This is a genomic window from Burkholderia stagnalis (assembly GCF_039848545.1).
In the GTDB taxonomy this organism is placed as follows: domain Bacteria; phylum Pseudomonadota; class Gammaproteobacteria; order Burkholderiales; family Burkholderiaceae; genus Burkholderia; species Burkholderia stagnalis.
In genome coordinates this window covers 115,343-173,013 of sequence record NZ_CP156686.1, presented here as the reverse complement: position 1 = coordinate 173,013, position 57,671 = coordinate 115,343, and the positions used below count along the sequence as shown (strand labels likewise).

The window sequence follows — 57,671 nt, the reverse complement described above, 5'->3', positions numbered from 1 at the left end:
TCGTGATCACACACCGGCGGCACATCGATACGCAATTTTTATGTCCGGCCGCCCTGTATCTGACACCGTCTTTACAGGGTTTTGTCTAGGATTCCTCTGTCACCAGCCCGGTCACGGAGAGATCCGCATGCAATCACACAGTCCCGCCGACGGCGGCCAACCCGGCGTGCCTCACCGATACGACGGGATGCCCGCCGTCACCCGGCTGGCCCGCGCGTGCCCGCCGGAGAACATCCTGCTCGATGCGCCGGTCGAGAGCCCGAACCAGTTGTTCGAGTACGCGGCGCTGCATCTGCAGCGCCGCTACGGGCTGGCCGCCGAGCGGATCCGCACCGAGCTGATGAAGCGCGAGCAGCTCGGCTCGACCGGCCTCGGCCAGGGCGTCGCGCTGCCGCATGCGCGCGTCGGCGGTGTCGGCGCGGCCGTCGGCCTGTTCGTGCGCGCGCTGTACCCGTTCGGCTTCGATGCGCCGGACGGCAAGCCCGTCGGCGAGTTCCTGCTGCTGGTGATGCCCGAGGAAGACGACCGGGAGCACCTCGAACTGCTGGCCGACGCCGCGCGGTTCCTCGGCAAGCGTCAGTTCAGGCTGGCCGCGCGCGCCGCGCAGACACCCGACGAGATCGCCGCGCTGATGCAGGGCACGCGCTGATGCGCGGCGCGGCAACCCGCGGCCACCCCGTCCATTCACCGACCTTTCCCATGTTCCCAGACCCTGAAAGCAAAGCCGTCCCGTCGCAGCAGGTGGCCAGGCTGGCCCGCTCGCTGCCGTTCATGCAGGCGCTGCACGGGCAGACCGTCGTCATCGTCCATGGCGGCTCCGCCGTGCATGCGCCCCGCGCCCGCATGTCGTTCGCGCAGGACGTCGCGCTGCTGGCGCTGACCGGCGTTCGCCCCGTCGTCGTGCACGGCGGGCTGCCGGCGTTCCGCAAGACCGCGCCGCCCGATCCGGGCGACGCACGCGCCGTGCAGGCCGCACGCGCGATGATGGCCGACGTCAACCACGAGCTGGTGCGCCTGATCGGCAGTCATGGCGTAAAGGCGCTCGGTATCAGCGGCCAGGACGGCGGCCTGATAACCGCCGGCGCCGAGTCGGACCACGCGAACCTGAGCCCGGTCACGCAGTTCGACGCGGCCGCGTTCGACGCATTTCGGGAGCATGGGCTCGTGCCGGTGGTGATGCCCGTCGCGCCGGACGACGGCGGCCGGGATCGCTTGCTGGACCCCGAGCGGCTCGGCAGCCTGATTGCGCAGCGAACCGGCGCCGTGACGCTGGTGATGATGGTCGAGCGCGCGGTGCTGGGCGAACTGGACGCGCTGGCCGGGCTATACGGGATGACGGAGCTCGAGCAGTGGCTGGCCGAGCACCCGTGCGCCGCCGCTTCGCGCTATGTGCGCGAAGCGCTCGATGCGCTCGCGCAGGGCGTGCAGAACGTCCATCTGGCCGATGTCGCGCAGCCCGAGTCGCTGATCGGCGAGCTGCTGACCGAGGAAGGATCGGGCGTGGTGTTCTGCCATCGCGGGAACGCGGATCTGCTGTCGGAAACCCAACGCTACTTCGCCGACTCGGCGTGCATCCTGCGCGACGGCTTCAACGTCGAACGCAAGACGGTCGTGCGGTTCTGATGGGGCGACGCGCGCGGCCCCCGGGCCGCCGCGCGTTACTTCGCCCGCTTTCCCGTCACGACGAATTCCTCGGCCGCCTTGCCCTGGATCGCGGCCATCATCGCGAGCGCATGCTCGCTGCCCGGCGCGCTGGAGACGACGCCGGTCGCGTCCTTCGCCTTCGCGCCCGGCGGGTAGAACACGAACGACGTGCCCGATGGCGCATCGGGCTCGGCACGCAGACGCTTGTTCAGGATCTTCAGGTACTTTTTCTTCGAGACGTGCTTCGTCGCCATGGCGACCTCCTGAGCGGATGTCATGAAGGCCAGCATACCAGCATTGACCGGCCGCCCGTCACGGTCGCACCGTCCGCCGCTGCGATCAGCGGGGCGCCGCCGCTCGCGGCTGAAGGGCGTCAGGCATGCCCTTCGCCGCCCGCGGGTTCGTCCGCGCTGTAGACGGTCATCCCGTCGATCGGATCCATCGGCATGTCCCACGGGCGCGCGGCGATCGCCTGCCGCGCCGCCTCGTAGCCCGCCTGCCGGCGCGCCGCGATGCCGGCCGGCGTGAAGTCGATGTCCTTGAACTGGTTGTCACCGTCGAGCCGGGGCGCGGCGAGCTTGATCACGCGCATGGTGGTCTGGCATCCCCAGGCCGCCAGCGCCCGCACCTCGGCCGTCGCGCGCTCGGCCTCGGGCACGTGCGCGACCAGTTCGCGGATCACGTGGCGCAGCCGGTGGATCTGCTGCTGACGCGCGATATGGCTGTCGGTCCGGCTCGCGTACTGGATGTCCTTCTGCCGCTCCGATACCTGCAGGATGGTTTGCGGCTCGGGGCCGACCGGATTCCACATCTGCACCGAGAAGATGATCGAACTCCTGCGCGGCCTGTCGTCCAGCACCACCTCGACCGGCGTATTGGAATACACGCCGCCGTCCCAGTACGGCTGGCCGCCGATTCTCACGGCCGGGAAAGCGGGCGGCAGCGCGGCCGAGCTCATGATGTGCTCGACGGCGAGCGGCTGGTCGCGCGTGTCGAAATAGCGCATCGCGCCGGTGCACGCGTTCACCGCGCCGACGGTCAGGCGCGGCTGGCCGGCGTTCAGCATCTCGACGTCGATCAGCGTGCTCAGCGTGTCGCGCAGCGGCGCGATCAGGTAGTACGACGCGCGCTCGGCGCCCAGCCGAGCCATCGGCCCGAGCCACGACGCCGGGTTCGGCTCGAAGAACCCGGCGATGCCGCCGCCGATGATCATCAGCTCGGCGAACAGCCGGCTCCAGCCCGGCAGCACGGCGGGCACGCGCAGCCGGGAGCGCTCGGTCACCCGGCTCCAGAACTCCGCGACCCGCTGCAAGCGATGCTCCGGCCGGTTCCCGGCGATCAGCGCCGCATTGATCGCGCCGATGGACGTGCCGACCACCCAGTCGGGCTGGATGCCGGCCTCGTCCATCGCCTGGTAGACGCCGAGCTGGAACGCGCCCAGCGCGCCGCCGCCCTGCAACACGAGAACGACTTGCCCCGGCAATTCCGTTCGGGCTGGCTGGCTCACGGTCATGACGTGCCTCGCTGGGTGCGGCGTTGGATCGGACCCGGACAGGTCGATCCAGTCCAGTTTAGGCGATCGGTGCAGCGTCGCGCCCCCGTGCACCGGCCCCACATGATCGCGTGAAGTTGCTGCGATTTGGAACCGGTTCCAATCAAATTCGCCGAAGATGTCCCGGCCGAGCGAGGGTTATTCCGGATGCGCCCTTTCTCCCAAAAATTTGTATGATGACCACATCACCTTACAAACATGAACACCATGTTCGAGAAAATTCCCGCTCGCGCGATGAGCGATCACGTCGCGCAGCAGCTGCTCAAGCAGATCGAAGTCGGCAGTTTCGCGGCCACCGGCAAGCTGCCGACCGAGGCCGTGCTCGCGCAGGAATTCGGCGTGAGCCGCACCGTGATCCGCGAGGCGATCTCGCGCCTGAAGAACGAGGGCGTGGTCGAGCCGCGCCAGGGCAGCGGCGTCTACGTGAACCAGCACGGCGCGATCCGGCCGCTGCGCATCGACTACGCGGAAGCGGTCGAGGCGAGCTCGCTGCCGCACCTGCTCGCGGTGCGCCGCGCGATCGAGGCGGAAGTCGCCGCCGAAGCCGCGCTGCATCGCACGGATGACGACATGGACGACATCGACGATGCGCTGCGCAAGATCGACGACGCGGTGGCCGAAGGGCGCGACGGCGTCGCGGAGGACGTCGCGTTCCACCGCACGATCGCGGCCGTCACCGGCAATCCGTATTTCCTGAAGACGCTGCAGTTCCTGAACCAGTACCTCGAAGCGGGCGTGAAGGTCACGCGCGGCAACGAGGCGACGCGCGAGGATTTCTCGCGGCAGGTTCGCGAAGAGCATGCGGCGATCGCCGACGCGATTCGCGCGCGCGACCCGATGGCGGCCCGCAACGCCGCGCGCACGCACATGTACAACGCCGCCCGCCGTCTCGCGGAAGCCGGCATCTGCTGAACGCGGCAGCGCTGCGTTCGGTAGATGCCGCCCCCTGTCACGAATCGATCAAGGTTGACCATGTCACGAAATGTTGGAGTCATCGGCCTCGGCGCAATGGGCCTCGGCGTTGCGCGCTCGCTGCTGCGCGCGGGCTTCCGCGTGCACGCGTGCGACGTGCGTGAAAGCGTGCTGAACGCATTCGCGGCGGAAGGCGGCATCGCGTGCGCGACGCCCGCCGAGCTCGGCGCGCAGTGCGATGTCGTCGTCACGCTCGTCGTCAATGCGGCGCAGACGGAAACGGTGCTGTTCGGCGAACAGGGCGCTCTCGCGCGGATGAAGCCGGGCGGCGTCGTGATCGCGAGCGCGACCGTCGCGCCCGAGTTCGCGATCGCGCTCGGCGCGCGCATCGAGGCCGCGGGCCTGCAGATGCTCGACGCGCCGGTGTCCGGCGGCGCCGCGCGCGCGGCATCGGGCGAGATGACGATGATGACGTCCGGCCCGGCCGCCGCATACGAAGCCTGCGACGACGTGCTGGCCGCGATCGCGGGCAAGGTCTACCGCCTCGGCGATGCGCACGGCGTCGGCTCGAAAGTGAAGATCATCAACCAGCTGCTGGCCGGCGTGCACATCGCGGCAGCGGCCGAAGCGATGGCGCTCGGCCTGCGCGAAGGCGTCGATCCCGATGCGCTGTACGACGTGATCACGCACAGCGCCGGCAACTCGTGGATGTTCGAGAACCGCGTGCCGCACATCCTGAACGGCGACTACACGCCGCTGTCCGCGGTCGACATCTTCGTGAAGGATCTCGGCCTCGTGCTCGACACCGCGCGCCGCAGCAAATTCCCGCTGCCGCTGTCGGCCGCCGCGCACCAGATGTTCATGAGCGCATCGAGCGCCGGCCACGGCGGCGAGGACGATTCCGCCGTGATCAAGACCTTCCCCGGCATCACGCTGCCGCCTTCCCGTTGATCTGAACGAGGCCATCGTCATGACCGCTTCCCGTCCCCTGCTCGGCTGCATCGCCGACGATTTCACCGGCGCGACCGATCTCGCGAACATGCTCGTCAAGAGCGGCATGCGCACCGTGCAGACGATCGGCGTGCCGGCCGACGGCGCCACGCTCGACGCCGACGCGATCGTCGTCGCGCTGAAGTCGCGCACGATTCCCGCGGCCGACGCGGTCGCGCAATCGCTCGCCGCGTACGAATGGCTGCGCGCGCAGGGCTGCCGCCAGTTCTTCTTCAAGTACTGCTCGACGTTCGACTCCACCGACGCGGGCAACATCGGCCCGGTCGCCGACGCGCTGCTCGACGCGGCCGGCGGCGGCTTCGCGATCGCGTGCCCGGCGTTCCCGGAGAACGGCCGCACGATCTTCCGCGGCCACCTGTTCGTCGGCGATACGCTGCTGAACGAATCGGGAATGGAGAACCATCCGCTCACGCCGATGAAGGACGCGAACCTCGTGCGCGTGCTGCAGCGCCAGACGCCGTCGCGCGTCGGCCTGATCCGCCACGATGCGATCGGCCTCGGCTCCGCCGCGGTGCGCGCGACGATCGCGCAGCTGCGCGCGGAAGGCGCGCGCTTCGCGATCGCCGACGCGCTGTCCGACCGCGATCTCTACGTGCTCGGCGAAGCCTGCGCGGACCTGCCGCTCGTCACCGGCGGCTCGGGCATCGCGCTCGGCCTGCCCGCGAATTTCCGCACCGCTGGCCTGCTGCCCGAGCGCGACAACGCGGCGTCGCTGCCGCGCATCGACGGCTATTCGACGGTGCTCGCCGGCAGCGCGTCGAAGGCGACCAACGCGCAGGTCGCCGAATGGCGCGCGCATCGCCCGAGCTTTCGCATCGATCCGCTCGCGGCGGCGCGCGGCGAGCCGGTCGTCGAGCAGGCACTCGCGTTCGCGCGTTCGCGCCTGCCCGAGCCGGTGCTGATCTATGCGACCGCAACCCCTGACGAAGTGAAGGCCGTGCAGCAGGCGCTCGGCGTCGACGCGGCCGGCCATCTCGTCGAAAGCACGCTCGCCGCGATCGCGCAGGGCCTGCGCGCGCTCGGCGTGCGCAAGTTCGTCGTCGCGGGCGGCGAAACGTCCGGCGCGGTGGTGCAGGCGCTCGACGTGAAGTCGCTGCAGATCGGCGCGCAGATCGATCCGGGCGTGCCCGCGACCGCGACGATCGACGCCGAGCCGCTCGGCCTCGCGCTGAAGTCCGGCAACTTCGGCGCGGTGGATTTCTTCGACAAGGCACTGCGCGCACTCGACGGAGCCGCACGATGAGCCACGAAGCAACACTGCGCGAAGAGATCTGCGTGGTCGGCGCGAGCCTGTATGCGCGCGGCCATGCGGTCGGCAGCGCGGGCAACATCAGCGCGCGTCTGGACGACGGCTGGCTGATCACGCCGACCGACGCATGCCTCGGCCGCCTCGACCCGAACGACATCGCGAAGGTCGGCCTCGACGGCCAGCCGGTGTCGGGTGGCCGGCCGTCGAAGACGCTGACGCTGCATCGCGGCATCTACGCGCGCAACGCCGAAGCGAACGGCATCGTGCATACGCATTCGACACATCTCGTCGCGCTGACGCTTGCGGGCGTGTGGCGCGACACCGACGTGCTGCCGCCGATCACGCCGTACTACGTGATGAAGGTCGGCCACATTCCGCTGATCCGCTACCGCCGCCCCGGCGACGCGGCCGTCGCCGCCGAAGTCGCCGCGCTCGCCGATCGCGTGCGCGGCGTGCTGCTCGACCGTCTCGGCCCGGTGATGTGGGGCCCGTCGGTGTCGCAGGCGTCGTACGCGCTCGAGGAGCTCGAGGAAACGGCGCGCCTGTGGCTGATGACCGAACCGAAGCCCGCGCCGCTGCCGGACGCGGCGCTCGACGAATTGCGCGAGACGTTCGGCGCGCGCTGGTAATCCGTTGCCCGCCGTGTGCGTGGGCCCTTCACTCAGCACACACCTACGACCGGCGGCGTACGCGCCGCCGGCACTCACCATCACTGGATTGGAGACAACGATGACTGCTCTCGACGCGGCCGCAGGCCGTTCGTCCGCCTCGGCCGCCGGTTCGGCCGAGCTGGACCTCACGTACAAGAAAGTGTTCTGGCGCATCGTGCCGTTCCTGATGCTCTGCTACGTGGTCGCCTATCTCGACCGCGTGAACGTGGGCTTCGCGAAGCTGCAGATGTCGCAGGATCTCGCGTTCAGCGAAACCGTGTTCGGGCTCGGCGCGGGGATCTTCTTCCTCGGCTACTTCCTGTTCGAGCTGCCGAGCAACCTGCTGATGCACCGCATCGGCGCGCGCATCTGGATCGCGCGGATCATGATCACGTGGGGCATCCTGTCGGGGCTGTTCGCGTTCGTGCAGACGCCCACGCAGTTCTACGTGCTGCGCTTCCTGCTCGGCCTCGCGGAAGCGGGCTTCTACCCGGGCGTGATCCTGTACCTGACCTACTGGTTCCCGTCGCACCGCCGCGCGAAGATCATCGCGGTGTTCATGTCGGCGATTCCGGTGTCCGGGATCTTCGGCAACCCGCTGTCGGGCTGGATCATGCAGCGCTTCCACGGCGGCTCGGGCTTCCACGGCTGGCAATGGATGTTCATGATCGAGGCCGTGCCCGCGCTGCTGATCGGCATCGCGACGATCCTCTATCTCGACAACAACATTCGCAGTGCAAAGTGGCTGAACGATCGCGAGAAGCAGCTGCTCGAGGACGAAATCGCCGCGCAGCCGCAGGAACAGCAGAAGCACGGCCATTCGCTGAAGGCCGTGTTCTCGGACCCGCGCATGTGGTGGATGTCGCTGATCTACTTCGCGTTCGTCACCGGCCAGTACGGCCTCACGTTCTGGATGCCGACGCTCGTCAAGTCGACCGGCATCACCGATACGTTCCAGATCGGCCTGCTTTCCGCGATTCCGTTCGTCGTCGCGATCGTCGTGATGAACGTGTTCGGCCACAGCGCGGACAAGCGCCGCGAACGCCGCTGGCACCTGATCGTGCCGGCGCTGATGGGCGCCATGGGCTTCGCGGTGGCGGCGTCGTACTCGCACAATACGGCGGTGTCGATCGTGTTCCTGTCGATCGCCGCGGGCGGCGTGCTGACCTGCGCACCGCTGTTCTGGTCGCTGCCGACCGCGTTCCTCGCGGGCACCGCGGCCGCGGCCGGCATCGCGATCATCAATTCGATCGGCAACCTCGCCGGCTTCGCGAGCCCCTACCTGATCGGCTACCTGAAGGACGCGACGCACAGCACGTCGTCCGGCATGTACGTGCTGGCGTCGATGCTCGTGATCGGCGCGATCGCCGTCTGGCTCACGCCGGCCAGACTGGTCAACCGCTAAATGAAACGGGGCGTCGCGTGCGATGCCCCGCCCTCTCACTGACAGGACCTGCTGCCATGCCACGCTTCGCCGCCAACCTCTCGATGATGTACAACGAACACGCGTTCCTCGAGCGCTTCGCCGCCGCCGCGTACGACGGCTTCAAGGCGGTCGAGTACCTGTTCCCGTACGACTTCGCCGCCGAGGACATCCGCGCGCGCCTCGACCAGCACGGCCTCGTGCAGGCGCTGTTCAACGCGCCGCCCGGCGACTGGGCCGCCGGCGAGCGCGGGATCGCATCGCTGCCGGGTCGCGAGGACGAGTTCCGCCGCGGCATCGACACCGCGCTCGATTACGCGCGCGTGATCGGCAACAAGAAGCTGCACGTGATGGCCGGCCTGATCGCGCCGGGCCAGGACCGTGCGCGCCACCGCGCGACCTATGTCGCGAACCTCGCGCACGCCGCGCAGGCGGCCTTCGCGCACGGCATCACGGTCCTCGTCGAGCCGATCAACCAGCGCGACATGCCCGGCTATTTCATCAGCCGGCAGGACGACGCGCATGCGATCTGCGCGGAAGTCGGCGCGCCGAACCTGAAAGTGCAGTTCGACTGCTACCACTGCCAGATCGTCGAGGGCGATCTCGCGATGAAGCTCAAGCGCGACTTTGCGGGCATCGGCCATATCCAGATCGCCGGCGTGCCCGAGCGCCACGAGCCGGACCTCGGCGAGCTGAACTATCCGTACCTGTTCGCGCTGATCGACGCGCTCGGCTACGACGGCTGGATCGGCTGCGAATACCGTCCGAAGGCCGGCACGTCCGACGGCCTCGGCTGGCTGAAGCCTTACCTGTAATCCAAGCATTTCCACGACGGGAACGAACATGAAAGTACTGATCACCGGCGGCGCCGGCTTCCTCGGCCAGCGCCTCGCGCGCAAGCTGCTTGAACGCGGCACGCTGACCGGCGCGGACGGCCGCGCGCAGCCGATCACCGAGCTCGTGCTGCTCGACGTCGTCAAGGGCAGCGATTTCGGCGACGCGCGCGTGACATCGATCGTCGGCGACATCGCCGATCGGGCCGTGCTGGACAACGCGATCGATACGCAGACCGGCGCGATCTTCCACCTCGCGGCGATCGTCAGCGGCCAGGCCGAAGCCGATTTCGATCTCGGGATGCGGATCAACCTCGATGCGTCGCGCACGCTGCTGGAAGTGTGCCGCGCGCGTGGCCATCGCCCGCGCGTCGTATTCACGAGCTCGGTGGCCGTCTACGGCGGCGCGCTGCCGGACGTCGTGCAGGACGACACCGCGCTGAACCCGCAGTCGTCGTACGGCGCGGAAAAGGCGATTGCCGAGCTGCTGCTGTGCGACTACGCGCGGCGCGGCTTCGTCGACGGCCGCGTGCTGCGGCTGCCGACGATCAGCGTGCGGCCGGGCCGGCCGAACGCGGCGGCGTCGTCGTTCGCGAGCGGCATCATCCGCGAGCCGCTGAACGGCGAGGAAAGCGTGTGCCCGGTACCGGGCTCGACGCGCCTGTGGCTACTGTCGCCGCGCGGCGCGATCGACGCGCTGGTCGCGGGCTGCGAGCTCGACGGCGCGCAGCTCGGCAAGAAGCGCGTGATCAACCTGCCGGGGATTTCGGTGAGCGTCGACGAGATGATCGCCGCGCTGCGCGAAGTCGCGGGCGACGATGCGGTGAAGCTGATCCGCCATGTGCCGGACGAGCGCGTCGAGAAGATCGTCGGCAGCTGGCCGGGGCGCTGGGATACGTCGCGCGCGGAAGCGCTCGGATTGAAGGGCGATACGTCGTTTGCCGACGTGATCCGCGCGTATCGCGAGGACGAGCGGCGCTAGGAAGGCGATCGCATCAAGCGAACGAACCCTCGCATGCCGAACGGATGCGAGGGTTTTTTGTGGGTTCGGCGCGGCATGCGCTCACTTGATGGCCTTGCGCCAGAAGACCAGGTAGGCCGCGGCCGACGATGCGACAAGCAACATTGCCCACATCGGAGCCAGGCTGATCAAAACGGAGGTGACGTTGAGCATTTGGATTCCTCACTAACGTGACAACGATTCTCGACACATATCTGCTTCACTCGGAACGCGCGACCTGATCGGGTGTTGCGTTCCGTTTAACCATGCTTTCATGCTACATCTTCAAGCGGCCGCATTCCTGTGGTGTCCTGTCGCACCGGTCATGCGTCAAACCGGCGCAATCCCACAGACGCATCACGCGATGAAGCGCTCGCTCGCGAACTGCGCGTCGGGCACACCCGCCGCGGCGGCGGCCTCCTGTGCGCCACGCACGAGCGCGGGCGGCCCGCACGCGTAGAGATCCGGCAGCACATCGGCTTGCGCCAGCGCCGCGCCCAGCGCATCGACCGGCGTGCCGCGAAACCCGGCCCAGTCATCGCCCGGATGCCGCACTGTCACCGGTGCCGATACGCCCTTGACTCTAGTGCACGCGCGCACGCCGGGCGCTGCGACATTCGTTCGCACCATCGTTGCACGCGCATCGAAGTATTTCCGGATGATGCCGGAATGTTTCGGGTTCCGTGACGATGCATTGCGCGATCGAGTGACGGCTTGTTGATTCCCGTCAGACAGTGCGACTACCCGACGGCGCTACGATGAATCGTCTGACAAGAAGAACCCTCCGCACCCGCAATGAGCTCATCGATCCGCCGCCTGTCGCAGTCGCTCGTCAAAGCCGTCATCTCGATCGCCACACTGCTGCCCGCCTTCACCGCCATCGCTGCCCAATCACCGCAAGCCAACGAAGCCGAGCTCGTGAAACAAGGCGCGTACGTCGCGCGTCTCGGCGACTGCATCGCCTGCCACACGTCGCCGAACGGCGCGCCGCTCGCGGGCGGCCTCGCGTTGGACACGCCGTTCGGCGCGATCTACTCGACCAACATCACGCCGGACGACGCCACCGGCATCGGCCGCTACACGTTCGAGCAGTTCGACCGCGCGATGCGCAAGGGCGTCGCGGCGGATGGCCACCATCTGTATCCGGCGATGCCGTACCCGTCGTTCGCGAAACTCGGCGATGACGACATGCGCGCGCTCTTTGCGTACCTGAAGCAAGGCGTCGCGCCGGTGAAACAGGAGAACAAGCCGCTCGGCGTCAAATGGCCGTTCAACATGCGCTGGGGGCTCGCGCTCTGGAACGCGCTGTTCCTCGACGACACGCGCTACCGGACCAACCCGGCCAAGGACGCGACCTGGAACCGCGGCGCCTACCTCACGCAAGGCGCGGGGCACTGCGGCGCGTGCCATACGCCGCGCGGCGCGGGATTCCAGGAGAAGGCGATGTCCGAAGCGGGCAGCGGCGGGCCGTTGTATCTGTCCGGCTCGACGGTCGAATCGTGGCGGGCCGTCAACCTGCGCTCGCTGTGGCCGGTCGAGGATCTGGTCACGCTGCTCAAGACGGGCCGCAACCGCTTTACGACCGCGTCCGGCGGCATGTCGGACGTGGTTCACCACAGCACGCAATACTTCAGCGACGCGGACCTCACCGCGATCGCCGTGTACCTGAACTCGCTGCCGAACGCGGCGGCGGACCGGCCGGCCGCCGTGTCGCCAACTTACGGCAAACCGGCGGACGGCGCGCCCGCGACGCTCTATACGTCAAAGGGCGGGCTCGGCTACCTGCAGTTCTGCAGCAGCTGCCATCAAGTCGACGGCCACGGCTTCTCGCCGGTGTTTCCGCCGCTGTCCCGCAACCCCGCGGTGCTGTCGCAGCAAACGGATTCGCTGATCCACGTCGCGCTGACCGGGTGGCAAACGCCGCAGACCGATGCCCATCCGCGCGTCTATACGATGCCCGCGTTCAGTCACCTGTCCGACCAGGAGCTGGCCGAGATCCTGACGTTCGTCCGCTCGACCTGGGGCGGCCGCAGCGATCCCGTGTTCGCGCTGGACGTCCGCAAGATGCGCCGCACGCTGGCCGTGAAGGATGGCGGCGCGCCGTCGTTCGACACGCCCCGCTTCGCGAACCTGCTCGACCAGCCGAATGCGCCGCAGCTGGTGCGCGGCATGCGCCTGCATCTCGACACGAAGGCGCTGCTGCCGAACCACGTCGGCGACGCGCTCAATTGCGCGAGCTGCCACCTGAACGCCGGCACGGTGGCGCTTGCGTCGCCGTTCGTCGGCCTGGCCGCGCAGTTCCCGGGCTACGCGCCGCGCGCCGGCAAGGTGATCTCGCTCGCGGAGCGCATCAACGGGTGTTTCCGGCGGTCGATGAACGGCAAGCCGCTGCCGGTCGACTCGAACGACATGAAGGCGATGGTCGCGTACTTCGACTGGATGCGCGGCGGCGCGCGCCCGAAGGACAAGATTGCGGGGCGCGGGGTCGGCAAGATCGACACGACGCTGGTGCCGGACCTCGCGCACGGCAAGGCCGTGTATGCGGCCCAGTGCGCGTCCTGCCATGGCGCGGACGGCGCCGGGATGCGGCGCGCCGACGGCACCGCGATCTATCCGCCGCTGTGGGGCGACCAGTCGTTCAACATCGGGGCCGGCATGGCGCGCCTCTACACGGCCGCGGCGTTCGTGAAGCAGAACATGCCGATCGGGGCGCACGACCGCTTCCCGCTCGGGCAAGGCGGATTGAGCGATCAGGACGCGATCGACGTCGCCGCCTGGTTCACGACGCAGCCCCGCCCGGATTTCCCGGACAAGATCCACGACTGGCCGAAGGGCGGCAAGCCGAAGGACGCGCGCTACTGATGCGCCGGGCCCGGCGTCACGCGGGCCCGCCGTCCGTCATCCGCGCGATCGCCGCGCGCGTGTGCGCGAGCTCGGCGTCGAGCCAGTCGAGGAAGCGCCTGACTTGCGGCTGACGCTCGCGCCCTGGTCGGCACAGCGCGACATAGCGCGCGCCGCCGAGCCGCACCGACGGCTCGATCGACACGAGCGCGCCCCGCTCGACGTGCTCGGCCACGAGCACCGAGCTGGCCAGCACGATGCCCTGCCCGTGCAGCACGGCCTGCAGCGCGTAATGCTCGTCGTCGTAATGCCGGAACACCGCGCGCGGCAGCCAAGCCGTCCGGCCTGCGGCCCGGCACCACGACTGCCAGTTCACCGCCATCGGCGCGGCCGTTTCCCATGCAATCTCGATCAGGTCCGGTGGCCCGTCCGCGCGATGCGCGTCGAAGCCGGCCGCCGCATACGCGCCGAAATATTCGTCGATCAGCGCGTGCTCGAACAGCGCGGGGAAGTCGCGCGACGTCGCGCGGATCGCCAGATCGACGCGTGCGTCGCGCTCGAGATCGACCAGCGCGTTGCCGGTCTCGACCTTGATGTGCAATTGCGGATCAACCTGCCTGAAGCGGCCGAGCCGCGGAATCAGCCACATCGCGGCAAACGCGGGCGTGGTCGTCAGCACGAGCGTGCGCTCGGCCGGCGCCGGTCGCACCGTGTCGAGCCCGCGGCTCAGGTCGAGCAGCGCGTCGTGGCACACGCGAAACAGGCGCGCGCCGTCGTCGGTGAGCCGCACGCCGCTCGCGCCGCGCTCGAACAGCAGCACGCCGAGCCGGCTTTCGAGCGACTTGATCTGGTGCGACACCGCGGCGGGCGTCACCGACAGCTCGTGCGCGGCCGCCTTGAACGTGCCGAGCCGGGCCGACGACTCGAATACGCGCAGCGCGGTCAGGGGAAGTTTTGAGAACACGGGGCCTCGCAGGCCGGATGCGGCCGGGTTGAATTCGCGGGGTTGAATTCGATTCAATCCGGGTGAGATTAGGTGAATTGAACCGTGTGCGCAACGCGCCTAGCCTTGCGGTGCGTCGCCGCTCTTGCGGCGCGCGGCTTTCATCGGAGATCGGAGAACATACGTGCAAGGCTTACCGCGCAAGATCACCCAGGCCATCCTCTACGAAGCGATCGCGATCGGCTGTTTATCGCCTGCGATCGCGGCGATCTTCAAACAGGGGCTCGTGTACTCGGGCTGCCTGTCGGTGACGCTGTCCGCGATCGCGCTGCTGTGGAACATGGTCTACAACACCGCGTTCGAATGGTGGGAATCGACACGCGCGCAGCCGGCTCGCACGCTGCGCCGTCGCATCGTTCATGCGTGCGGCTTCGAGGGTGGGCTGATCTTCATCCTGGTGCCGGTGGTTGCGTGGTGGCTGCGGATTTCGTGGTTCGATGCGCTCGTTGTCGATATCGGGCTGTTTGCGTTTTTCTTTTGCTATGCGTTCGTGTTTCAGTGGGCGTTTGATCGCGTGTTCGATGTGCCGGCGGCGACGAAGGGGGTGGGGTGAGGGGTTAAAAAAAATGGCGCCGCAAGCATCCAGCCTGCGGCGCCATTCCATGTCGCTACGGCAGTCACAACCCGCCGCAGCCCGACAGCGCGCTTACATCTGCACGGTGTCGGCCACTTCCTTGAAGTCTTCGATCTGGTCGAAGTTCATGTACTTGTAGATCTTGTCGCCGTTGGCGCTGAGCACGCCCATATCGGCCATGTACTCCTCCTTGGTCGGAATCTTGCCCAGACGCGAGCAGATCGCCGCCAGTTCCGCCGAGCCGAGATACACGTTCGTGTTCTTGCCCAGGCGGTTCGGGAAGTTGCGGGTCGACGTCGACATGACCGTCGCGCCTTCGCGCACCTGTGCCTGGTTGCCCATGCACAGCGAGCAGCCCGGCATTTCGGTACGCGCACCAGCCGTGCCGAACACGCCGTAGTGACCTTCTTCGGTCAGCTGCTTCTGGTCCATCTTGGTCGGCGGGGCCACCCACAGCTTGACCGGGATGTCGCGCTTGCCTTCCAGCAGCTTCGACGCCGCACGGAAGTGGCCGATGTTGGTCATGCACGAGCCGATGAACACTTCGTCGATCTTCGCGCCGGCGACGTCGGACAGCGTCTTCACGTCGTCCGGATCGTTCGGGCAGGCCACGATCGGCTCGTGGATGTCGGCCAGGTCGATCTCGATGACGGCCGCGTAGTCGGCGTCGGCATCCGGCGACAGCAGTTGCGGGTCGGCCAGCCACTGCTCCATCGCCGCGATGCGGCGCTGCAGGCTGCGCGGATCCTGGTAGCCCTGCGCGATCATCCACTTCAGCAGCGTGACGTTGCTGTTGAGGTATTCGATGATCGGTTCCTTGTTCAGGTGGACCGTGCAACCGGCGGCCGAGCGCTCGGCGGACGCATCCGACAGCTCGAACGCTTGCTCGACCTTCAGGTCGGGCAGGCCTTCGATTTCGAGAATGCGGCCCGAGAAAATGTTCTTCTTGCCCTGCTTGGCGACCGTCAGCATGCCCTGCTTGATCGCGTACAGCGGAATCGCGTTGACCAGGTCACGCAGGGTCACGCCCGGCTGCATCTTGCCCTTGAAGCGGACCAGCACCGATTCCGGCATGTCCAGCGGCATCGTGCCGGTGGCGGCCGCGAAGGCCACCAGGCCCGAGCCGGCCGGGAAGCTGATGCCGATCGGGAAGCGCGTGTGCGAATCGCCGCCGGTGCCGACGGTGTCGGGCAGCAGCATGCGGTTCAACCACGAGTGGATCACGCCGTCGCCCGGGCGCAGCGCGATGCCGCCACGGGTGCTGATGAAGTTCGGCAGGGTCTGGTGCGTCTTCACGTCCACCGGCTTCGGATAAGCGGCGGTGTGGCAGAACGACTGCATGACGAGGTCGGCCGAGAAGCCGAGGCATGCCAGATCCTTCAGTTCGTCGCGGGTCATCGGGCCCGTGGTGTCCTGCGAGCCGACCGAGGTCATCTTCGGTTCGCAGTACGTGCCCGGGCGCACGCCCTGGCCTTCCGGCAAGCCGCACGCGCGGCCGACCATCTTCTGCGCGAGCGAGAAGCCCTTGCCGCTGTTGGCCGGCTGGTGCGGCAGGCGGAACAGCGTCGACGGCGCCAGGCCCAGCGCCTCACGCGCCTTCGCGGTCAGGCCGCGGCCGATGATCAGCGGAATGCGGCCGCCGGCGCGCACTTCGTCGAACAGCACGTCGGACTTGACCTGGAACTCGGCGATCACGGCGCCGTTCTTCAGCGCCTTGCCTTCGTACGGGCGCAGTTCGACCACATCGCCCATTTCCATCTGCGACACGTCGAGCTCGATCGGCAGCGCGCCGGCGTCTTCCATCGTGTTGTAGAAGATCGGGGCGATCTTGCCGCCGAGGCACACGCCGCCGAAGCGCTTGTTCGGCACGAACGGGATGTCTTCGCCCGTGAACCACAGCACCGAGTTGGTTGCCGACTTACGCGAGGAGCCGGTGCCGACCACGTCGCCCACGTAGGCGACCAGATGGCCCTTTTCCTTCAGCGACTCGATGAACTTGACCGGGCCGCGCTTGCCGTCTTCTTCCGGGGTGATGCCCGGGCGCGCGTTCTTCAGCATCGCCAGCGCGTGCATCGGGATGTCCGGGCGGGTGGTGGCGTCCGGCGCCGGCGACAGGTCGTCGGTGTTGGTTTCGCCCGTCACCTTGAAGACGGTGATCGTCAGGCTTTGCGGCACTTCCGGACGGCTCGTGAACCACTCGGCATCGGCCCAGCTCTGCAGCACGGCCTTCGCGTGCACGTTGCCCTTGTCGGCCAGTTCCTTCACGTCGTGGAACTGGTCGAACATCAGCAGGGTTTTCTTCAGTGCGTCGGCGGCGACGGCAGCCACGGCGTCATCGGACAGCAGCTCGATCAGCGGCTGGATGTTGTAGCCGCCCAGCATCGTGCCGAGCAGTTCGGTCGCGCGCTCGCGCGAGATCAGCGGGCAGGCGGTCTCGCCCTTGGCGACGGCGGCCAGGAAGCCGGCCTTCACGCGGGCGGCTTCGTCCACGCCGGCGGGTACGCGGTGGGTGATCAGGTCGAGCAGGGTCTGCTCTTCGCCGGCAGGCGGATTCGCCAGCAGTTCGACCAGTTCGGCGGTCTGCTGAGCCGTCAGCGGCAGGGGGGGAATACCGAGCGCGGCGCGGGCGGCCACGTGAGCACGAAAGTTTTCAAGCATGGGGGGACCTGCTGATATTGCGTTTCAGGGGAAGGCCTTTCAGGCGCTCCGAGGCTGTTCCGGGCACTGCATCGATCGGGATTCTAATCCCAATATCGTGGAGCGTCAAATGTCTTATGTCTTATATAAGAGTTAAGAGAGGAAGCAGCGGGAATCCGGGTTGCCGCGAGTGGCTGCGCTTTTCGTGCGAAATCCGGCGGCTTGGGCGGGAGCCCTGTCGGGCGTGGTGTTCCGGGTAATTCGGGCGACCGTATACGGGCGCGAAGACGATCTGCGGCCATCTTCCCGGCCGCGATTCCGGGCGATCCACTGGCGTGAGGCCGACCGTACCGGGTCTGAATTTCGGTATGTGGAACCCGGGTGCGAGCCGTTCGAAGCGGCCGCCTGGCGAAGGAATCGCTAAAAACGACGCCTTTGCGACGACCATCAGGCGCTGCTTCAAGGTGCCACGCCGCGGGCTTCGTCAAGAATCCACTTCGCAAACGCCTGTAGCGGCGCCTCGCTCAATTCGATCGGCTCGGGGAGAACGAGGCAGAAGTTTTTGCTGATTGCCTTGCCGTCCGGCCAAGGCGCGACCAAGCGGCCCTGTTCGAGCTCTGCCCCGATGTAAAGACGCGGCACCAATGCGACACCCAGGCCGGCTAGCGCCGCTTCTATCAGCATGGAATGGAGATCGTAACGTGCGCCGATCGCCGAATTGGTCAGCTCGATGCCGGCCTCTTGTGCATAGATCTGCCATGCATCCGGGTTTTGTCGCCGGTGAAGACGCGGCAGCGCATCCAGCGACGTGTTCGCACCGGCGTCTGCGAGGAGCGCCGGACTACAGACGGGCACGAGCACCTCCTCCAGCAGATGATGCAGATGCATGCATGCCCGCCCACGCCGGATGCTCGAAATGAATCGCTGCGTCGAAACCGCTGCCGGCAAGCAGGAACGGCTCCATACGTTCGGCGATATGCACGGTAACGTTCGGATGCTGATTTTGAAAATGCTTCAACCGGGGAATCAGCCAACGGGTGGCGAACGTCGGAATCGCGGCGATATCGATGCTCGCGCCCTCGATCGGCTGCCCCATCAGATACAGGCTGTCCCGTTCCAGCCGATCCAGGATCTCGCGAACCTGCATCGCGTATCGCGTGCCGTTGGGTGCAAGTCGTACCCGATTTCCAACGCGCTCGAACAGCGCAACGCCCAGAAATGCCTCCAGCCGGCCAATCTGCCGACTGACGGCGCCCTCGGTCCGCGCCAATTCCTCCGCGGCGCGGGCAAAGCTTCCATGTCGAGCCGCAGCCTCGAATGCCAGGAGCGCGGAATTGCTTGGAACCTTACGTCGCATGGGAATCTCGTCGATCAGAACGTGTTCGCTGTCAGCTTGAGCAAATGTCACCGAAGGCTGACTTTATTTCGATATATAGGCCGGAAATGCGAGCCTACCATTACGTAACTGCAATGAACACGAACCGTTCGCAGACGAATGCCCATCCGCCACAAAGGACAATCTGGTGATCTATACCGTGGAATGCAGCTTCGCCGATCCCGATAGCGAAGCCGAATGGAACGACTTCTATAGCCTTGAAAAGCTGCCCGCCCTCATCTCGGTGACCGGCTTTCACACGTCGCAGCGCTTCAGATCGATCGGCGATGGTTGCCCCGTCTATCTGGCCATTCACACGATCGACGGTATCGACGTCCTGACGGGGGAGGAATATCGCCGGAAAGGCGGCGGCAACTTCGCAAGGTGGCAGCAGCACATTACCGACTGGCACCGAAATCTTTACAGCGATATCGGCCCGGCACCGGCGGTCAAGGCTGACGAACGACTCGTGCTATGTGCAAGCGGCCCCGATCCCCTGATCCAGATGGGCCTCGCACCGTTGGCCCTGCAAGCCGTTGCGCTGGAGCGTTTTCCGGAACGCCGTTGGCTCGCAATACTGCCCCAGGAAAACGCTCGGCTTGTCGAGAATGTCCCTGACGGCCTGCACCTTTACGCGCCGATGACGCAGCAACTGACAAGCGCCCGCCCTCTTTCGACAGCACAGAAAAAGTAGGCCCGCGATGCCGAACGTTACTTTTTATATTCATGCGGAGAAAATGCCGCCCGATGAGCGCCTTGCCGAACTTTCGCGCGACTGCATCGAACTCTGTACAAACGTCCTCGAAGCCGAACTCGAAAACGTTCACGTCATCTATGTGGACGCTCGGCATGGACACGGGCATCCCGTCTTCGCGGAAATCCACTATCGCCTCGAGACGTTCCGCACGCCTGCGGTCATGAACCGGTTCATGGAGGGCCTGGAGAGCGCCATCGTTCGCCGCACGGGTCTCACGGCGCGCATCCGTTGTTTCGGTCATGCCGCGTCGAACATTCACGCGCGAAATTAGCCGGTCCGGAGAAGCGTTGTGTCCACCCTTACCTTTCCAAGTCAGCAAGCCGGGGATTTCACGATCACCGCAATCAGCGATGGCTACCTCACCGCCAGCCTCGACTTTCTCTCGAACATCGACGCGTCCGAGGCTGTCGATATGCAGCGTGATGCAGGGCAGAACGCACCTTCCGCGGTGCATATCAATTGCTACGTGGTACGCGGAGCGGGGCGCACGATTCTCATCGACGCTGGGGCTGGAGGGGTCAAGCAATGGGGCGGCCGCCTGAAGGACAATTTATTGCTTGCCGGCGTCGAACCCGCGTCGATCGACACCGTCCTGCTTACGCACGCCCACCCTGACCATGTAGGTGGACTGATGAATACAGCCGGACAAGCTGCCTTTCCGCATGCGGAGCTCGTTGCTCATCAACGAGAAGTCGAATTTTGGCAGGATGACGGAAATCTGGCGCGTGCCAGCGAGCGGGCGCGCGGCAATTTCCTGATTGCGCGTCATGCGTTCGACGGCTACCGCGACAAGCTCCGTACGTTCGATCACGGAGAAGTGCTTCCCGGGATCAGGGCGACGCCGCTACCGGGGCATACCGACGGGCACACCGGATATCTCGTCGAATCGCGTGATCGGAGCGTTCTCGTCTGGGGGGATATCGTTCACTTCCCTCACATCCAGATCAAACGGCCAGACGTATCGATTGCATTCGATCAAGACCAGTCCGTTGCCGCCACCACGCGATCACGGCTTCTGGACATGGTCAGCTCGGAGGGGTTGTTGATCGCCGGCATGCATTTGGGGGAACTCGGCTTTGCGCGAGTCACGCGAACGAGGGGGGAGTATGGTCTGCTTTACGAGACGGAAACATGAGACCGCGAACAGCAGTAACCATATTCGATACCACTCTGGCACTCGGCACGGGAACGACTACGAACACTGCGATGCCGTTACGATCGCCTTGGCCAGATGAACTCCCGGACTATGCAGCCGGCTTAGTCCAAGCGGTCGTGAAGCCAAGCTCCCGCAGCATTGTGAAAGTGTTGCAAACTGAAACGCCATTGTCGTGACACACGTCCGGCACGCGGCGATTCGCTCGTTTTTTGGCCGGTGCAGACACTTCGATTGATACTACGACGCGGTTGTCGGGGTCCGCTACCGCGTATGCAATCAAGAAGGGATCTCTCCCGACTTCTTCAAGTTCGGTTTCGTCGAGGTCAGGTGCATAGCCTTTCGCTATGACAGAGGCAACGATTTCAGGAGCGGCATCTTCTTGCAAAACGAGCTTCTCATAAACGTCTGCGCGATTGAGCCATGTCACTAGCGCGTCTTTCTTAGCCTTGCCGCCACCGTCGCGGACTTCCTCTAACGTCTCGATCGGCATCTTCACATGCCCGCACTCGGCCATGTGCAGCAGCCATTCCCAGAATACCGGCACCATCTCCATCGAGTAGTAGTCGCGGTTGGCAGTAATCAGTACGTTAGCGTCAAGGAGATAAAGCTTCATGCTGCCCCTACCAACGCCTGAACATTGGTCGGTCTGACGCCCAAGATTCGGCCCGCTTTGGTCGGCGTCACAAAGCCCTCTGCTATCGCTCTACGTGTTACTTCAACAAGCGCGTTTCCTACCCGGTGTCGTTTCACCACGTAGTAGTTTGGACCTCCTGCGTCTGCTGCCTGCTCTTTCTTCTTGGCTCGTTCCGCCTCCCAGCTTCGGCGAAACTCGTCCGTAAACTCCGACCATTGTTTGCGATCGATCTGGCGGCGTTTCAGCAGTCGATAGACAACGAGGGCCCGGCTTACCTTACGCCGGCTCGCGAACTCGCTGATAGCCGAAATCACTTCGTGCCGGTCGCCGCCCAACTTCTGAAGCTCGTCCATCTCGGCTTCAGGCAGAAGGATTTCACTTGCGATGTCATTGCAGAACTGTTCGATCTTCTGCTCGAAATCAGCTCCGCTCAAACCCGTACGTCCAAGCCAGATATGCGCCAACTCGTGAAGCAGAGTGAACGACCACGCTACTTTCGCGTCCTGATCGTTGACAACGATGAAGGGCGCTACTTTTTCTGCCAACGCGAAGCCTCTGAAAACATCCGTGCTAAGTGCGGTGTGATGAGTGCCAAGGCTGCCGATAAGAAGCACAAAGACACCAAGCTTCTCAGTCAGTCCGCGTATGTAGTTGAACGACTCTTCGACGGTCTTTTTGCGCCGAAACTCATTCAGATCGAACGAGAGCCGTTTGCATATCACCTTGGCCGCATAGTCTACCGGTTGAGCCAACGTGATACTGCCGACGAAATTCAAGGGCTCCGCCTCGTCCGTGTCTTCGAGAATAGATCTCACCAGACGTTGGCGGACAAATACATCGCGAACGAGGGCATCCAACTTGGGGGCACTTTCGAACTCGCGACCTCCGGGAAGCGTTCGGAAGTCTTCGCCCCGTTCGCTTTTCACAGGAGGTTGCTGGAGATAGAACGTAAGAAGCGGCCGGCGATAGACTTTCGCCATTTTGAGGAGCAGAGCGCGGCTCGGGGCCTTCGTACCCTGCTCGTACACTCCGAGCACGTCAGGGCCGCTTTGTCGAGCACCGCCGAGTTGCAACGACTTGGCGGCCTCGTCGATGCCGAGGCCAGCAGTTTCTCTAGCCCATACGAGGATTTGAGGGTTGACCTGCGGCATCTTGGTGAAATTCGGTACTTAGTTGGACAAGCCCATTATAGGCATACATTCTCGAAGGTTATCACAGAGCAACAAGGCGCGAGACTCAGGCGCGCAGCGCCCCGCCGAGCACAAAAAAGTCATCGTGGATTACCAGCGAACGCTCGCCTCGGCGGTCGCAACTGGCGGCCGCGCCCCGCCAATCCGCGATAAACAAAAAAAGCGGCCCGTCAGACCGACAGGCCGCCAACATCAGCGCGCATCACCCGCGCGCCTCTCGCACAGCATCAATCAATGAATCCCGAGATAGCTCTTCACCGCCGGCAGCCCCGGCTTGCCGTCGAGCGTCGTCACGCCCGCGAGCCATTTGTCGAGCACCTGCGGATTCTCCTTCAGCCACTTGGCCGCGGCCTTGTTCGGATCCTCCTTGTTCATGATCGGCACCATCACGTGGTTCTCGATCGTCGTCGTGAACTGCAGGTTCGACACGAACTTCGCGACGTTCGGGCAGCGCTGCGCGTAGTCGGGCGGCGTCGCGGTCAGCACCTTCGCTTCACCGTAGTTCGGGCCGAACACGTCGTCGCCGCCGGTCAGGTAATCGATCTTCATCTGCACGTTCATCGGATGCGGCTCCCACCCAAGGAACACGATCCACTGCTTGTCGCGGATCGCGCGGTTCACCTCGACCAGCATGCCCGCCTCGCTCGACTCGACGAGCTTGAACTTGCCCAGGCCGAACTGGTTGCCGTCGATCATCTTCTTGATCAACTGGTTGCCGTCGTTGCCCGGCTCGATCCCGTAGATCCGGCCGTTCAGCTTGTCCGCGAACTTCTGGATGTCGGCGAACGACTTCAGCCCGCCCTGGTACACGTAGTCGGGCACCGCGAGCGTGTATTTCGCGCCAGTCAGGTTCGGCGTCGCGAGCACCTTGATCGTGCCGGCCTTCGTGAACGGCTGGATGATCGGGTCCATCGTCGGCGACCAGTAGCCGAGGAACACGTCGATCTGCTTGCTCTTGATCCCCGCGAACGTGATCGGCACCGATGCGATCGTCTTCGTCGGCGCATAGCCGAGGCCCTGCAGCATCGTCGATGCCAGCCCCGTCGTCGCCGCGATGTCGGACCAGCCGACGTCCGCGAACCGGACGTTCTTGCACACCGGCGGGTCGGCCGCATACACGGTCGAAACCGGCGCGGCGGCGAAACCGACGCCACATGCCGCCGCGATCAGTAGTCGCTTCATCTTTCTTCTCCTCAAGGTGATGTCGTTCGCATGAAATCCGGGATCTGGAATGAAAGCCGCGCGCCGCGATCCCGGCGGCGTCACGGGCCGTACAGACAAACACTCGCGCCGCTCAGCGCCCCGGCAGCCGGCGTTCGTAACTGGGCGCGTGGCCGAACTGCGCGCGGTACGCCTTGCTGAAATGGCATGGCGAATGGAACCCGCAGATCGTCGTCACGCGCGCGATCGACGCGTCGGTCGTGCGCAGCAGGTCGCGCGCGCGCTTGAGCCGCAGCGTCAGGTAATAGTGGGTGGGCGACACGTTCAGGTAGACCTTGAACATCCGCTGCAGATGCCGCTGCGACAGCCGCACGAGCCGCGCGAGCTCCTCGAGCGACAGCGGCTCCTCGATGTTCGCCTCCATCAGCCGCACGACCTCGATCAGCTCCGCGCGCGAGAAACCGACCCGCGCGTCGACCGGAATCGGCTGCGGATCGGTCGCGCTGCGGATGCGCTCGAGGATGAACTGCTCCGACACCTGCGCGGCCAGCTGCTGCCCGAAGCGCGCGCCGACGAGGTTCAGCATCAGGTCGAGCGGCGCGGTGCCGCCGGTGCAGGTCAGGCGGTCGCGGTCGACGACGAACAGCTCGTCGGCGAAATTCACCTGCGGGAACTCCGTATGCAGCGCGGACAGGTTTTCCCAATGGACGGTGCAGCGATAGCCGTCGAGCAGCCCGCTCGACATCAGCGCATACGCACCCGTGCAGATGCCGCCGAGCGGCATCCCGCGATCGGCGAGCGACGCAAGCGTGTCGCGCGCGCCGTCATCGACCACGTCGCGGATGCGGATCCCGCCGCAGACGATCATCACGTCCGGCAAGCGCTCGGGGTCGAGCGCCTGCGTCGGCCGCACGGCGATGCCGTTGCTCGCATGCACCGGCGCGCCGTCGAGCGAGTAGATCGACCACCGGTAGTGGTCGGCGCGCCCGACGTAGTTCGCCATGCGCAGCACTTCGACCGCGCTCGAAAACGCGATCATCGAGAAATTCGGCAGCGTCAGAAAGCCGAAGTGCGCGAGGGACGAAACCGGGGAAACGCGGGCGGCAGGCGCAAAAGCGGCAGCGGCGGCGGCGGACGTCACATCGCTCTCCTAACGAGCAGGTGGCACGAGGTCAGCCCCGCGGCCGCAGCCGCGGGAAGCCGATGCATGAACGGAGCAGGCGGCCGGTGCAAGCCTGGCCGCCGGTCAATCAGGCCTGCGCGGGCGCGGCCTTGACGCGAAACAGCTGCTTGAGGCCCGCGAACAGCGGTGCGCGTGCGGTGCCTGGCGCGCGGCCGAAGCTTTCGGTGATGCGGTCGAGGATGATCGCGAGCAGCACCACCGACAGGCCGCTTTCGAAGCCGAGGCCGATATCCAGGCGCTGGATGCTGGCGAGCACGTCGTTGCCGAGGCCGCCCGCGCCGACCATCGACGCGATGATCACCATCGACAGCGCCATCATGATCGTCTGGTTCACGCCCTGCATGATCGACGGCAGCGCGTTCGGGAACTGCACCTTGTACAGCAGCTGCCACGGCGTGCAGCCGAACGCCTGCCCCGCTTCGACGATCTCGCGGTTCACGTGGCGGATGCCGAGGCTCGTCAGGCGCACGGCCGGCGGCATCGCGAAGATCACCGTCGACAGGATGCCCGGCACGCGGCCGAGGCCGAACAGCATCGCGGCCGGAATCAGGTACACGAAGGCCGGCATCGTCTGCATCAGGTCGAGGATCGGGCGCACGATCGCCGCGACCCACTTGCTCTTCGCGGCCCAGATGCCGAGCGGGATGCCGAGCACGAGGCTGATGATCGTCGACGACAGCGTGAGGCCGAGCGTGATCACGGTCTGATCCCAGAAGCCGGTCGCGAAGATCAGCAGCAGCGACGCGGTGACGAACAGCGCGAAGCGCCAGCCCACCCGCCACAGCCCGACGCCGATGAAGATCGCCATCATCAGCCACATCGGGATCGCCTGCAGGCTGTGCTCGACGAATGCCGCGAGACCCTCGATCGCTTGACCGATCGCATCGAACGTCTTCGCGTCGTGGTCGAGCAGGTAGTGAACGGACTGGTCGACCCAGGAACCGAGCGGAATCATTTCAGACATGGGAGCCTCGCGAACGCGTGATGGCCTTCAGGATGAGCGCACGATCGACCGAGCCGCAATAGCAGCCGTCGTCGTCGACGACGGGCAGTGCATTCGGGCTCGCGACCACGCGCGCGACGACATGTTCGAGCGACGCATCGCGCCGGATGCTTTCGATCGGCCGCACGGACGGCGTGTCCTGCCCGATCGCCTCGCGCGTGACGAAGCCGCGGATCTTGCGTGCGGCGTCGAGCACGAACGCGTATTCGGCGCTGCCGTTCAGCGTCGCCGCGACGTTCGCGGCATCGCACTTCGACAGGGTCGGCACGGCACCCGTCTGCATCAGGTCGCCCGCGGTCAGATAGCGGCTCGTGTCGATGCCGTCGAAGAACGCGCGCACGTAATCGTCGGCCGGGTTCGCGATGATGTCCTGCGGCGTGCCGACCTGCACGAGCCGGCCGCCTTCCATGATCGCGATGCGGTTGCCGATGCGCAGCGCCTCTTCCAGATCGTGCGACACGAACATGATCGTGCGGCGCTGCTCCTTCTGCAGTTGCAGCAGCACGTCCTGCATTTCCCGGCGCTTCAGCGGATCGAGCGCGGAGAACGCCTCGTCCATGATCATCAGCGACGGGTTCACGGCCAGCGCGCGGGCGAGGCCGACGCGCTGCTGCATGCCGCCCGACAGCTCGGACGGCAGCTTGTGCGAAAACGGTGCGAGGCCGACCTGCTCGAGCACCTCCATCGCGCGCCGTTCACGCTCCTTCTTGCCGACGCCCGCGACCTCGAGGCCGAACGCGGCATTCGACACCACGGTGCGATGCGGCATCAGCGCGAACGACTGGAACACCATGCTCATGTCCTTGCGGCGCAGCGCGGTGAGCGCCGAGCGGCGCGCCGACGCGACGTCGAGGCCGTCGATCATCACCTTGCCGGCGCTCGGATCGACCAGCCGGTTCACGAGGCGGATCAGCGTGGATTTGCCGGAGCCGGACAGGCCCATCAGCACGAAAATTTCGCCTTCCTGCACGTCGAACGACACATTGTGCACGCCGACGACCTGGCCCGTGCGCTTGAGTACGTCATCCTTCGTCGCACCGGCAGCGAGCATGTCGAGCGCCTGCTGCGGGTTGCTTCCAAAAACCTTGCACAGACCTTCGACTACGACCTTGGGGGCATCCATCGAAACCTTCTCCTCGTGTAGCGGGGACTCACGCATGTCACAGCGTGCCTACATAGTTGCCAGAAAAAACCCCGACCTGCCGACGAATTACGACAAACGCTTGCGCAAATACGACACAGGGGAAAATACCCCTCCGGCCGCGCCGGGCGAGGCTGTGCGGCCGGCGCGGGAGGTTTGCGGCGTCGCAATACGCGCGCGGCCCGCGCCAGCAAGGCTCGCGGCCGGATCTTGTGCGGAGCAGCGTGCGGGGAGACGGGCGGTCGAATCGGCGGGAATCCAGCCGGCGCGCGTCGCTTTCTGACAAATCCGCGTCCGATCGGGCGGTTTGGCGCGCGCGAGAAAAAGAATGATCGTGCGGAAAATCGGCGGGAAGGTGATGCTCGGCGCTCGCCGGCAGGTGTCGTCATCGACGGAGCCGAAAGCGATGCAGTCATCGGCGGAACCGAAAGCCGGCGCTCCCGGCCATCCGCCGACGAGATGGCTATACGCTCATATGACGCATGCCGATTTTGTTGTGTGCGCAACCATATTGGGATGCTGGCGTTCGGCTTGCCTGACACGCATCCGCCCGCATCGCGCCACCGACGGCGCAACGCGGCGGATCCGCATGCCCGCGCGCGCGGCGGCGGCGATGCGCGACGGCGTCGCACGCCCGATGCGCCACACGGCCGCCACGCGTGCCGCCGCCCACGACGCGGGCGACAGGCGCCGAGCCCGCACGGCGACCGGCCGCTTGCACAGGATCGCGCTGTCGTAGCGCTTGCCGGCGAAGCGCACGACATCGACGACGTCGAAACCCTGCGCACGATAAAACGCGAGCAGATGCGCGGCAGGCCGGGGCGTGTCGAGCGCCAGCAGCGCGAAGCCCCGCGCCGCGGCCCATTGCCCGGCGAACGACAGCAGCGTCGCGCCGACGCCGCGCCCCTGCCAGGCCGGATCGACCGCGACCTGCCGCACGGTCGCGACACCGTCATGCCGATACAGCGAGCACGCGGACGCCGGATCAGACGCATGCAGCGTCATCGTGCCGATCACGCGCCCGCCGCTGACCGCGACGAAACACTCGCCCGCTTCCGCGCGTCGCCGCGTGACGTCTTCCGCCTGATCGACGCACGTGCAGTTCAGCCCCATCGCGCCAAGCCGTGCGAACGCACGATGCAGCATGTCGGTAAGCGGCGCGTAGCCGTCGAATGCAGGATCGAAGCGACGCACGACGATGCGCTCGGCGCGCGGCGCCGGCAGCGTGTCAGGCAAGGGGTCGATGATGTCGCTCGAGGGCTTGGGCATGGTGTCGCTCCGTCTCTTCGGTTGCCCGAAGTCTAGGGTCGCGCCAACGGCCGTCGCAAGAAAAAATGTCGTAAAAAGTCGCGTAGCGCGCGCGACATTCGCGGAATTGACGACATTTTTATTCGGCTCGCGCTATCCGTTGAACAGGCATCGATGCGTGCGCACGCATCCTGAACGACGCGCGGCACCCGCGTCGCGTCCTTCATTGACGTCCTCCGGCACGCACGTCAGACTCGTGCATCCCCACCCGAGCGCACACGCCCATGATCACCTGCTTCCTTCGCTACGTCGTCGACCCGTACAAGCTCGAGCAATTCGAAACCTACGGCAAGATGTGGATTCCGCTGGTCGAGAAGTTCGGCGGCACGCATCACGGCTACTTCCTGCCGTCCGAGGGCGACAACGACATCGCGCTCGCGATGTTCACGTTCCCGAGCCTCGCCGCGTACGAGACCTACCGGCAGCAGTCGATGGAAGATCCGGCGTGCATCGCCGCGTTCCGGTATGCGGAAGAAACCCGCTGCATCGTCCGCTACGAGCGCAGCTTCTTCCGGCCGGTGTTCGAGTAAGCCATTGAGCGGCCAAACGAAAAAAGGCCCCGCCTGCATCCGTGCCGGCGGGGCCAACCCATGTCAGTAGAGACATCATGGAGGAGACGGGCCCATCATATCGACGGCCCGCCGCCCGCCCAACCAAGGATTTCTGCTATCGATCTGCACGGCTGCGCCCCCGCCTCCCCTGCCCGCGCGGCATATCGATAGAACGAAAAGTCGTTTTCAGAGTGGCGGCGAGGTCGTTACCATGCGGTTTTAAGCCTGTGCTTAGCCGGGCCAGCCATTCCCAAGGAGCGCCCCCCTTGACTGCATTCGATCAACATCGCCGGCCGTTCGTCGTCGGCATCGGCGGCACCACCCGCGCAGCGTCGTCGACCGAGCGCGCGCTGTCGTTCGCCCTGCGCGGCGCGCAGGCGGCCGGCGCCCGCACCCAGCTGTTCGACGGGCCGTTCCTGCATACGCTGCCGCACTACGCGCCCGAACAGAAGACGCTGACCGACTCGCAGCGCGAGCTGATCGATGCCGTGCGCCGCGCCGACGCGATCATCATCGCGACGCCCGGCTACCACGGCGGCGTGTCCGGCCTCGTCAAGAACGCGCTCGACACGCTCGAGGAACTGCGCGCCGACGAACGCCCTTACCTCGACGGCCGCGCGGTCGGCCTGATCGTCACCGCGTACGGCTGGCAGGCGGCCGGCACCGTGCTGACGTCGCTGCGCTCGATCGTGCACGCGTTGCGCGGCTGGCCGACGCCGTTCGGCGCGACCGTCAACACGCTCGAAACGCGCTTCGAGAGCGCTGACAGCTGCTCGGACCCGAAAGTCGTCGCGCAGCTCGAGACGGTCGGCACCCAGGCCGCCGAATTCGCGCTCGCGTTCGCGTCGCACCGCGCGGCCTCGCATGCGGCATCGGTTGACGCGCTCGCGCCGGTGCTGAAAATCGCCAACCAGTAAGCAACCCTTCTCCACCTGCCGCCCGCGCCCGGCGTCGCCCGCCGCGCGCGGGCGGTGTGCATTCGGCTCGGCGGCCGCTGCGGATTGGCGGGCGGCCCGGCGCGGCCGATAACGATCCGGCCGACGACGTGATTTGCATTGGCCGAAAGATTGGTTCACGCGGCCCGCGGGTTTTCGTACGCTGAAAGCCCGAACCTTCCTCGCGCATGCCATGACTCGCACGATCCGCTACAAGGGCTACGAAGTCGCGCCCGCCGCCGCGCGGCTGCCGAACGGCCTGTTCGCCGCCAACCTGACGATCGAAAAGGCCAGCGGCGGCCCGTCGCGCGCCATGTCGTTCGACGCGATCGACTTCTTTTTCGAAGAGGAACATGCGCTCGCCTACGCGTCCCGCTGGGGCCGCTTGTGGGTGGATGCGCACGCTTGACCGGCGTCATGCCACCGCGCGCATGGCCGCGCGAAAATACGCGAAAACAGGGGCTATGGGAGAATCTTTCACTCCGTAATCGCGATAAAAATGCCATGACTGACATGCTGCGCCACGAGCAGGCAGCAGATCACGCAATGCGCAACTGGACCTTCGAGAAGCCAGGCCCGGTGAAGATCGGTTCCGATGCGCACATGCAGATGTTCTGCCGCATGCTGCTCGACACGCACAACCCGTACAAGCCGGCCGTGATCGACTGGCCGCCTCTCGATCCCGAAGCGCTCGCGCGGCTCACGTCGTTGCCGATCTGGGACATCGCGGTGCAAACGGAAGGCCGCGCGTCGATTCGCGTCGCAACGTTCGCGTCGACCGTGCGCGAGCCGCTGCTGCGGCAGGCGCTCGACATGGACGGCGGCGAGGAAGCGCGCCACAAGGTCGTGCTGTCGAAACTGGTCGAGGCATACGGCATCGCGCTCGCGCCCGAGCCGGCCTACCCCGCGCCGAAGAACGCCGAATGGGCGTGGATGGTGACGGGCTTCAGCGAGTGCATCGACAGCTTCTTCGCATTCGGCCTGTTCCGCACCGCGCAGCGCTCCGGTTATTTCCCGCCCGAACTCGTCGACACCTTCGAACCGGTGATCCAGGAAGAAGGCCGGCACATCCTGTTTTTCGTCAACTGGTACGCGTGGTACTGGCGCAACCTGGCGTGGTGGCGCCGGCCCGCGTTCTTCGCGAAGGTCGCCGCGGTGTGGGCGTTCCTGATCTGGGAGCGCATCGGCATCGCGCGCGGGATCGACGCCGAAGGCGTCGCGCGCGACGCGAACTTCCCGGCAACCGGCACCGCGGCCGTCGGCGATGCGCTCGAGCCGCGCGAACTGATCGAGCTGTGCCTCGCCGAGAACGACCGGCGCATGGCCGGCTACGACAAGCGGCTGCTGCGGCCGATGTTCGTTCCGCGCATGGCGCGGTTTGCGCTGCGGTTTCTCAGGAAGTGAATCCTCCAGGCGGCGCGGCGCCACGCATCAGGTAAAAATTACGCGCCGCGCCTCGTAACGAGCGCGGCGCACGCGCTTTTCCCTTCGTCTCCCGGCGCACGAAACGCCGCGTCCCCCTGATCGTTCCGCTGCACCTGCCGAAGCGGTCGATGCGCCGCTCGGCATAGTCGACATTACCCGTCCATCGCATGGATCGAATGTGTCTCAAAACAAGACACACTGGAAATCAACATCATCAGAATACATTTAACTCATTAAATTAAAATCAACGACCGCCGATCCATCCCTATCAAAATATAAATTACACAATCGAAAGATTCGATCTGGCCGCAAACGTTTGCTCTTCTTATCGTCTTATCATTGCGACCAATCAGCGGACATATAGGCAAGACATGTCACGTAACCCCATGTAAAAAAACACCTTTCCCACCCGCACTCAACCCCGCAAATATTACAAATCAATTAACCTCATCCAATCAATAATCCGACAATTCATCCATCAGATTATTTCGAACTAACATAATTTAAACTTTAAACCCACCTCGATTTATCAATCCTTATAAATCAAAAAATTCCGTTCAAATACACTCCGTCCAAATTTGAGATATACGCGTGAACACGGGTTGAATTATCAGACGAAATGCCTGGTGTGTTGCGTGATCATTTGGAGGTAGCCAGGCATGAACCGCACATATCGCTCGATCTGGAACGAAGCGCTCGGCGCATGGGTCGCCGCATCGGAAATTTCTACCGCTCGCGGCAAGCCGAACAAGTCCGCCGTGGCGAAGGTCGTTGTGGGTGCGGTGCTCGTGGCGGGTGCGGGCGCCGCCAACTTCGCGCATGCGCAGTACTCTGCGGGCGGCGCCGGTGGCTCCGTCGTGGCGACAGGCACCCAGTCGATCGCGATCGGCGGCAACTCCGGCAGCACCACGACGGCCAGCGGAGCAACGGCGATCGCGATTGGCGCGAACGCAACGGCCTCGGCCGATTTCTCCCAGGCATTCGGTCAGGCGACCACGGCGAGCGGTGCGAGCGCGATCGGCATCGGTTCGGGCGCGAAGGCGCTGAACATCGGCTCGACCGCGCTCGGCAACGATGCCACCGCGTCCGGCAGCAGCGCGATCGCGATCGGCGGCGGCAACAGTTCGGGCACTGGCGGTTCGGCGGCGCTCGCCACCACGTCGATTGCGGTCGGGCGCAATTCCGTCGTGCAGAGCGCGGCGACGTCGGGCGTGGCGATCGGCACGGGTTCGACCGTGTCCGCGAGCAATTCGCTGGCGCTCGGCCCGAGTGCCACGGCCAACGTCGCCGGCTCGGTCGCGCTCGGTTCGGGCGCGGTGACGTCGGGAACCGCCACGACGGCAACCGGTGGCACGGGTGTCGTCAGCAGCACGACGATCGGCAGCACGACGTTCGGCACGTACGCCGGCTCGAACGCGTCGGCGGGGGTCGTCAGCGTTGGTGCGGCCGGGTCGGAGCGCCGTATCCAGAATGTCGCGGCCGGCCTCGTCGGTGCGGCCAGTACCGATGCCGTCAACGGCAGCCAGTTGTATGCGGTTGCCAGCACGACGACGTCGAGTATCACGAGCCTGTCGACCTCGGCATCGACCGGCATTTCGTCGGCCAATAGCTCGATCGTTTCGCTGTCCACGTCGGCTTCGACCGGGATTAGTACCGCGCAAAGCGGGGTCAATTCGTTGTCGACTGGGCTGAGCGCGACCAATAGCTCGGTTGCTTCGCTGTCGACGTCGACTTCGACCGGCATCAGTACCGCACAGAGCGGCATCACTTCGTTATCGACTGGACTGAGCGCGACCAATAGCTCGGTGACGTCGCTGTCGACGTCGGCTTCGACCGGGATTTCGTCGGCAAACAGCTCGATCGCGTCGCTCTCCACGTCGACTTCGACCGGCATCGGCTCACTTTCGACCGGGCTGAGCACGACGAACAGCTCGGTTACTTCGCTGTCCACGTCCGCTTCGACTGGCATCAGCACCGCGCAAAGCGGCGTCAATTCGCTGTCGACTGGACTGAGTGCAACCAATAGCTCGGTGACGTCGCTGTCGACGTCTGCTTCGACCGGGATTTCGTCGGCCAACAGCTCGATCGCCTCGCTTTCCACGTCGACTTCGACCGGCATCGGCTCACTTTCGACCGGGCTGAGCACGACGAACAGCTCGGTTACTTCGCTGTCCACGTCCGCTTCGACCGGCATCAGCACCGCGCAGAGCGGTGTCAATTCGCTGTCGACTGGACTGAGTGCAACCAATAGCTCGGTGACGTCGCTGTCGACGTCGGCTTCGACCGGGATTTCGTCGGCCAACAGCTCGATCGTCTCGCTCTCCACGTCGACTTCGACCGGCATCGGCTCACTTTCGACCGGGCTGAGCACGACGAACAGCTCGGTTACTTCGCTGTCCACGTCCGCTTCGACCGGCATCAGCACCGCGCAAAGCGGCGTCAACTCGCTGTCCACCGGACTGAGTGCAACCAACAGCTCGGTGACGTCGCTGTCGACGTCGGCTTCGACCGGGATTTCATCGGCAAACAGCTCGATCACCTCGCTTTCCACGTCGACTTCGACCGGCATCGGCTCACTTTCGACCGGGCTGAGCACGACGAACAGCTCGGTTACTTCGCTGTCCACGTCCGCTTCGACTGGCATCAGCACCGCGCAAAGCGGCGTCAATTCGCTGTCGACTGGACTGAGTGCAACCAATAGCTCGGTGACGTCGCTGTCGACGTCGGCTTCGACCGGGATTTCGTCGGCCAACAGCTCGATCGTCTCGCTCTCCACGTCGACTTCGACCGGCATCGGCTCACTTTCGACCGGGCTGAGCACGACGAACAGCTCGGTTACTTCGCTGTCCACGTCGACGTCGACGGGTATCAGCACCGCACAAAGCGGCGTCAACTCGCTGTCCACCGGCCTGAGCACGGCCGTCTCCACGACCAACAACCTCGGCAACAGCACTGCCGCAGCACTCGGCGGCGGCTCGACCTACAACCCTGCGACCGGCACCGTGTCGGCGCCGTCGTACACCACGTACAACGCGAACGGCACCACCACCACCGCCAACAACGTCGGCTCCGCGGTCGACAACATCAACAGCCAGGGCATCAAGTATTTCCACGCGAATTCCACCGCGCCGGACAGCCAGGCTCTCGGCACCAACTCCGTCGCGATCGGCCCGAACGCGGTCGCGAACAACGCCGGCGACGTCGCGCTCGGCAACGGCTCCGTCACGGCAGCTGCAAATCCGACCGCCAGCGCCACCATTGGCGGCACGAGCTACTCGTTTGCCGGCACGACCCCGAGCAGCGTCGTCAGTGTCGGCGCAGCCGGCGCCGAGCGTCAGGTCACCAACGTTGCCGCAGGTCGGATCTCCGCTTCCAGCACCGACGCGATCAACGGCTCGCAGCTCTATGCGACCAACACCGCGATCAATACCCTGTCGACGTCCACGTCGACGGCCGTCGGCTCGCTGTCGACCGGCATCAGTTCGACCAACAGTTCAGTCGCGTCACTGTCCACGTCCGCGTCGACCGGCATCAGCACCGCGCAAAGCGGCGTCAATTCGTTGTCCACTGGCCTGAGTTCGACAAACAGCTCCGTCGCTTCGTTGTCGACCTCCACTTCGACCGGTCTCAGCTCGGCCAGCAGCTCCGTTGCATCGCTGTCGACCTCCACTTCGACCGGTATCTCGTCGGCCAATAGCTCGATTGCCTCGCTGTCCACATCGACCTCGACCGGCATCAGCTCGCTGTCCACTTCCGCTTCGACCGGCATCAGTACCGCGCAAAGCGGTGTCAACTCGTTGTCCACTGGCCTCAGCTCGACCAACAGCTCCGTCTCTTCGCTGTCGACTTCCACGTCGACCGGTATTTCGACGGCGACCAGTTCGATCGCATCGCTGTCGACCTCGACGTCGACAGGCATCTCGTCGGCCACCAGCTCGATCGCCTCGCTGTCCACCTCGACTTCGACCGGCATCAGCTCGGCTCAAAGCGGTGTCAATTCGCTGTCCACTGGCCTGAGCTCGACAAACAGTTCCGTCGCGTCCCTCTCGACTTCCACGTCGACCGGCATCAGCACCGCGCAGAGCGGTATCAATTCTCTGTCGACCGGTCTGAGCTCGACTAACAGTTCCGTTGCATCGCTGTCCACATCGGCGTCGACGGGTATCTCGTCGGCCACCAGCTCGATCACCTCGCTGTCCACCTCGACTTCGACCGGCATCAGTACCGCGCAAAGCGGTGTTACCTCGTTGTCCACTGGCCTCAGCTCGACCAACAGCTCGGTTGCATCGCTGTCGACATCGACGTCGACGGGCATCTCGTCGGCCACCAGCTCGATTGCCTCGCTGTCCACCTCGACCTCGACCGGCATCAGTACCGCGCAAAGCGGTGTTACCTCGTTGTCCACTGGCCTCAGCTCGACCAACAGCTCGGTTGCTTCCCTGTCGACTTCGGCTTCGACCGGTATCTCGTCGGCAACCAGCTCGATTGCCTCGCTGTCCACATCCACCTCGACCGGCATCAGCTCGCTGTCCACCTCCGCTTCGACCGGCATCAGCACCGCGCAAAGCGGTGTTACCTCGTTGTCCACTGGCCTCAGCTCGACCAACAGCTCGGTTGCATCGCTGTCGACATCGACGTCGACGGGCATCTCGTCGGCCACCAGCTCGATTGCCTCGCTGTCCACCTCGACTTCGACCGGCATCAGCTCGCTGTCCACCTCCGCTTCGACCGGCATCAGCACCGCGCAAAGCGGTGTCACCTCGTTGTCCACTGGCCTCAGCTCGACCAACAGTTCCGTTGCATCGCTGTCGACATCGACGTCGACGGGCATCTCGTCGGCCACCAGCTCGATTGCCTCGCTGTCCACCTCGACCTCGACCGGCATCGGATCGCTGTCCACTGGCTTGAGCTCGACCGATAGCTCCGTCGCCTCGCTGTCGACTTCCACGTCGACCGGTATTTCGACGGCCACCAGTTCGATCGCATCGCTTTCCACCTCGACTTCGACCGGCATCAGCTCGCTGTCCACCTCCGCTTCGACTGGCATCAGCACCGCGCAAAGCGGTGTTACCTCGTTGTCCACTGGCCTCAGCTCGACCAACAGCGCCGTCGCGTCGCTCTCGACTTCCACGTCGACCGGTATTTCGACGGCGACCAGTTCGATCGCCTCGCTGTCCACCTCGACTTCGACCGGCATCAGCTCGCTGTCCACGTCCGCTTCGACCGGCATCAGCACCGCGCAAAGCGGTGTTACCTCGTTGTCCACTGGCCTCAGCTCGACCAACAGCGCCGTCGCGTCGCTCTCGACTTCCACGTCGACCGGTATTTCGACGGCCACCAGTTCGATCGCCTCGCTGTCCACCTCGACTTCGACCGGCATCAGCTCGCTGTCCACGTCCGCTTCGACCGGCATCAGCACCGCGCAAAGCGGTGTTGCCTCGTTGTCCACTGGCCTCAGCTCGACCAACAGCGCCGTCGCGTCGCTCTCGACTTCCACGTCGACCGGTATTTCGACGGCGACCAGTTCGATCGCCTCGCTGTCCACCTCGACTTCGACCGGCATCAGCTCGCTGTCCACGTCCGCTTCCACTGGCATCAGCACCGCGCAAAGCGGTGTTACCTCGTTGTCCACTGGCCTCAGCTCGACCAACAGCGCCGTCGCGTCGCTCTCGACTTCCACGTCGTCCGGTATTTCGACGGCCACCAGCTCGATCGCCTCGCTGTCCACGTCGACTTCGACCGGCATCAGCTCGCTGTCCACGTCCGCTTCGACCGGCATCAGCACGGCGCAAAGCGGCGTCACGTCGTTGTCCACCGGCCTCAGCTCGACCAACAGCGCCGTCGCGTCGCTCTCGACTTCCACGTCGACCGGTATTTCGACGGCCACCAGCTCGATCGCCTCGCTGTCCACGTCGACTTCGACCGGCATCAGCTCGCTGTCCACTTCCGCTTCGACCGGCATCAGCACCGCGCAAAGCGGCATCACGTCGTTGTCCACCGGCCTTAGCTCGACCAACAGTTCCGTCGCCTCGCTGTCCACATCGGCGTCGACGGGTATCTCGACGGCCACCAGCTCGATCGCCTCGCTGTCCACGTCGACCTCGACCGGCATCAGCTCGCTGTCCACCGGCCTGAGCTCGGTCACCACCGTCACCAACAACCTCGGCAACAGCACCGCCGCAGCACTCGGCGGCGGCTCGACCTACAACCCGGCGACCGGCACGGTCTCGGCACCGTCGTATACCACGTACAACGCGAACGGCACGACCACCACCGCCAACAACGTCGGCTCGGCGATCGACAACATCAACAGCCAGGGCATCAAGTACTTCCACGCGAACTCGACCGCGCCGGACAGCCAAGCCCTCGGCGCCAACTCGGTCGCGATCGGCCCGAACGCCATCGCGAACAACGCGGGCGACGTCGCGCTTGGCAGCGGCTCCGTCACCGCGGCCGCGAACCCGACCAGCAGCGCGACCATCGGCTCGACGACGTACGGCAACTTCGCTGGCGCCACGCCGTCGAGCGTCGTGAGCGTCGGCAACGCAGGGGCGGAGCGTCAGATCACCAACGTGGCGGCCGGCCGGATCACGTCGTCCAGCACGGACGCGATCAACGGCAGCCAGCTCTACGCAGTCGCGAGCACGACCGATTCGAGCATCACGTCGCTGTCCACGTCGACTTCGACCGGCATCGGCTCGCTGTCCACCGGCCTGTCGAGCACGAACAGTACCGTCGCATCGTTGTCCTCGACACTGTCGACGTCCGACAGCGCGATTGCGTCGCTGTCGACCGGGCTCTCGACGACGGATAGCAGCGTGACTTCGCTGTCGACCTCGACGTCGACCGGTATTTCGACGGCTAACAGCTCGATTGCATCGCTGTCCACGTCGACTTCGACGGGCATTAGCTCGCTCTCGACTGGTTTGAGTTCGACCGATAGCTCCGTCGCTTCGCTGTCGACTTCCACGTCGACGGGTATCTCGACGGCTACCAGCTCGATCGCTTCGCTGTCCACCTCGACCTCGACCGGTATCAGCTCGCTCTCGACTGGTTTGAGCTCGACCGACAGCTCCGTCGCGTCGCTCTCGACCTCCACGTCGACCGGCATTTCGACGGCCACCAGCTCGATCGCTTCGCTGTCCACGTCGACTTCGACGGGTATCAGTTCGCTGTCGACAGGTTTGAGTTCGACCGACAGCTCCGTCGCTTCCCTGTCGACCTCCACGTCGACCGGTATCTCGACGGCTACCAGCTCGATTGCTTCCCTCTCGACGTCGACTTCGACGGGTATCAGCTCGCTGTCCACTGGCTTGAGCTCGACCGACAGCTCCGTCGCCTCCCTGTCGACTTCCACGTCGACGGGCATTTCGACGGCGACCAGCTCGATTGCCTCGCTGTCCACATCGACCTCGACGGGCATCAGCTCGCTGTCCACCGGTTTGAGCTCGACGGATAGCTCCGTCGCTTCGCTTTCGACCTCCACGTCGACCGGCATTTCGACGGCCACCAGCTCGATCACCTCGTTGTCCACGTCGACCTCGACCGGTATCAGTTCGCTGTCCACCGGTTTGAGCTCGACCGATAGCTCCGTCGCCTCGCTCTCGACTTCCACGTCGACCGGTATCTCGACGGCCACCAGCTCGATCGCCTCGTTGTCCACGTCGACCTCGACCGGTATCAGCTCGCTGTCCACCGGCCTGAGCTCGACCGATAGCTCCGTCGCCTCGCTCTCGACCTCCACGTCGACCGGCATCTCGACGGCAACCAGCTCGATCGCCTCGTTGTCCACCTCGACCTCGACCGGTATCAGCTCGCTCTCGACTGGTTTGAGCTCGACCGATAGCTCCGTTGCTTCGCTGTCGACTTCCACGTCGACAGGCATTTCGACGGCAACTAGCTCGATCACCTCGTTGTCCACCTCGACTTCGACCGGTATCAGCTCGCTGTCCACCGGTTTGAGCTCGACCGACAGCTCCGTTGCTTCGCTGTCGACTTCCACGTCGACAGGCATTTCGACGGCAACTAGCTCGATCACCTCGTTGTCCACCTCGACTTCGACCGGTATCAGCTCGCTGTCGACCGGGCTGAGCTCGACCGACAGCTCCGTTGCTTCGCTGTCGACTTCCACGTCGACAGGCATTTCGACGGCAACTAGCTCGATCACCTCGTTGTCACCTCGACTTCGACCGGTATCAGCTCCCTGTCGACCGGGCTGAGCTCGACCGACAGCTCCGTTGCTTCGCTGTCGACTTCCACGTCGACAGGCATTTCGACGGCAACTAGCTCGATCACCTCGTTGTCCACCTCGACTTCGACCGGTATCAGCTCGCTGTCGACCGGGCTGAGCTCGACCGACAGCTCCGTTGCTTCCCTGTCGACTTCCACGTCGACCGGTATTTCGACGGCAACTAGCTCGATCACCTCGTTGTCCACCTCGACTTCGACCGGTATCAGCTCCCTGTCCACCGGCCTCAGCTCGACCGACAGCTCCGTCGCTTCGCTGTCGACCTCCACGTCGACGGGTATCTCGACGGCGACCAGCTCGATCGCTTCGCTGTCCACCTCGACTTCGACGGGTATCAGTTCGCTGTCGACTGGCCTCAGCTCGACCGATAGCTCCGTCGCCTCGCTCTCGACCTCCACGTCGACCGGCATTTCGACGGCAACTAGCTCGATCACCTCGTTGTCCACCTCGACTTCGACCGGTATCAGCTCCCTGTCCACCGGTTTGAGCTCGACCGACAGCTCCGTCGCCTCGCTCTCGACGTCCACGTCAACGGGCATCTCGACGGCGACCAGCTCGATCGCTTCGCTGTCCACGTCGACTTCGACCGGCATCAGCTCGCTGTCGACTGGCCTCAGCTCGACCGACAGCTCCGTTGCTTCGCTGTCGACCTCCACGTCGACCGGTATCTCGACGGCGACCAGCTCGATCGCCTCGCTGTCCACCTCGACCTCGACCGGTATCAGCTCGCTCTCGACTGGTTTGAGCTCGACCGACAGCTCCGTCGCTTCGCTCTCGACCTCCACGTCGACCGGCATTTCGACGGCCACCAGCTCGATCGCCTCGCTGTCCACCTCGACCTCGACCGGTATCTCGACGGCAACCAGCTCGATCACTTCGTTGTCCACCTCGACTTCGACCGGTATCAGCTCGCTCTCGACTGGGTTGAGCTCGACCGATAGCTCCGTCGCCTCCCTGTCGACGTCCACGTCGACGGGTATTTCGACGGCCACCAGCTCGATCGCCTCCCTCTCGACGTCGACTTCGACGGGTATCAGCTCGCTGTCCACCGGTCTGAGCTCGACCAACAGCTCGGTTGCCTCGCTGTCCACGTCGACTTCGACGGGCATCAGCTCGCTGTCCACCGGCCTCAGCTCGACGGATAGCTCCGTCGCTTCGCTGTCGACTTCCACGTCGACCGGTATTTCGACAGCCACCAGCTCGATCGCTTCGCTGTCCACCTCGACTTCGACCGGCATCAGCTCCCTGTCGACCGGTTTGAGCTCGACCGATAGCTCCGTCGCTTCGCTCTCGACTTCCACGTCGACCGGCATCTCGACGGCAACTAGCTCGATCACCTCGCTGTCCACCTCGACGTCGACCGGCATCAGCTCGCTGTCCACTGGCCTCAGCTCAACCGATAGCTCCGTCGCCTCCCTGTCGACCTCCACGTCGACCGGCATTTCGACGGCAACTAGCTCGATCACCTCGCTGTCCACCTCGACTTCGACCGGTATCAGCTCCCTGTCCACCGGCCTCAGCTCGACCGACAGTTCCGTCGCTTCGCTGTCGACCTCGACATCGACCGGCATCTCGACGGCGACCAGCTCGATTGCCTCGCTGTCCACGTCGACCTCGACCGGCATCGGCTCGCTGTCCACCGGCCTCAGCTCGACCAACAGCACCGTCGCATCGCTGTCCACCTCGACTTCGACCGGCATCGGCTCGCTGTCGACTGGCCTGAGCTCGACCAACAGCACCATCGCGTCGCTCTCCACCTCGACCTCGACCGGCATCGGCTCCCTGTCCACCGGCCTGAGCTCGACCAACAGCACCGTCGCATCACTCTCCACCTCGACCTCGACCGGCCTCAGCTCCCTGTCTACGGGCCTGAGCACGACCGACAGCACGGTCGCATCGCTGTCGACCTCCACGTCGAGCGGCATCGGCTCGCTGTCGACCGGCTTGAGCACGACCAACAGCAACCTCACATCGCTGTCGACGTCGACCTCGACCGCGATCCAGGCCGCGAAGACGCACTACTACAGCGTCAACGACAACGGCACCCAGCAGGCCAACTACAACAACGACGGTGCTTCCGGCGTCAACGCCATCGCGGCAGGCGTGAACGCCAGCGCCTCCGGCGCCAGCAGCGTCGCGGTCGGCGACGGTGCGAACGCGTCGTCGAACGGTGCAGTCGCCATCGGCCAGAACGCGTCGGCAACAGGCGGCAAGGCCGTGTCGATCGGCGTCGCGAACACGGCGATCGGCGACGGCGCGGTCGCGATCGGCGATCCGAACGTAGCCACCGGCACCGGCGCGGTCGCGCTCGGCGCCAACAACACCGCCACCGGCAACGGCGCCCTGGCCATCGGCAACGCCAACTCCGCCACCGGCAACGGCTCGCTCGCCCTCGGCAACACCTCCACGGCCGCCGCCGCCGGCTCGCTCGCCTTCGGCTCGAACGCCGTCGCCAACAACATCAACGACGTCGCGCTCGGCACCGGCTCCATCACGGCCGCCGCCAACCCGACGTCCAGCACGACGATCGGCGGCGTCACCTACTTCTTCGCCGGCAGCACGCCGACCAGCGTCGTGAGCGTCGGCGCACCGGGCGCCGAACGCCAGATCACCAACGTCGCCGCCGGCCGCATCTCGGCCACCAGCACCGACGCGATCAACGGCAGCCAGCTCAATGCGACCAACCAGGCCGTCAACAGCCTGTCGACGTCGACCGCCTCGAACATCTCGTCGCTGTCCACCGGCATCAGCTCGTTGTCCACCGGCCTGAGCTCGACCAACAGCTCCGTCGCGTCGCTGTCCACGTCGACCTCGACCAGCATCAGCTCGCTGTCCACCGGCCTGAGCTCGACCAACAGCAACCTCACGTCGCTGTCGACCTCGACCTCGACCGGCATCGGCTCGCTGTCCACGGGCCTGAGCTCGACCAACAGCACGGTGGCGTCGCTGTCCACCGGCGTGACCAACATCAACAACCAGTTGAGCCAGCTGTCGACGACGGTGAACAACAACACCACGCGCACGGCGAACAACAACGGCATCGCGGCCGACATGAACGGCACCGGCAACGACCGCCCGATCGTCACGGCCGGCTCGAACTCGGTGGCCATCGGCGCCGCGTCGAACGACAGCAACCGCTCGAACGTGGTGTCGGTGGGCAACGACACGCAGCAGCGCCAGGTCATCAACGTCGCGCCGGGTACGCAAGGCACCGATGCGGTCAACCTGAATCAGCTCAACACGCTCTCGACGTCCGTGTCGCAATCGATGCAGAACCAGCAGGCGCAGATCAACAGCCTCGGCTCGCAGCTGCAGCAGACCGACTCGATGGCGCGGCAGGGGATCGCCGCAGCGACGGCGCTGACCATGCTGCCGCAGGTCGAACCGGGCAAGACGATCAATCTTGCAGTCGGCGTCGCCCGGTTCGCCGGGCAATCCGGGATGGCGTTAGGCGCCAGCGCACACCTGTCGCCCAACGGCATCCTCAAGCTGGGCGTCGGCGTGTCGGGTAGTAACCGGACGTACGGCGCCGGGTACGGGTACAGCTGGTAAACCGGCACGGCCTCCCGGCCGGGGAGCCGAATCGTCGGCATCGCGCGATCCTCACCCGACGGTCACGCTGACCGGAACGCCGCAGGCGTTCCGGTCCTTTTTTGCCGACGCTCCCGGATCCGACTGCCCTCGCAATCGACAGCGGGAAAATGAAACGCCATTTCAAATTGGCTTACCCGATCTCCTGCACATTGATTCCAGAGCAGCGCATAAAGCCATCGAAAGAACGAGACAGAAACAATACTGCCGACCATTACTTTTTTGTGCATTGGTCGCTCGACCAGCCGCTCACCTGCCCGCTGCAACGGCCTCTCCGGTCGGTGCGATGCGAAGACCGGCATAGGGAATTCTTATATTTCATGAACTTGCAAATCAGTCCACATCAGACAAGCCAGCACAACACTCAAGAAACATAAAAATATAAATATATTAATTTAATGATCACGCAGACCCAAAATAAGAACCAAATATCTCACAATTGATCACATTACAATTTCGAACAACCCCACGAATCCGCAAACGTTTGCTCTTTCATTTGTATTACGGATAGAGGCAAAACATCTCCTAAATCACCTCCGCCACAACATACATTCCTTTATAAACAATGACTTATCATAACAATCGCCCATGCCGAGCGCATTACATGATGCCTTCACAGTTATTAACAAACGACAACGAGCAATCCTTCGCCTGCACCACGTATTAACCATGTTTTAACTTTCAAGCCCCTTTATTTATCATTTCTTGTCAATCTCAAAAACTTATCCCAAATAAACTTCGCGCATCAAATTATATTTTTTGCGCGCTCGAACGGCATATTCATCTAACGAAAAGGCCACGGGTGTTGCGTCATTAGCTAGAGGTGGCTAGAGATGAATCGTGCATACCGTTCGATCTGGAACGAGGCCCTGGGAACCTGGGTTGCCGCGTCGGAATTGGCCTCGGCACGAGGCAAGAGCAAACGCTCTGCTTCGGTCAAGCTGCTGGTCAGCCTGTTGCTGCTGGCCGGCGCCCCGCTGGTCAACGCCTCGACGTATTCCAGCAATCTGACATGCAACTCGGGCGCTGGAGTCGGGCCGGACGGGGTCACGAATTACGCCGCCTCAACGAACCCCGTTGACGGAAGCGGCGTCTGGTCGAACGTGGCGGGATGTAACGCCAACGGCGGCAACTTCCTCGCCGTCACGTTGTTCGGAAGCTTTACGACGGCCGCCGGTCAGGCCGCCACCGCAGTCGGCATGGGGGCCTATGCGACCCAATTCGCCACGGCGGTCGGTCACCAGGCGACTGCGTCGGGCGCGTTCTCGGCTGCGTTCGGCTTCAACGCGCTGTCGTCCGGCGCGTCGAGCTATGCGCTCGGGAACGGCGCGTCGGCAACGGCCGCGAACGCCGTCGCGATCGGGCACTTTACGAACGCACGCTCGGCTTCGACCGTCGCAATCGGCGACAGCAACACGGTATTGGCCACCGCCGGCCTCGGCTCGACGGCAATCGGCTATCAGTCGACGGCGAGCAGCGGCATCGGCGCGGTCGCGATCGGTAACCAGCAGTCGGCCAGCGGCAACGGCGCGGTCGCGATCGGCGACCCGAACGTTGCGACCGGCACCGGCGCCGTGGCGGTAGGCGCGAACAATACCGCGAACGGACAAGGCGCCATTGCGCTCGGCAACTCCAATACGTCGACCGGGACGGGTTCCGTTTCGCTGGGCAACACCAGCGTGGCGTCGGGCGCGAGCGGTACGGCGATCGGCAATGGCGCATCGGCGCAAAACACCAACGCGATTGCGCTCGGCACGTCCGCCACCAGCGCCGGCAGCAACGCCGTGGCACTTGGCGCCACGTCCAAGGCCCTGACGGCCGGGGACATTGCCATCGGGCAGAATGCGTACGCGCTGGGTAGCGGCACGACACCGTTGTCCGCAACCGCGGTCGGTTTCAGCGCGACCGCATCCGGCAACGATGCGTCGGCATTCGGCAATACCGCCAACGCGAATGCCAATTACGCGACGGCGCTCGGCAATTTCGCGTCCGCGAGCGGTGCAAATTCGGTTGCGACCGGCAACGCGGCGACGGCAAGCGCGACCGGCGCATCGGCTTACGGCAATTTCGCGACCGCGTCCGGCACCAATGCTGTCGCAGTGGGGGGCGGCAGCGTCGCAGGAACGTTCAGCGGCGCGAAAGCGACGAACACCGGATCGGTTGCGATCGGCGGCAACACTACGGCCGCTGCGAACTCGGCGGCGACGGACGGCATCGCGGTCGGCGGACAGTCGTCGGTCGTTGCGACGGCAACCTCCGGCATCGCGGTTGGTCGTGCGGCAACCGTGAACAACGCATACGGCATCGCGCTGGGGGACAACGCAAATTCGAGTGCGACGAATGCGCTGGCGTTCGGCTCGGGTTCCAGCGCCAATGTCGCCGGCTCGGTCGCGCTCGGTTCGGGCGCGGTGACGTCGGGAACCGCCACGACAGCGACGGGCGGCACGGGTACCGTAAGCAGCACGACGATCGGCAGCACGACGTTCGGCACATACGCCGGCTCGAACGCGTCGGCGGGGGTCGTCAGCGTTGGTGCGGCCGGGTCGGAGCGCCGTATCCAGAATGTCGCGGCCGGCCTCGTCGGTGCGGCCAGTACCGATGCCATCAACGGCAGCCAGTTGTACGCGGTTGCCAGCACGACGACGTCGAGTATCGCGAGCCTGTCGACCTCGGCATCGACCGGCATTTCGTCGGCCAACAGCTCGATCACTTCGCTGTCGACGTCGGCTTCGACGGGGATCAGCACCGCACAAAGCGGCGTCAACTCGTTGTCGACGGGACTGAGCTCGACCAATAGCTCGGTCACTTCCCTCTCGACTTCGGCTTCGACCGGCATCAGCACCGCGCAGAGCGGCGTCAACTCGCTGTCGACCGGCCTGAGCGCGACCAATAGCTCGGTCACTTCGCTCTCGACGTCGACCTCGACCGGCATCAGCACCGCGCAGAGCGGTGTCAATTCGCTGTCGACCGGACTGAGCGCGACCAATAGCTCGGTTACTTCGCTCTCGACTTCGGCTTCGACCGGCATCAGCACCGCACAAAGCGGTGTCAATTCGCTGTCGACCGGACTGAGCGCGACCAATAGCTCGGTTACTTCGCTCTCGACTTCGGCTTCGACCGGCATCAGCACCGCGCAGAGCGGCGTCAATTCGCTGTCGACCGGCCTGAGCGCGACCAATAGCTCGGTCACTTCGCTCTCGACTTCGGCTTCGACCGGCATCAGCACGGCGCAGAGCGGCGTCAACTCGCTGTCGACCGGCCTGAGCGCGACCAATAGCTCGGTCACTTCGCTCTCGACGTCGGCTTCGACCGGCATCAGCACCGCGCAGAGCGGCGTCAACTCGCTGTCGACCGGCCTGAGCGCGACCAATAGCTCGGTCACTTCGCTCTCGACGTCGGCTTCGACCGGCATCAGCACCGCACAGAGCGGCGTCAATTCGCTGTCGACCGGCCTGAGCGCAACCAACAGCTCGGTTGCTTCGCTTTCCACGTCGACGTCGACGGGTATCAGCACCGCACAAAGCGGCGTCAACTCGTTGTCCACCGGCCTGAGCACAACCGTCTCCACGACCAATAACCTCGGCAACAGCACTGCCGCAGCACTCGGCGGCGGCTCGACCTACAACCCTGCGACCGGCACCGTCTCCGCGCCGTCGTACACCACGTACAACGCGAACGGCACCACCACCACCGCGAACAACGTCGGCTCGGCAATCAACAACATCAACAGCCAGGGCATCAAGTATTTCCACGCGAACTCGACCGCAGCGGACAGCAAGGCCCTCGGTACCGACTCGGTCGCCATTGGCCCGAACGCCGTCGCGAACAACGCCGGCGACGTCGCGCTCGGCAACGGCGCCGTCTCCGCGGCAGCGAATCCGACCGCCAGCGCCACCATTGGCGGCACGAGCTACTCGTTTGCCGGCACGACCCCGAGCAGCGTCGTCAGTGTCGGCGCAGCCGGCGCCGAGCGTCAGGTCACCAACGTTGCCGCAGGTCGGATCTCCGCTTCCAGCACCGACGCGATCAACGGCTCGCAGCTCTACGCGACCAACACCGCAATCAACACGCTGTCGACATCGACCTCGACAGCCGTCGGCTCGCTGTCGACCGGCCTGAGCTCGAGCTCGTCCGCCATTTCCTCGCTCTCGACGGGCCTGAGCACGACCAATAGCTCCGTCACTTCGCTGTCGACGTCCGCGTCGACCGGCATCAGCACCGCGCAGAGCGGGGTCGGCTCGCTGTCCACCGGACTGAGCTCGACCAACAGCTCCGTCGCTTCACTCTCCACGTCGACCTCGACTGGGATCAGCACCGCGCAAAGCGGGGTGACCTCGCTGTCTACCGGGCTGAGCTCGACCAACAGCTCCGTCGCTTCGCTCTCGACTTCGGCTTCGACCGGTATCTCGTCGGCCAACAGTTCGATCGCCTCCCTCTCGACGTCAACGTCGACGGGCATCAACTCGCTTTCGACTTCCGCTTCGACGGGTATCAGCACCGCGCAGAGTGGGGTCAATTCGCTGTCCACCGGTCTGAGCTCGACCAATAGCTCGGTCGCGTCGCTGTCGACTTCCACATCGACCGGCATCAGCACGGCGCAAAGCGGCGTCACTTCCCTGTCGACCGGCCTGAGCGCGACCAATAGCTCCGTCACTTCGCTCTCGACTTCGGCTTCGACCGGTATTTCGACGGCCAACAGCTCGATCACCTCGCTGTCCACGTCGACCTCGACGGGCATCAGCTCGCTTTCGACTTCCGCTTCGACGGGTATCAGCACCGCGCAGAGTGGGGTCAATTCGCTGTCCACCGGTCTGAGCTCGACCAATAGCTCGGTTGCTTCGTTGTCGACCTCCACATCGACCGGCATCAGCACGGCGCAAAGCGGCGTCACTTCCCTGTCGACCGGCCTGAGCGCGACCAATAGCTCCGTCACTTCGCTCTCGACTTCGGCTTCGACCGGTATTTCGACGGCCAACAGCTCGATCACCTCGCTGTCCACGTCGACCTCGACGGGCATCAGCTCGCTTTCGACTTCCGCCTCGACGGGTATCAGCACCGCGCAGAGTGGGGTCAATTCGCTGTCCACCGGTCTGAGCTCGACCAACAGCTCGGTTGCTTCGTTGTCGACCTCCACATCGACCGGCATCAGCACGGCGCAAAGCGGCGTCACTTCCCTGTCGACCGGCCTCAGCGCGACCAATAGCTCCGTCACTTCGCTCTCGACTTCGGCTTCGACCGGTATTTCGACGGCCAACAGCTCGATCGCCTCGCTGTCCACGTCGACCTCGACGGGCATCAACTCGCTGTCGACTTCCGCCTCGACGGGTATCAGCACCGCGCAGAGTGGGGTCAATTCGCTGTCCACCGGTCTGAGCTCGACCAACAGCTCGGTTGCTTCGTTGTCGACCTCCACATCGACCGGCATCAGCACCGCACAAAGCGGCGTCAATTCGCTGTCCACCGGCCTGAGCTCGACCAACAGCTCGGTCGCGTCGCTGTCGACCTCCACGTCGACCGGTATCTCGTCGGCCAACAGCTCGATCGCGTCGCTCTCCACCTCGACCTCGACTGGCATCAGCTCGCTGTCGACCGGTTTGAGCACGACCGACAGCTCTGTCGCATCCCTGTCGACCTCCACGTCGACCGGCATCAGCACCGCACAAAGCGGCGTCAATTCGTTGTCCACCGGCCTGAGCTCGACCAACAGTTCCGTCGCGTCGCTGTCCACGTCGGCTTCGACCGGCATCTCGTCGGCAACCAGCTCGATCGGATCCCTCTCGACATCGACCTCCACGGGCATCAGCACCGCGCAAAGCGGCGTCAACTCCCTGTCGACGGGCCTGAGCTCGACCAATAGCTCCGTTGCTTCGCTCTCGACCTCCACGTCGACCGGCATCAGCACCGCACAAAGTGGCGTCAACTCACTGTCCACCGGCCTGAGCTCGACCAACAGTTCCGTCGCTTCGCTGTCCACGTCGACGTCGACCGGCATCAGCTCGCTGTCCACCGGCCTGAGCACCGTCACCACGACGACCAACAACCTCGGCAACAGCACGGCCGCGGCACTCGGCGGCGGCTCGACCTACGACCCGGCCACCGGCACGGTTTCGGCACCGTCGTACACGACGTACAACGCGAACGGCACCACGACCACCGCCAACAACGTCGGCGCTGCAATCGACAACATCAACAGCCAGGGCATCAAGTACTTCCACGCGAATTCGACGGCGGCGGACAGCAAGGCCCTCGGCACCGACTCCGTCGCGATCGGCCCGAACGCCGTCGCGAACAATGCCGGCGACGTCGCGCTCGGCAGCGGGTCCGTCACGGCCGCAGCCAATCCGACGGCGAGCGCCACCATCGGCGGCACGAGCTACTCGTTTGCCGGCACGACCCCGAGCAGCGTCGTGAGCGTCGGCGCGGCCGGCGCCGAGCGTCAGGTCACCAACGTTGCGGCCGGCCAGATCTCCGCTTCCAGCACGGACGCGATCAACGGCTCGCAGCTCTATGCGACCAATACCGCGCTCGACTCGCTGTCGACGACCGTGTCGTCGTCGTCCAGCGCGATCTCGTCGCTGTCGACCGGCATCACTTCGTTGTCAACGGGCTTGAGCTCGACGAACAGCTCTGTCACTTCGCTGTCGACTTCCACGTCGACGGGCATTTCGACGGCTAACAGCTCGGTCGCCTCGCTGTCGACGTCGACGTCGACCGGTATTTCGACGGCTACCAGCTCGATTGCTTCGCTCTCCACCTCGACTTCGACCGGTATCAGCTCACTGTCCACCGGCCTCAGCTCGACCGATAGCTCCGTCGCTTCGCTGTCGACTTCCACGTCGACAGGCATTTCGACGGCAACTAGCTCGATCACCTCGTTGTCCACCTCGACTTCGACCGGTATCAGCTCGCTGTCCACCGGTTTGAGCTCGACCGACAGCTCCGTTGCTTCGCTGTCGACTTCCACGTCGACCGGTATCTCGACGGCTACCAGCTCGATTGCTTCCCTCTCGACGTCGACTTCGACGGGTATCAGCTCGCTGTCCACTGGCTTGAGCTCGACCGACAGCTCCGTCGCCTCCCTGTCGACTTCCACGTCGACGGGCATTTCGACGGCGACCAGCTCGATTGCCTCGCTCTCCACCTCGACTTCGACCGGTATCAGCTCGCTCTCGACTGGTTTGAGCTCGACCGACAGCTCCGTCGCGTCGCTGTCGACTTCCACCTCGACCGGTATTTCGACGGCCACCAGCTCGATTGCTTCGCTGTCCACCTCGACTTCGACTGGCATTAGCTCGTTGTCGACGGGCCTGAGCTCGACCGACAGCTCCGTCGCTTCGCTTTCGACCTCCACGTCGACCGGCATTTCGACGGCCACCAGCTCGATCACCTCGTTGTCCACCTCGACTTCGACCGGTATCAGCTCGCTGTCCACCGGCCTGAGCTCCACCGATAGCTCCGTCGCCTCGCTCTCGACCTCCACGTCGACCGGTATCTCGACGGCCACCAGCTCGATCGCCTCGTTGTCCACGTCGACCTCGACCGGTATCAGCTCCCTGTCCACCGGCCTCAGCTCGACCGATAGCTCCGTCGCCTCGCTCTCGACCTCCACGTCGACCGGCATCTCGACGGCAACCAGCTCGATCGCCTCGTTGTCCACCTCGACCTCGACCGGTATCAGCTCGCTCTCGACTGGTTTGAGCTCGACCGACAGCTCCGTTGCTTCGCTCTCGACGTCCACGTCGACCGGCATTTCGACGGCAACCAGCTCGATTACCTCGTTGTCCACGTCGACTTCGACCGGTATCAGCTCGCTGTCCACCGGCCTCAGCTCGACCGATAGCTCCGTTGCTTCGCTCTCGACCTCCACGTCGACCGGCATCTCGACCGCAACCAGCTCGATCACCTCGCTGTCCACCTCGACCTCGACCGGTATCAGCTCGCTGTCGACTGGTTTGAGCTCGACCGATAGCTCCGTTGCTTCGCTGTCGACCTCCACGTCGACCGGCATTTCGACGGCCACCAGCTCGATCGCTTCGCTCTCCACCTCGACTTCGACCGGCATCAGCTCGCTGTCCACCGGCCTCAGCTCGACCGATAGCTCCGTCGCCTCGCTCTCGACTTCCACGTCGACCGGCATCTCGACCGCAACCAGCTCGATCGCCTCCCTCTCGACGTCGACTTCGACGGGTATCAGCTCGCTGTCCACCGGCCTGAGCTCGACCAACAGCTCGGTTGCCTCGCTGTCCACGTCGACCTCGACGGGCATCAGCTCCCTGTCCACCGGCCTCAGCTCGACCGACAGCTCCGTCGCTTCGCTGTCGACTTCCACGTCGACCGGCATCTCGACCGCAACCAGCTCGATCACCTCGCTGTCCACCTCGACCTCGACCGGTATCAGCTCCCTGTCCACCGGCCTCAGCTCGACCGACAGCTCCGTTGCTTCGCTCTCGACCTCCACGTCGACGGGTATCTCGACGGCTACCACCTCGATCGCTTCGCTGTCCACGTCGACTTCGACCGGTATCAGCTCCCTGTCCACCGGTTTGAGCTCGACCGATAGCTCGGTTGCTTCGCTGTCGACCTCCACGTCGACCGGCATCTCGACGGCGACCAGCTCGATCACTTCGCTCTCGACGTCGACCTCGACGGGCATCAGCTCCCTGTCGACCGGCCTGAGTTCGACCGACAGCTCCGTCGCTTCCCTGTCGACCTCCACGTCAACGGGCATCTCGACGGCCACCAGCTCGATCGCCTCGCTGTCCACCTCGACCTCGACCGGCATCGGCTCGCTCTCTACCGGCCTGAGCTCGACCAACAGCACCGTCGCGTCGCTGTCGACCTCCACGTCGACCGGTATCGGCTCCCTGTCCACCGGCCTGAGCACGACCAACAGCACCGTCGCCTCGCTGTCCACCTCGACCTCGACCGGCCTCAGCTCCCTGTCCACCGGCCTGAGCTCGACCAACAGCACCGTCACCTCGCTGTCCACCTCGACTTCGACGGGCATTAGCTCGTTGTCGACGGGCCTGAGCTCGACCGACAGCTCCGTCGCCTCCCTGTCGACCTCCACCTCGACCGGCCTGTCGACCGCCACCAGCTCGATCACGTCGCTCTCCACCTCCACCTCGACCGCGATCCAGGCCGCCAAGACGCACTACTACAGCGTCAACGACAACGGCACCCAGCAGGCCAACTACAACAACGACGGTGCTTCCGGCGTCAACGCCATCGCGGCAGGCGTGAACGCCAGCGCCTCCGGCGCCAGCAGCGTCGCCGTCGGCGACGGTGCGAACGCCTCGTCGAACGGTGCAGTCGCCATCGGCCAGAACGCGTCGGCAACAGGCGGCAAGGCCGTGTCGATCGGCGTCGCGAACACGGCGATCGGCGACGGCGCCGTCGCGATCGGCGATCCGAACGTGGCCACCGGCACCGGCGCGGTCGCGCTCGGCGCCAACAACACCGCCACCGGCAACGGCGCCCTGGCCATCGGCAACGCCAACTCCGCCACCGGCAACGGCTCGCTCGCCCTCGGCAACACCTCCACGGCCGCCGCCGCCGGCTCGCTCGCCTTCGGCTCGAACGCCGTCGCGAACAACCTCAACGACGTCGCGCTCGGCACGAACTCCGTCACGGCCGCCGCGAACCCGACGTCGAGCACGATGATCGGTGGCGTCACGTACCTCTTCGCGGGCAGCTCGCCGACGAGCGTCGTGAGCGTCGGCGCGCCGGGCGCCGAACGCCAGATCACCAACGTCGCCGCGGGCCGCATCTCGGCCACCAGCACCGACGCGATCAACGGCAGCCAGCTCAATGCGACCAACCAGGCCGTCAACAGCCTGTCGACGGCAACGTCGACGAGCATCGGCTCGCTGTCGACCGGGATCAGTTCGTTGTCCACCGGCCTGAGCTCGACCAACAGCTCCGTCGCGTCGCTGTCCACCTCGACCTCGACCAGCATCAGCTCGCTGTCCACCGGCCTGTCGTCGACCAACAGCAACCTCACGTCGCTGTCGACCTCGACCTCGACCGGCATCGGCTCGCTGTCCACGGGCCTGAGCTCGACCAACAGCACGGTGGCGTCGCTGTCCACCGGCGTGACCAACATCAACAACCAGTTGAGCCAGCTGTCGACGACGGTGAACAACAACACCACGCGCACGGCGAACAACAACGGCATCGCGGCCGACATGAACGGCACCGGCAACGACCGCCCGATCGTCACGGCCGGCTCGAACTCGGTGGCCATCGGCGCCGCGTCGAACGACAGCAACCGCTCGAACGTGGTGTCGGTCGGCAACGACACGCAGCAGCGCCAGGTCATCAACGTCGCGCCGGGTACGCAAGGCACCGATGCGGTCAACGTGAACCAGCTGACCGCGGTGCAGACGACGCTGTCGACGGCACTGTCGGGCCAGCAGGCGCAGATCAACAGCCTCGGCTCGCAACTGCAGCAGACCGACCAGATGGCGAAGCAGGGTATCGCGGCCGTGGGCGCGATGGCGTCGATCCCGCAGCTCGACCGCGACGCGAACTTCGGGATGGGTATCGGCACGTCGACGTTCCTCGGCCAGAAGGCGATGGCGATCAATATGCAGGCGCGCATCTCCGAAAACCTGAAGGCGTCGATCAACGGCGGCTTCAGCGGCAGCCAGCGCGTCATCGGTGCCGGCATGCTGTATCAGTGGAAGTAACCGTCGCCGCGCGGGCCGGGCGCAGTCGCCACCGCCCGGCCCGCCGCGCCGCCCGGCAATAACCGGGCGGCGCGCTTCCGACAACGATCGCATTCAGGACATCACCGTGAACAAACTCACTCTCGCGCTTGCGCTCTCCGCGCTTTCCCTCGCCGCCTGCTCGACCGCGTCCGGCCCGACTTTCAGCGCGTCCGAACTGCAGCCGCGCGACGGCGTGCGCACGTACCGGGTCGACTGCCACGGGATCTTCTCGGGCCCCGACACCTGCATGAAGGCGGCACGGCGCATCTGCGGCGACCAGCCGGTGCGCACGGTCGACGCCGAGAAAGCGCTGCGCGACGGCGCCGACCCGGCCGCGCTCGTGTTCCAGTGCGGCGCGCCGGAAGCCGCCGCGCCGGCGCCGGCCTCGTCGCCCGCGGCAGCGGCGCCCGCCGCCGTCGAGCACGTGAACCTCGCGGGCGACACGCTGTTCGCCACCGGGCTGGCGACGCTCACGCCGACCGCCCGCGCCACGCTCGACGCGCTGCTGGCCAAACAGGGCAACGCGGCCTTCACGCGCGTGTCGGTCACGGGCTATACGGATTCCGTCGGCAGCGACGCGTCCAATCTCGCGCTGTCGCAGCGCCGCGCGCAAGCCGTCGCCGGCTACCTGAAGTCGCACGGCCTGAACGCCCGCACCGTCGCGGTGACGGGGCGCGGCAGCGCCGATCCGGTCGCGTCCAACGCCACGGCGGAGGGGCGCGCGAGCAACCGGCGCGTCGAAATCTCGCTGGAACGCTGACGCCGACGCGTCGCGCACCGCCGGCGCCGACGTTTCGGAATACGCACGACAACCTCCGGCCGGATCGCGGCGTGCCACGCGGGTCCGGCCGGGCGTCACGCCCGGCGGCCGTGGCGCGAACCGGCAGGCCTTCTGGGGTGCGCTCGGGGCTGCCCCGACTCCACAAACCGGCGCGTTCCGTGCCACAATCGCCGCTGGCAGCCGGCCCGTTTCCACGGGCCGCGCCGCCGCAGGCGCACACGTGACAACCAACGGCCTGCCGGGTCCGCGCATCGGGGTTTGACGCCGCGGCCGGACCGACGGCGCTGCAGAAGGATATTGCTGGTGACGGACAACTTTCAGGCCGCCTCGCGCGGCCCCCGCAACGAACGCCCGGCCGTCGGCATCTCGCTGTTCGCGCGAGACGGCCAGGCGATCTGGGAAAACGGCATCCACCAGAACATCGCGTACCTCGTGATGATGCTGAAGCGCTCCGAGCGCGTCGGCCCCGTCTATTTCCTGAACGGCGGCGACGCGCGCGCGCTGCCGGCCGGCCTCGAACTCGACGGCCTCGACGTGCCGCTCGTGCAACCGAACGACGTCACGCACCAGCTCGACGTCGTGATCGAAATGGGCGCACAACTGCCGGTCGAATGGCTCAAGCACATGCAGGCGCTCGGCAAGAAGCGCATCGCGTGCTTCGTCGGCCATACCTACAGCGGCCTCGCCGAAACGCCGATCTTCGAGAAGCCGTCCGGACACATCTTCAACGGCGCGCCGTTCGATGAAGTGTGGGTGCTCGCGAAGTCGGAGACGATCGACGTGCCGCTGCTGCGCACGCTCACCCGCGCGCCGGTCTACACGATCCCGCACATCTGGTCGCCGTACTTCCTCGACCGCCGCATCGCCGCGCTGGCCAGCGAAGGCGCGACCTTCGGCTACCAGCCGGGCCGCGCCGCGTGGCGGCTCGCGACGCTCGAACCGAACATCTCGGTCGTGAAGACCTGCCATTACCCGATGCTCGCGTGCGAGGAATTCTTCCGCGCGCACCCGGAAGCGGTCGAACACCTGTTCGTCGTCAACGCGATGCACATGAAGGAGCACCCGACCTTCCTGCACTTCGCGAACAGCCTCGATCTGGTCCGCCAGCACAAGGCGACCTTCGAGCCGCGCATCGACCTGCCCGGCTTCATGGCGCGCCATGCGGATGCCGTCGTGTCCCATCACTGGGAAAACCCGCAGAACTACCTGTACTACGACGTGCTGTACGGCGGCTATCCGCTGATCCACAACTCGACGCTGCTCGGCGACGCCGGCTACTACTACCCGGACTTCGATTCCGAAGCGGGCGGCCGCGCACTGCTCGACGCATGGCAGCACCACGACGCGCGCCTCGACGACTACCGCGCGAAGGCCGACCGGCTGCTGAAGTCGGTCTCGATCGACAACCCCGCGAACCTGGACGCGTTCGTCGCGCGTCTGGTCGCCTGAACCGGAGCAAACGCATGTCGGACTCCAATGCCCGTCAAGCGCCCGGCGAGGGCAAGCGTCTCGTGGTCGGCGTGTCGCTCTACGTGCGCGGCGCCGGCCAGTCGCTGTGGGAAAACGGCATCTTCCAGAACTGCCTGCTGCTGATCCTGCTGCTGCGCCAGTCGCCGCTCGTCGCGGAAGCGGTGATGGTGAACGGCGGCGAGCAGGTCGCCGATCCGCAGATGATGCTCGGCGAATGGAACGTGCCGCTCTTGTCGATGGACGAAGCGATGCAGCACTGCGACGTGCTGATCGAGATGAGCGCGCAGTTCAACGCCGATTACCTGCGCGCGTTCCGCGAGCGCGGCGGCAAGATCGTGACGATGCGGGTCGGCAACGACTACGTGATCGACATCGAGCGCGCGATGTTCAACAAGCCGTCGGGCTTCCTGTTCTCCGGCGCGCCGTACGACGCGGTGTGGACGATTCCCGAATTCGAGCGCTCGTGCCTGCACTACTACCAGACGGGCCTGCGCGCACCGGTGACGATCGTCCCGCACATCTGGCATCCGATGCTGTTCGACAAGGCGCGCGCGACGCTCGGGCCCGGCCTCGCGTTCGGCTACCAGCCCGGCAAGCCGCGCTGGCGCGTGACGATGTTCGAGCCGAACATCTGCATGGTGAAGACGAGCATCATCCCGATGCTCGTGGCCGAGGAAGCGTATCGCGCGAAGCCGGAGTTCCTCGAGATCGTGCGCGTGTGCAACACGCTGCACCTGAAGGATCACACGACGTTCGTGCACTTCGCGAAGAGCCTCGACATCGTCGGCCACGGGCTCACGACGTTCGAGAGCCGCTATGCCGTGTACGAATTCATGGCCGCATACGGCGATGCGGTGGTGTCGCACACGTGGGAAAACGCGCAGAACTATCTGTATTACGAATTGCTTTACGGCGACTATCCGCTGATCCACAACTCGCCGTTCCTCGGCAAGGCCGGGTATTTCTATCCGGATTTCGATTGCCAGGAAGGCGGCCGCGCGCTGCTGCAGGCGTTCGCGGAACACGACGCGAACCTCGACGCGTACCGCGAGCAGTCGAAGCGCGTGCTCGATTCGGTCAGCATCTACAACCCGGACAACGTCGCCGCGTACGGCGACGCGATCGCGGCGCTCTATCGCGACGCGTGACGCGCGACGCAACGCCTACGGATAGCCGCCATGAAGATCAATGTCGCGATAACGATGAACGTGCAGCGCGACGCGGCGCAGTCGATCTGGTACAACGGCGCAAACCAGCACTGCGTGTACCTGTACATGCTGCTGAAGCAATCGCCGCTGGTCGGCGAGGTATGGCTCGCCCACGACGACGGCGTCACCGACTATCCGCAGGCGATGATGCTCGACACCTTCCGCGACGCGCTGCGGCCGCTGTCGGCAATCGTTCACCAGACCGACCTGCTGATCGAGATGAACGCGTTCATCCATCCGAGCCACGCGGATGCGGTGCGCCAGCGCGGCGGGAAATGCGTGACGTACCGCTTCGGCAACGACTACGTGATCGCCGTCGAGACGATCAACTTCGGCAGGAACGACTGGCGCCCCAATCCGCATCGCGTGCAGTTCGACGAAGTGTGGACCAACCCGCAGCACGCGCACACCTGCGCCGCGTATTTCCAGGCGGTGTACCGTGCGCCCGTGTTCGTGCTGCCGCACATCTGGTCGCCGTATTTCATCGAGCAGAGCCTCGCGGCCGATCCCGAA

34 protein-coding genes and 5 pseudogenes (1 of these 39 cut by a window edge) are annotated in these 57,671 nt (G+C 65.2%); 26 read left to right on the top strand and 13 right to left on the bottom strand.

Translation table 11 applies throughout. From position 1 onward, the window contains the following. Positions 1–127 precede the first annotated feature (127 nt). Positions 128–649 (top strand): PTS sugar transporter subunit IIA, encoded by a 522-nt coding sequence (locus tag ABFO07_RS17635; protein WP_059996015.1) that lies wholly within the window; start codon positions 128–130, stop codon positions 647–649. A 50-nt stretch (positions 650–699) separates the two neighbouring features. Continuing rightward, on the top strand, positions 700–1,623 hold the full coding sequence (locus ABFO07_RS17630; protein ID WP_060149453.1) for an acetylglutamate kinase: 924 nt from the start codon (positions 700–702) through the stop codon (positions 1,621–1,623). Between the two features lie 35 nt (positions 1,624–1,658). Here ABFO07_RS17630 and ABFO07_RS17625 read toward each other — a convergent pair whose 3' ends face one another. Together ABFO07_RS17625 and ABFO07_RS17620 are read right to left on the bottom strand one after the other, a co-directional pair. Beyond that, on the bottom strand, positions 1,659–1,898 hold the full coding sequence (locus ABFO07_RS17625) for a hypothetical protein (RefSeq protein ID WP_060149452.1): 240 nt from the start codon (positions 1,896–1,898) through the stop codon (positions 1,659–1,661). A 119-nt stretch (positions 1,899–2,017) separates the two neighbouring features. Continuing rightward, positions 2,018–3,157: a patatin-like phospholipase family protein gene (locus ABFO07_RS17620; RefSeq protein ID WP_060149451.1), complete on the bottom strand. Its 1,140-nt coding sequence runs from the start codon at positions 3,155–3,157 to the stop codon at positions 2,018–2,020. Between the two features lie 246 nt (positions 3,158–3,403). Here ABFO07_RS17620 and ABFO07_RS17615 point away from each other — a divergent pair, with 246 nt between their 5' ends. The 7 genes from ABFO07_RS17615 to denD all read left to right on the top strand — a co-directional run bounded on the left by ABFO07_RS17615 (position 3,404) and on the right by denD (position 10,256). Then, the gene (locus tag ABFO07_RS17615; protein WP_059565911.1) at positions 3,404–4,108 is read left to right on the top strand and encodes a FadR/GntR family transcriptional regulator; all 705 of its coding nucleotides are present in this window, start codon (positions 3,404–3,406) and stop codon (positions 4,106–4,108) included. A 60-nt stretch (positions 4,109–4,168) separates the two neighbouring features. Then, positions 4,169–5,059, top strand: a complete 891-nt coding sequence (gene ltnD / locus ABFO07_RS17610; RefSeq protein ID WP_059565885.1) for an L-threonate dehydrogenase — start codon at positions 4,169–4,171, stop codon at positions 5,057–5,059. A 13-nt stretch (positions 5,060–5,072) separates the two neighbouring features. Continuing rightward, complete coding sequence (gene otnK, locus ABFO07_RS17605; RefSeq protein WP_185642621.1) at positions 5,073–6,362, top strand: 3-oxo-tetronate kinase; 1,290 nt, start codon at positions 5,073–5,075, stop codon at positions 6,360–6,362. Then, positions 6,359–6,997, top strand: coding sequence for an aldolase (locus ABFO07_RS17600; protein WP_347469345.1), 639 nt, complete (start codon positions 6,359–6,361; stop codon positions 6,995–6,997). The genes otnK and ABFO07_RS17600 overlap by 4 nt, the downstream gene beginning before the upstream one ends. Positions 6,998–7,097: 100 nt before the next feature. Further along, a complete protein-coding gene (locus ABFO07_RS17595; protein WP_059907487.1) occupies positions 7,098–8,423 on the top strand; it encodes an MFS transporter in 1,326 nt (441 codons plus the stop codon). Positions 8,424–8,479: 56 nt separating this feature from the next. Further along, on the top strand, positions 8,480–9,256 hold the full coding sequence (gene otnI, locus ABFO07_RS17590) for a 2-oxo-tetronate isomerase (protein ID WP_059565889.1): 777 nt from the start codon (positions 8,480–8,482) through the stop codon (positions 9,254–9,256). 28 nt (positions 9,257–9,284) lie between these two features. After that, entirely contained in the window at positions 9,285–10,256 is a 972-nt protein-coding gene (gene denD / locus ABFO07_RS17585; RefSeq protein ID WP_347469344.1) for a D-erythronate dehydrogenase, read from the top strand. 375 nt (positions 10,257–10,631) lie between these two features. Here the strand turns inward: denD and ABFO07_RS17580 are convergent, their stop codons facing one another. Further along, positions 10,632–10,904 (bottom strand): hypothetical protein, encoded by a 273-nt coding sequence (locus ABFO07_RS17580; protein WP_347469343.1) that lies wholly within the window; start codon positions 10,902–10,904, stop codon positions 10,632–10,634. A 165-nt stretch (positions 10,905–11,069) separates the two neighbouring features. Here ABFO07_RS17580 and ABFO07_RS17575 point away from each other — a divergent pair, with 165 nt between their 5' ends. Continuing rightward, the gene (locus ABFO07_RS17575; RefSeq protein WP_347469342.1) at positions 11,070–13,136 is read left to right on the top strand and encodes a c-type cytochrome; all 2,067 of its coding nucleotides are present in this window, start codon (positions 11,070–11,072) and stop codon (positions 13,134–13,136) included. 16 nt (positions 13,137–13,152) lie between these two features. On the opposite strand, the gene ABFO07_RS17570 is transcribed toward ABFO07_RS17575, so the two are convergent. Further along, positions 13,153–14,079 (bottom strand): LysR substrate-binding domain-containing protein, encoded by a 927-nt coding sequence (locus tag ABFO07_RS17570; RefSeq protein ID WP_347469341.1) that lies wholly within the window; start codon positions 14,077–14,079, stop codon positions 13,153–13,155. Between the two features lie 163 nt (positions 14,080–14,242). Here ABFO07_RS17570 and ABFO07_RS17565 point away from each other — a divergent pair, with 163 nt between their 5' ends. Further along, on the top strand, positions 14,243–14,671 hold the full coding sequence (locus ABFO07_RS17565) for a PACE efflux transporter (RefSeq protein WP_059986566.1): 429 nt from the start codon (positions 14,243–14,245) through the stop codon (positions 14,669–14,671). Positions 14,672–14,764: 93 nt separating this feature from the next. Here ABFO07_RS17565 and acnB read toward each other — a convergent pair whose 3' ends face one another. After that, positions 14,765–17,350, bottom strand: coding sequence for a bifunctional aconitate hydratase 2/2-methylisocitrate dehydratase (gene acnB, locus ABFO07_RS17560; protein WP_059565895.1), 2,586 nt, complete (start codon positions 17,348–17,350; stop codon positions 14,765–14,767). Between the two features lie 438 nt (positions 17,351–17,788). Continuing rightward, positions 17,789–18,686, bottom strand: a pseudogene (locus ABFO07_RS17555) (LysR substrate-binding domain-containing protein). Between the two features lie 166 nt (positions 18,687–18,852). Here ABFO07_RS17555 and ABFO07_RS17550 point away from each other — a divergent pair. The 3 genes from ABFO07_RS17550 to ABFO07_RS17540 are packed head-to-tail and all read left to right on the top strand — an operon-like array spanning position 18,853 to position 20,596. Beyond that, the gene (locus tag ABFO07_RS17550) at positions 18,853–19,398 is read left to right on the top strand and encodes a hypothetical protein (protein ID WP_060289233.1); all 546 of its coding nucleotides are present in this window, start codon (positions 18,853–18,855) and stop codon (positions 19,396–19,398) included. 7 nt (positions 19,399–19,405) lie between these two features. Further along, positions 19,406–19,732, top strand: a complete 327-nt coding sequence (locus ABFO07_RS17545; RefSeq protein WP_060149445.1) for a hypothetical protein — start codon at positions 19,406–19,408, stop codon at positions 19,730–19,732. An 18-nt stretch (positions 19,733–19,750) separates the two neighbouring features. After that, on the top strand, positions 19,751–20,596 hold the full coding sequence (locus tag ABFO07_RS17540) for an MBL fold metallo-hydrolase (protein WP_322242593.1): 846 nt from the start codon (positions 19,751–19,753) through the stop codon (positions 20,594–20,596). A 109-nt stretch (positions 20,597–20,705) separates the two neighbouring features. Here ABFO07_RS17540 and ABFO07_RS17535 read toward each other — a convergent pair whose 3' ends face one another. From ABFO07_RS17535 to ABFO07_RS17505, 7 genes and pseudogenes are all read right to left on the bottom strand, one after another. Continuing rightward, the gene (locus tag ABFO07_RS17535; RefSeq protein ID WP_059565899.1) at positions 20,706–21,230 is read right to left on the bottom strand and encodes a DUF4411 family protein; all 525 of its coding nucleotides are present in this window, start codon (positions 21,228–21,230) and stop codon (positions 20,706–20,708) included. Further along, positions 21,227–22,402 carry an ImmA/IrrE family metallo-endopeptidase gene (locus tag ABFO07_RS17530; RefSeq protein WP_059801601.1) on the bottom strand — a complete coding sequence of 392 codons (1,176 nt, stop codon included), beginning with the start codon at positions 22,400–22,402 and terminating at the stop codon, positions 21,227–21,229. The genes ABFO07_RS17535 and ABFO07_RS17530 overlap by 4 nt, the downstream gene beginning before the upstream one ends. Positions 22,403–22,672: 270 nt before the next feature. Beyond that, positions 22,673–23,623 carry a choline ABC transporter substrate-binding protein gene (locus ABFO07_RS17525; protein WP_059565901.1) on the bottom strand — a complete coding sequence of 317 codons (951 nt, stop codon included), beginning with the start codon at positions 23,621–23,623 and terminating at the stop codon, positions 22,673–22,675. A gap of 112 nt (positions 23,624–23,735) precedes the next feature. After that, positions 23,736–24,743 carry a GlxA family transcriptional regulator gene (locus tag ABFO07_RS17520; protein ID WP_059565902.1) on the bottom strand — a complete coding sequence of 336 codons (1,008 nt, stop codon included), beginning with the start codon at positions 24,741–24,743 and terminating at the stop codon, positions 23,736–23,738. Between the two features lie 109 nt (positions 24,744–24,852). Further along, on the bottom strand, positions 24,853–25,749 hold the full coding sequence (gene choW / locus ABFO07_RS17515) for a choline ABC transporter permease subunit (protein ID WP_059880217.1): 897 nt from the start codon (positions 25,747–25,749) through the stop codon (positions 24,853–24,855). Then, positions 25,742–27,030 (bottom strand): annotated as a pseudogene (locus ABFO07_RS17510) (quaternary amine ABC transporter ATP-binding protein); the annotation flags it as partial. The gene choW and the pseudogene ABFO07_RS17510, both read right to left, overlap by 8 nt. Positions 27,031–27,400: 370 nt before the next feature. Next, positions 27,401–28,198, bottom strand: coding sequence for a GNAT family N-acetyltransferase (locus tag ABFO07_RS17505; protein ID WP_322242603.1), 798 nt, complete (start codon positions 28,196–28,198; stop codon positions 27,401–27,403). A gap of 263 nt (positions 28,199–28,461) precedes the next feature. Between ABFO07_RS17505 and ABFO07_RS17500 the strand changes: the two genes are divergently transcribed. From ABFO07_RS17500 to ABFO07_RS17450, 12 genes and pseudogenes are all read left to right on the top strand, one after another. After that, on the top strand, positions 28,462–28,767 hold the full coding sequence (locus ABFO07_RS17500) for an NIPSNAP family protein (RefSeq protein ID WP_059565905.1): 306 nt from the start codon (positions 28,462–28,464) through the stop codon (positions 28,765–28,767). Positions 28,768–29,054: 287 nt separating this feature from the next. Further along, positions 29,055–29,705, top strand: coding sequence for an NADPH-dependent FMN reductase (locus ABFO07_RS17495; protein WP_059565906.1), 651 nt, complete (start codon positions 29,055–29,057; stop codon positions 29,703–29,705). Between the two features lie 211 nt (positions 29,706–29,916). Further along, on the top strand, positions 29,917–30,132 hold the full coding sequence (locus tag ABFO07_RS17490; protein ID WP_059565907.1) for a hypothetical protein: 216 nt from the start codon (positions 29,917–29,919) through the stop codon (positions 30,130–30,132). Between the two features lie 95 nt (positions 30,133–30,227). Next, the gene (locus ABFO07_RS17485; RefSeq protein ID WP_059907479.1) at positions 30,228–31,127 is read left to right on the top strand and encodes a hypothetical protein; all 900 of its coding nucleotides are present in this window, start codon (positions 30,228–30,230) and stop codon (positions 31,125–31,127) included. Between the two features lie 680 nt (positions 31,128–31,807). Continuing rightward, positions 31,808–42,846: pseudogene (locus ABFO07_RS17480) on the top strand (ESPR-type extended signal peptide-containing protein); the annotation flags it as partial. Further along, a pseudogene (locus ABFO07_RS34740) lies at positions 42,829–42,948 on the top strand (YadA-like family protein); the annotation flags it as partial. The pseudogenes ABFO07_RS17480 and ABFO07_RS34740, both read left to right, overlap by 18 nt. A gap of 872 nt (positions 42,949–43,820) precedes the next feature. Further along, a pseudogene (locus ABFO07_RS34735) lies at positions 43,821–46,811 on the top strand (ESPR-type extended signal peptide-containing protein); the annotation flags it as partial. Between the two features lie 177 nt (positions 46,812–46,988). After that, positions 46,989–53,678 (top strand): YadA-like family protein, encoded by a 6,690-nt coding sequence (locus ABFO07_RS17470; RefSeq protein ID WP_430733079.1) that lies wholly within the window; start codon positions 46,989–46,991, stop codon positions 53,676–53,678. A 106-nt stretch (positions 53,679–53,784) separates the two neighbouring features. Further along, the gene (locus ABFO07_RS17465; protein WP_059920460.1) at positions 53,785–54,459 is read left to right on the top strand and encodes an OmpA family protein; all 675 of its coding nucleotides are present in this window, start codon (positions 53,785–53,787) and stop codon (positions 54,457–54,459) included. Between the two features lie 324 nt (positions 54,460–54,783). Next, positions 54,784–55,929, top strand: a complete 1,146-nt coding sequence (locus ABFO07_RS17460) for a DUF2827 domain-containing protein (protein ID WP_347469340.1) — start codon at positions 54,784–54,786, stop codon at positions 55,927–55,929. 14 nt (positions 55,930–55,943) lie between these two features. Further along, complete coding sequence (locus ABFO07_RS17455) at positions 55,944–57,098, top strand: DUF2827 domain-containing protein (RefSeq protein ID WP_347469339.1); 1,155 nt, start codon at positions 55,944–55,946, stop codon at positions 57,096–57,098. Positions 57,099–57,128: 30 nt separating this feature from the next. Continuing rightward, on the top strand, positions 57,129–57,671 hold the 5' portion of the coding sequence (locus ABFO07_RS17450; protein WP_059984970.1) for a DUF2827 family protein. 594 nt of this gene lie beyond the right edge of the window; 543 of the gene's 1,137 nt are visible here — the first part of the coding sequence; it begins with the start codon at positions 57,129–57,131; the stop codon falls past the right edge of the window.

Bases quoted from the DNA above. Each gene is read 5' to 3' on its own strand.
- otnI (WP_059565889.1), top strand. From the start codon at position 8,480: ATGCCACGCTTCGCCGCCAACCTCTCGATGATGTACAACGAACACGCG.
- acnB (WP_059565895.1), bottom strand. From the start codon at position 17,350: ATGCTTGAAAACTTTCGTGCTCACGTGGCCGCCCGCGCCGCGCTCGGT.
- ABFO07_RS17580 (WP_347469343.1), bottom strand. From the start codon at position 10,904: ATGGTGCGAACGAATGTCGCAGCGCCCGGCGTGCGCGCGTGCACTAGA.
- ABFO07_RS17500 (WP_059565905.1), top strand. From the start codon at position 28,462: ATGATCACCTGCTTCCTTCGCTACGTCGTCGACCCGTACAAGCTCGAG.
- ABFO07_RS17545 (WP_060149445.1), top strand. From the start codon at position 19,406: ATGCCGAACGTTACTTTTTATATTCATGCGGAGAAAATGCCGCCCGAT.
- ltnD (WP_059565885.1), top strand. From the start codon at position 4,169: ATGTCACGAAATGTTGGAGTCATCGGCCTCGGCGCAATGGGCCTCGGC.
- choW (WP_059880217.1), bottom strand. From the start codon at position 25,749: ATGTCTGAAATGATTCCGCTCGGTTCCTGGGTCGACCAGTCCGTTCAC.
- ABFO07_RS17625 (WP_060149452.1), bottom strand. From the start codon at position 1,898: ATGGCGACGAAGCACGTCTCGAAGAAAAAGTACCTGAAGATCCTGAAC.
- ABFO07_RS17600 (WP_347469345.1), top strand. From the start codon at position 6,359: ATGAGCCACGAAGCAACACTGCGCGAAGAGATCTGCGTGGTCGGCGCG.
- ABFO07_RS17635 (WP_059996015.1), top strand. From the start codon at position 128: ATGCAATCACACAGTCCCGCCGACGGCGGCCAACCCGGCGTGCCTCAC.
- ABFO07_RS17490 (WP_059565907.1), top strand. From the start codon at position 29,917: ATGACTCGCACGATCCGCTACAAGGGCTACGAAGTCGCGCCCGCCGCC.
- ABFO07_RS17485 (WP_059907479.1), top strand. From the start codon at position 30,228: ATGACTGACATGCTGCGCCACGAGCAGGCAGCAGATCACGCAATGCGC.
- ABFO07_RS17575 (WP_347469342.1), top strand. From the start codon at position 11,070: ATGAGCTCATCGATCCGCCGCCTGTCGCAGTCGCTCGTCAAAGCCGTC.
- ABFO07_RS17505 (WP_322242603.1), bottom strand. From the start codon at position 28,198: ATGCCCAAGCCCTCGAGCGACATCATCGACCCCTTGCCTGACACGCTG.
- ABFO07_RS17455 (WP_347469339.1), top strand. From the start codon at position 55,944: ATGTCGGACTCCAATGCCCGTCAAGCGCCCGGCGAGGGCAAGCGTCTC.
- ABFO07_RS17630 (WP_060149453.1), top strand. From the start codon at position 700: ATGTTCCCAGACCCTGAAAGCAAAGCCGTCCCGTCGCAGCAGGTGGCC.
- ABFO07_RS17535 (WP_059565899.1), bottom strand. From the start codon at position 21,230: ATGAAGCTTTATCTCCTTGACGCTAACGTACTGATTACTGCCAACCGC.
- ABFO07_RS17525 (WP_059565901.1), bottom strand. From the start codon at position 23,623: ATGAAGCGACTACTGATCGCGGCGGCATGTGGCGTCGGTTTCGCCGCC.
- ABFO07_RS17530 (WP_059801601.1), bottom strand. From the start codon at position 22,402: ATGCCGCAGGTCAACCCTCAAATCCTCGTATGGGCTAGAGAAACTGCT.
- ABFO07_RS17615 (WP_059565911.1), top strand. From the start codon at position 3,404: ATGTTCGAGAAAATTCCCGCTCGCGCGATGAGCGATCACGTCGCGCAG.
- ABFO07_RS17595 (WP_059907487.1), top strand. From the start codon at position 7,098: ATGACTGCTCTCGACGCGGCCGCAGGCCGTTCGTCCGCCTCGGCCGCC.
- denD (WP_347469344.1), top strand. From the start codon at position 9,285: ATGAAAGTACTGATCACCGGCGGCGCCGGCTTCCTCGGCCAGCGCCTC.
- ABFO07_RS17620 (WP_060149451.1), bottom strand. From the start codon at position 3,157: ATGACCGTGAGCCAGCCAGCCCGAACGGAATTGCCGGGGCAAGTCGTT.